This window comes from Providencia sp. UF-183 (assembly GCF_058246155.1).
Map to the genome: position 1 here is coordinate 57,672 of NZ_JBSICD010000011.1, position 56,590 is coordinate 114,261.

Here is a 56,590-nt window from a genome sequence, read left to right on the forward strand (position 1 = left end):
CCACTATGATTATTTTACTTTCCATGGTGAAAGCCACTTTGATACTTTAGTTGAGCTCGCAGAGCAAATAGAACACCTTGATTATGTCGATTATTGTTGCGTTAGCCCAGATACCACCGGATATCTAGCCCCAGAGCTACCTGTAAACCCCGAACAAATTGACGATATTGCAAGCGAAGGTGACGATTTTATCACACCTGATTTTACAGCAATGCAAACTTACCTTAATGCACCAAATGGGATGAACGTCCGTGATGCTTGGGCTAAAAATGTTAATGGCTCATCGGCAGTGGTGCGCCACTTAGACTTTGGTATCTACCGAAACCATGAGGATTTAATCAACTCCAATATCATTGTCGTCAATAGTCGCCCAGAAACTGAAGATTGCGACCACGGTACAGCATCAACAGGTTGTATCGTCGCGACTAACAATGAATTTGGTGTAACGGGTGTTGCCCATCAATGCCAATTTTACTTCTATGACACTGGCGACCTTGATTTGCTCGCTGAACATGCTCAACCCGGAGATATTGTTAGCCTAGATGTACAATTCGATATTGGTGGGAAATTAGTTCCAGTCACCGCAGTGCGTGGCTGGTGGGAGCGTATAAAAATCATGGCGGATAAAGGCGCCACCGTGATCCTAGCAGCAGGAAATGGCGGGTTAGATTTAAGCAAGCCCGGTGTGATGGAAGATTTCGGTGATAGCGGCAGTATTTTAGTGGGTGCTTGTAATTACCAAAATGGAACTCGCGCGTATTTCTCTAACTACAACAGAGAGGTAGCCTTTATTAACTCGTGGGGAGATTGGAGCGTTACCACGACGGGTTATGGTTCTTTACAAAAATTACCCGGTGATAACCGCAATTACTCACGTAATTACGCAGGTACATCAAGCGCAACGCCGTTATGCTCTGGTGCATTAGCGTTAATCCAAGATTACGCAAAAAAACAAGGGGCAATTTTATCCCCGTGGCAAATGCGCACAGTGACGAGTGCATCAAATTATACTGAGGGTGTACCGTATGGTATTGGCTATCGCCCAAATGTCGATTATTTGTTGAATATCGTTGATAACATCATTCGCGAGTCAGACTTACCCAAAAGTGCATAACCTTCACGTTCTCAAGCCGCCTACTACGTGGCGGCATTTCCCCCTTCAAGGGTTAAGACCGATGTGCAAACCTTCTCAAGCAATGCTTTGTTATGGCTAAAGATAATCATTCCTAAGGGGCGCTCTTCTGAAAGCTGAATTAACAACTGCCAAATTTCTTTTTGTAAGTGTGCATCTAGCTGTGCTGTGACTTCATCCGCAATTAAAATTTGCGTTCGCGGGTCTAGAGCACGTAACAATGCAATCCGCGCCAATTCCCCCCCTGATAACTCATTAGGCCGCCGCTCTAACCATTGTGGTTGGATGGAAAAACGTGTAAGCCAGTCCGAGTCAGGTTGCCATGCATCACGTAAACTTGCCCCTACCGTGCGATACGGATTAAAGCTTTTTTCAGGATGCTGAGGAACCAGCTGAATGGGGCAATAACCTTGTTTAGAAAGCGGTTTTCCTGCGAATAAAATCGAACCTTCAGAAGGTGTTTGCCACTGTGCTAAAACGCGACCCAGCGTTGTTTTACCAAAACCACTAGGTGCAGAGATCCCAAGGCGTTCATTGGGGGCAAGGGAAAAACTAAAATTCCGCCAAAGGGTTTTCCCCCCTTGTTCAATACTCAGGTTTTTGACCGCTAAAATGGGTTCGATATCCTTCATTTCATTGCCATAAATTGATGTTCTGGCAGTGCATTCCATAAAGATTGTAGCCATTTTCCCCCACCGCCTTGTTTTAAGGTTTGGCTACTTAACACATCTTCCAGTGCCCCATTGCGTAGCAACGCAATACGGTCAGCAAAACGCACTGCCATGGATAAATCATGGGTCACCCATAAAATGCCTCGCCCATCACGGCAAAGATTTTTCATATTTTCAAGCAATTGCAGCGCATGTTCATCATCCAACCAAGACGAAATTTCATCAGCAAGGATATATTGTGCACAAGATAACGTTGCGCTGCTTGCCAGTACCCGTTTTGCCATACCACCAGACAGTTGACTGGGATAACTATTTACCAAGCTTTCTTGCAAGTTATATTGCTGAAGATGGCGTGCTACATCATGCATTTTAATGTGTTGCCCGCTAAGCACTGCCGCCCGTTCAAGTTGAGGGCCAATTTGAATTAAGGGGTTTAACGCACTAACCCCTTGAGGAATATAGCACAAGGAATTACCACGGTGCTGCGGCTTATTTTTATCTGTCAGTGTATTACCATTGAGGCTGATCTTCCCTTGGCAACGCATATTATCGGGTAGTAAGCCAAGAACACTTTGCAATAACAAGCTTTTTCCTTCGCCACTTCCCCCGACTAAGGCCACCATTTCCCCGGGCTGGATATCAAGGGTAATGTCTTGCAGTAATGGCGACCATTGCTTACGACCTAACCAGCGAAATTTTGCGACATCAATAGTCAGCTTATCTAAGCTCAACATGTTGCCCCCTTCAGCCATAGCTGCGCCGCGGCTTTTGCAAACTGGTCAAATAACAACACGAGTCCCATCAAAGCAACTCCGGGAAACACCACCAGCCACCATGCCCCTGTACTGAGATAACGTAATGCATCGGACAATAAAATCCCCAATGACGGTTCATGGGGCGATAGCCCAAAACCAAGGAAACTCAGTGCCGCACTATGCAGTACCGCGTGTGGAAACATCAACAATGTGCCGACCATCCATTGTGGTAAGATCATCGGTAAATAGTGATAGCGCCAACGATAAACGGCGCTATTGCCAATACGTTGGGATAACATGATGTAATCCGCCTGCTTCACTCGCAGTAACTCGGAGCGTAAAATCAAGGTAAGCTTAGGCCAGTGCGTAAGGGCAACCGCCCAGATCACCCCCATTTTTCCACCGCCCAAAGTAAAGCAAATCAGCACCAGCAGCAAAAGATGCGGCAATGCTAATAATGCATCAATCACACCGCGCACCGCGTAATCCATCACCTTACTCACGGAAGATAGCTCAGCCATCACCAAGGCAATAAACCCACTGGATACCGCTGCAATCAAACCAATTTGTAAGCTGGTCGCGACGCCTTGGAATGTTCTTTCGAAGAGGTCACGGCCTAAATTGTCTGTACCGAATAAGTGTACCCAAGAGGGGGCAAGCCGCCTATCCAACAGGTTCATTTCAATGTCCGTTGATGACAACCACACGGCATAGCTCGCTAAAACAACCAATAAAGTTAGCGAGATAATTAATTTAAAGAGTGCTCGATTTGGGTTGTAGGTCATGCGTCTCTCATCACTCCCTTGTTCACTTTTTTCAATAAAACATCAGCAACCGTATTACTGAAAAAAATCAAAGTGGCACACAACATCACTATCCCCATCAATAAGGGGATATCACCTCGTAAGCCTGCATCGATGGTCGCTTGCCCTAACCCCGGATACGCAAACACTTTCTCTGCAAGAAGCGCCCCACTGAGTAATTCCCCCACAGACGCAAACTGCAAACAAATTGCTGGAGTGATAGCATGTTTAAGCACATGAAAACCTATCATTGACCAGCCTTTATCCCCTTGCGCTTGGGCGTAATGAATAAACTCGCTGTTCATCACGTCCATCACTTTTGCGCGAGTATGCAGAGCAATATTGCCCACCCCCAGCATTCCTAATGCAATGACAGGCAAAACAAGGTGATGGAGTTTTTGGCCAAATGTCGCCGTTTCTTCATCTAAGCCAATGGGCCATGCGCAGCAAATCGGCGCCCATTGCAATGACACAGCAAACAGCGAAAGCAGCAGTAACCCCACCCAAAACACAGGAATAGACGCTAAAAGGTAGCTAAGCGTTGAAATCAATTTATCAGGCCAGCGGTTAAGGTACCGCCCCGCCACTAAGCCTAACGCAAAGCCAACGATACCCGAAAAAAGCCAAGCGCAGATAAGCAGCGCTAACGAGGGAACAAGGCGGTCTGCTATCACTTGCACAACAGGCGTGTTGTACAACATGGAATAGCCCATATCCCCTTGTAACATTTGAGAAAACCAACGCCAAAACTGCACCCATAGCGGCTGGTCAAGCCCCCAACGCGCTGCGATTAAGGCATATTGCTCGGGGGGGACATGCAATAAATCATTACCGATATAGGCTTTTATTGGGTCGATAGGCGAATAGCTTAGCAGGATAAAGATACCCGCCGCCGTCACGGTCAATAAACAGATAAAACGCAATAAAAGCCCAAGAGTCGTTCGCATTACTGGCAGGTCCATGCCCATTCATCAACGTTATTTAACACTGACCAAGAGCCATGAATTTCAGGCGCGCTGGTGCCTAAATCCACACAATTATTCAGTAAGTAAATATGTTGTAAGTTCATCAACCAAGCCCAAGCGGCATCACCTTTAATGCCCACGCCCGTTGTGCCATTCCAATCTACTTTTTGCCATAACGGAATCGCCGCATTTTGGTCAGGCTGGCGCAGCGCTTCTTCAATTAACTCATCAACCGCGGCATTTTTGTAATAACCCGGATTATAGAAACCAACGCCTGCGGCTTTACTGCTGTAGTTATGGACAATTTCCATCGGGTCTAAGCTGCCCCAACCAAACAAAGTTGGGTTGGCGTGCATATGACGCTCAACGGTTTCCCAGCTGCCTGATTTTAAATCCATCTCAATGCCGATAGGTTTTAAACTTGAACGGATAGCTTGGGCTAAATCACGGCGCGTGGTGTCGCCGCTGGCATACCAGAGCGTCAGTTTTGCCACCTTACCCTCTTTCTCACGCAGGCCATCTTTATTCAGCTTCCAGCCCGCCTCTTCTAAAATGGCTTTCGCTTTTTCTGTGTCGCCATCTTTAAAGGCAGAATCAGGGCTATTCCACGGTAACCCTGCCACACCGGTATAAGCGGGAACCGCAAAACTTTCGAGGACAGACGCGGCTAATAATTTACGGTCAAAAGCGTAATTAATCGCCTTACGTACCGCAACATCGGAGGTGATATCATTCCCGACAGGATTACCCTGCGCATCTTTTCCACCCGCAGGCGGAATTGGGAACGAAATACCACGGTTTTCCACACTATAACGCTCTACCAGTTTCATGTTTTTGACGTTATTGGCATTGGCGGCCACCGCAGCAGGAATACGGACAATTTCCAGTTGGTTACTTTGTGCCGCAGCAAATGCCGCATCTTCATCAAGGAAGACGAAAACCATTTTATTGAAATCGTTTTTTGGCCCAGCGTAATACGGGTTTTGCTCAACAATTAATTGCTGTCCTGGCTGGAAAGCCACTAAGCGGTACGGGCCTGCACCAATTGGGTTATGCGCATAGGTTTTTGCATCGTATTTATCGGCGCAGACAATTCCAAGGGAGCCTAATACATTGATAAAAGTACTTTGCGGGGAAGATAAAGTGATTTTGACGGTTAATGGGTCAATTTCCTCCGCTTTGGCAAAGTTACCCATATCGACTTTACCGCCACTTGCAGCGGCATTATTGTAGGTAAATACCACATCTTTGGCAGTTAACGGCGAGCCATCTGAAAATTTTAAGCCTTTTTTTAGCGTTAATGTCCACTCTTTCCCATCGGCATTGTGTTGATAGTTTTCCAGCATATAGCTGTGCCATGAAAGGTCGGCTTTTTGTTTGAGTAATGGGCTGTGTAACAGAAGGTAGCTGCCGTGGCTCCACCCTAGCATCGGGTCAAAACCTTCGGTCGGTTCTGCGCCAATGGCTAAACGTAATGTTTGTGAGTGAGCCGGTTCTGCGGCGTGTGATGGTAGCGTCAGCCCCATTAAACACATAGCCGCAACGATATTTTTAATCATACATCCCTCGATAGTTTGGTTTTATTTTTATCACTAAATAAAAATGAAACATCATCAGGCAGCTAATGATATTGGTGACCATTAACTGCCGCTATTGGTGAGATATTCACTGTGCGTAGAGTAGCAATGTTTAGTTATATTAAATTTTAAACCACGCTTTCTACGTTCTATATCAATAGAACTTCGAATTTAATGAATAATTCGCAAAAACTGCGCCTCTCTTTGATTTACCTTAATAAATCAAAACGTAAATTTTACGCTTCCACGTCTTTATCAAATTCAATAGGCACTGAATTTAACGATAAATCGGTAATAAAAGACGGGTCATTCGACTGCCTTGATTGCAACCGAAATTGCGATGGTGTCATGGCATATTTTTTCTTAAAGACATCACAAAAATAGGCATTGCTACCAAACCCACAGCGATGACTAATTTGAAATACAGAATAATTTGAGAAGGTTAAATAATTTAATGCCATTCCCATTCGCACATCCAATAATAATTGGCGGAATGATACCCCCTCTCGATTAAGGTGCCTGCGCAACGTCGATGGCGTGGTGAATAATGCCTTCGCCACATCCTCTAAATGCCATTTCTTCTGGGGTTCTTGGGTAATTAAATGGGTGATGGCTTGGTTTTTCGGCTCATCATAATTAAAGCGGAAAATATTGAGAATATCGACGCCCGCTTGGTATATCGCCAGTAAAATAAAGTACAGGCTTTGCTTCATTAACAATGCTTCTTGGGATTGGCTCTGTTTTTTTAATGGCAAACATTGTTTGAGCAAACTGAAATTATCACTAACCGTTTCGGGGGTTAATACCTGAAAAGCAGGCACATGGCTCGTCAGTGGCGCACCAGACTTCATTAAAGTCTTTAATAATAAAAAAACAGATTCTAACTCTGAGTCCGTAATCGACAATGTGTGCAACTCAATCGATCGATTAGATCCACACTCAATATTGCAGGAGACTTGGCTGTATTTTGGAATAATAAGCGTCAAATTAGACTGCACATCAATGGATTGGCCATTAATCACCACATTCCCTTTCGCCCCTTGCAGCATGGCTATCATCGCGCTTTCAATATAAAACGCTTTTAACACCATTTGGCTTGATGAAAGAAAATATTTATATTCCATAATCTCAGTAAACTTTGGTCAAAGTTAGAAATCACCTGCTAGAAAAAGCAGGTTGATGAGCAGACAGAAATACAGCCATTCAGATAAATAGCAAATAATTACGCTAGTTAATGGCTTCCGCTACCTTGCTAGAATGCGGCTCAGAATATAGTCCTGTTAGGCTAAAATCGCAATATAGAGATCCGCTCATTTTTTACTGTTATTTTACGTATTGTGAGTTTTTCTAAATAAATTGCTATTTAATTGAAAGGTAATTTTCGACATAAGGTGTAAAATCGCGCGGCAGATGAATGCGAGCCTATAACGCATCATTATAGATAATTATTTTTTCGTGTTCATTCACATCCTACCCTACTTGCATTAGCTTATACTGCCTAGAACCCAACCATTCGGTGAGGGGTATAACTATACATGTTCGCGTATTGTTCATTGCCTGATTTGCAGGAGAAAGTATGTCTGAGTTTTCAGGATCAGGTTGGTTAGCTGAGATTTTTTTACGCTATGAACTCAAACGGGGTGCAACACGCCTGACCGATAAACAACATATCGGCCCTTTAATGGTGCAAAGGCCATTTTACCCCGAGCAAGGGGTTGCCCACACCTATTTACTCCATCCCCCGGGTGGTGTGGTCGGTGGAGATAAACTTCTGATTAACATTGACGTGCAGCCACACGCCCATTCGCTGCTGACCACCCCGGGTGCGACCAAATTTTATCGCAGCGCAGGCGGTGTTGCCCGCCAAGTACAGAATTTAACCGTTGCCGCTGATGGTTTTTTAGAGTGGCTACCGCAGGAAAATATTTTTTTCCCTGATGCGCAGGTTCGGCTTGAAACGCATATCCATGTCGCCGCGTCATCAAAATTTATCGGCTGGGAAATGCAATGTTTAGGTCGCCCTGTTTTAGGGGAATGGTTTGAAAAGGGTGATGTCCGTGGGCGTTTTAATTTTTACATTGATGACACCCTCACGCTGACTGAATCCTTGTATATCGATGGCACACAAAAGCAGTCTGCTGTCATGCGTGAATACCCCATGATGGGGTCGATGTACATTTACCCTGCCAGTGATGAATTAAAAGAAAAAATCCAACAGCATTTACGTGATTTTTTATCCCCAACGGATAGCCCTATTGAGTATGGGCTGACGGATGTGGATGGCATTTTAGTTTTGCGATTATTAGGCACGCAAACTGAGCCAATGATGGCGTGTTTTGCCCATATTTGGCAAACCACACGACAGTATTGGCTAGGTTATTGCCCAGAACCTCCCCGTATTTGGGCAACATAAATTTTTCGTTTTAGGAGCAAAAATGGAACTCACACCAAGAGAAAAAGATAAGTTATTGCTTTTTACCGCGGGCCTTGTCGCTGAAAGACGCTTAGCCCGTGGGTTAAAACTGAACTACCCTGAAGCCGTTGCCCTAATAAGCTGCGCCATTATGGAAGGTGCTCGTGATGGCAAAACAGTTGCTCAACTGATGAGCGAAGGCAGAACAGTGCTCAGTGCAGACCAAGTCATGGAAGGCGTACCTGAAATGATCAAAGACATTCAAGTGGAATGCACATTTCCTGACGGCACAAAACTTGTGTCCATTCACGACCCAATTGTATAGGTGGCAATATGATCCCCGGTGAAATTAAAGTGAACCAGGCTTTAGGCGACATCGAACTGAACGCGGGTCGTGAAACCAAAACCATTCAAGTGGCGAATCATGGTGATAGGCCGATTCAAGTTGGCTCCCATTACCATTTTTATGAAGTGAATGACTTCCTGAAATTTGAACGAGACGGCACGCTCGGTTTTCGTTTAAACATCCCTGCGGGCATGGCGGTGCGTTTTGAACCCGGCCAAAGCCGCACGGTGGAATTGGTGGCATTTAGCGGTAAACGAGAAATTTACGGCTTCCATGGCAAAGTCATGGGTAAATTAGAGAGTGAGAAATAACCATGAAAACCATCTCACGACAAGCGTATGCGGATATGTTTGGCCCAACCCAAGGCGACCGTGTGCGTTTAGCGGATACAGAACTGTTTTTAGAAATTGAAAAAGATTTCACCACCTACGGTGAAGAGGTCAAATTTGGTGGCGGTAAAGTCATCCGTGACGGCATGGGGCAAAGCCAAGTCACTAGCGATAAATGTGTCGATGTGCTGATCACCAACGCCATTATTTTAGACCATTGGGGTATCGTTAAAGCGGATATCGGCATCAAAAATGGCCGTATTGCCGGTATTGGTAAAGCGGGTAACCCTGATGTACAGCCGAATGTAGATATCGTGGTTGGCCCTGGCACAGAAGTGGTCGCAGGTGAAGGCAAAATTGTTACCGCAGGTGGCGTCGATACCCACATTCACTTTATTTGCCCGCAGCAAGCCGAAGAAGGCTTAGTTTCTGGTGTCACCACCTTTATTGGTGGCGGAACAGGCCCCGTCGCAGGCACTAACGCCACGACAGTCACACCGGGGATTTGGAATATGTATCGCATGTTAGAGGCCGTAGATGAACTGCCAATTAACGTGGGGCTATTTGGTAAAGGGTGCGTGAGCCAGCCTGAAGCCATTCGTGAACAAGTTACCGCAGGTGCAATTGGCCTGAAAATTCACGAAGACTGGGGCGCAACTCCGATGGCAATTCACAACTGCTTAAATGTCGCTGATGAAATGGACGTGCAAGTAGCCATCCACTCAGACACGTTAAACGAAGGCGGCTTCTACGAAGAAACAGTAAAAGCTATCGGCGGGCGCGTGATCCACGTATTCCACACGGAAGGCGCAGGGGGTGGCCATGCCCCTGATGTGATCAAATCCGTTGGGGAACCAAATATTTTACCCGCCTCGACTAACCCGACAATGCCATACACCATCAATACGGTGGACGAACATCTGGATATGTTGATGGTATGTCATCACCTTGACCCATCAATTCCTGAAGATGTGGCTTTTGCAGAGTCACGTATTCGCCGTGAAACCATTGCCGCAGAAGATATTTTGCATGATATGGGCGCTATCTCCGTGATGTCCTCAGATTCCCAAGCCATGGGGCGCGTTGGCGAAGTGATTATGCGCACGTGGCAATGTGCCCACAAAATGAAATTACAACGCGGCACGATGGAAGGCGATACCCCTGACAGTGACAATAACCGTATTAAGCGTTACGTGGCGAAATACACTATCAACCCTGCGTTAGCCCATGGTATTGCTCATGAGGTTGGTTCAATAGAGAAAGGTAAATTAGCCGATATCATCCTGTGGGATCCGGCCTTTTTTGGCATCAAACCTGCACTTATTATGAAAGGTGGCCTCGTGGCGTATGCGCCAATGGGGGATATCAATGCCGCCATTCCAACGCCGCAACCTGTGCATTATCGCCCAATGTATGGGGCGCTCGGTAAAGCGAAGTACCAAACCTCGATGATTTTTATGTCAAAAGCGGGGATTGAGGCAGGCGTGCCAGAAAAACTTGGCTTACAAAGCTTAATTGGTCGCGTTGAGGGCTGTCGCAATATCAGCAAGGCCTCCATGGTACACAACAGCTATGTGCCACACATTGAGCTCGACCCTCAAACCTATATTGTGAAAGCCGATGGCGTACCGCTGGTGTGTGAGCCCGCCACTGAGTTGCCAATGGCACAACGTTACTTTTTATTCTGACCCCCATTAAGAGCCAGAAAATGAAAAAATTTATTAAAGTCGTTCCACCAGAACAACAGACAGACACTGAATTGTCCCTGTGCTTAACCATGGACGAGCGCACTAAAAGCCGCTTAAAAGTCACCTTAAGTGATGGGCAAGATGCAGGGTTATTTTTACCCCGTGGCACCATTTTAAAAGAAGGGGATATTTTAGCGGCAGAAGACGGTGAACAGGTCACCATTATTGCGGCAAAAGAGCAAGTTTCCACCGTTTACAGCGATGACCCTCTGCTACTGGCACGGGTTTGCTACCACTTGGGGAACCGCCATGTTCCCCTGCAAATTGAAGCAGGCTGGTGCCGTTATTTTCACGACCATGTTTTAGACGATATGGCGCGTGGATTAGGTGCAACGGTTAGCGTGGGTCTGGAAAAATATCAACCTGAGCCGGGCGCTTACGGCGGTTCATCAGGCGGTCATCACCATCATCATGACCACGATGATCATCATCACCACCACTAATCAGGTTCAAGGAGTGTCTCGATGCTAGCGGATTTGCGTTTATACCAATTAGTCAGCCCGTCCTTACCTGTGGGGTCATTTACCTATTCCCAAGGGTTAGAATGGGCGATTGAAAAGGGCTGGGTGACCACACCTGACACCCTCGCCAGTTGGCTAACGGCACAAATGACGCACGCAATCGCGACATTGGAACTCCCTGTGCTACGGCAAATTCACGCCAATCTTTCACGCTCTGATTGGCAGCAAGTGACTTATTGGTGTGACTTTATTATTGCCAGCCGCGAGACCAAGGAACTTCGCCAAGAAGAACGCCAGCGAGGCATTGCCTTTGCCCGATTGCTCCCACAATTGGCGATTGAACTTGATGCCACGGCATTGGCGTGCGTGAAAAAAACGCAATTAATGGCTTTTGCCCTTGCCGCCACACATTGGGATATTGACGTTGAAAAGCTGTGTACCGCCTACGCGTGGGGCTGGCTGGAAAACACCGTGATGTCTGGCGTGAAATTAATTCCACTGGGTCAAAGTGCGGGGCAACATATTTTGTTTACCCTTGCCGAACGTATCCCTGAGATTGTGGCGCAATCTGCCACATGGTCAGTTGACGATATCGGCAGTTTTACCCCTGCACAAATCATTGCCAGCAGTCGGCATGAAACCCAATACACTCGACTTTTTCGTTCATGAGAAAACACACAATGCAAGAATATAACCAACCCCTGCGAATTGGTGTCGGTGGTCCTGTTGGTTCAGGGAAAACCGCCCTACTAGAAGTTTTATGTAAAGCGATGCGCGATACCTACCAAATTGCCGTCGTGACCAATGATATCTATACCCAAGAAGATGCCAAAATCCTCACCCGCGCTGAAGCATTAGACGCCGACCGCATTATTGGTGTGGAAACAGGTGGCTGCCCGCACACTGCGATTCGTGAAGATGCCTCCATGAACCTTGCGGCGGTTGAAGAGCTGGCAATGCGCCACAAAAATCTGGATATCGTGTTTGTGGAAAGCGGCGGTGATAACCTGAGCGCCACATTCAGCCCAGAGCTGGCGGACTTAACTATTTATGTTATCGACGTCGCAGAAGGCGAGAAAATCCCACGTAAAGGCGGCCCGGGGATCACCCATTCTGATTTACTGGTGATCAATAAAATCGACCTTGCCCCGTATGTCGGCGCTTCTTTAGAAGTGATGGAAGCAGATACTGCCAGAATGCGCCCCGTGAAACCGTATGTTTTCACTAACTTAAAGAAAAAAGTCGGCTTAGAAACCATTATCGAGTTTATTATCGATAAAGGCATGTTAAGGCGTTAATCAGTTAATTTCCCCTATAGGTTTTAATCTATAGGGGATGACATTAACAAATACGTGGTAATGGTTCACTGTGTGGCAAATCCAACAACCTTGAGGTGCCAAAAATCCCGACCAGTTTCACCTGTTTATTGTCTGTCACACAACCAATCGTGGCGGCATTTTGGCCTAATGGGTGGTTGCGTAATGCGGCTAACACTGCACTTTCCGCTTCCGGTTTTACCACAATCACTAGCTTACCTTCATTAGCAAAATTCAGTGGCTCAAGACCGAGCAATTCACATACGCCCCTAACCGCAGAGGCAACGGGTAAGTCAGCCTCGTTAATTGCCATTCCACAGCCGCTTGCCTGCGCAAACTCATGCAAAATCGCCGTCACACCGCCGCGCGTAGCATCCCGTAATGCACGTACGCCCTCAATATTACGCAGTGGTTCAATTAATGGCGTCAATACCGCACAATCGCTGCTAAGCTGTGCCTCTAAACCAAGCTGCTCGCGCAGGTTTAAAATGGTCGCACCGTGGTCACCTAACGTGCCACTGACAATCACCTTGTCACCCGCTTGAATTTGCTGAGCACCCCACTGAATTTCGCTTGGGATCACACCGATACCTGCCGTGTTGATAAACACTTTGTCCGCAGCACCGCGCTGCACTACTTTGGTGTCCCCTGTAACTATCTGCACCCCAGCCGCTGCGGCCGTGGCTGCCATTGATTCGACGATAGTAGCGAGTTCAGCTAACGGAAAGCCTTCTTCTAAAATAAACCCGCAAGACAGATATTTAGGGACTGCTCCACTGACGGCGACGTCATTCACCGTACCGCAAACCGCTAATTTACCGATATTTCCACCGGGGAAAAAAATCGGGTCAATCACATAGCTGTCGGTACTAAATGCAAGGCGATCCCCTAACGTGGTGAGTTCCGCCAGCGAAAGCCGTGCTTGGTCTTCACGCTCATTCAATGCTTGATTGGCAAATGCTTTTAAAAAGAGTTGTTCAATTAACTGTTGCATGGCTTGCCCACCACTACCGTGGGCCATCAATACCACTTTGTTCGCATCATGACTCATCTATGCCTCCCGACGATATTGATAATAAGCCGCACAAGCCCCTTCCGATGACACCATTAAGGCACCAAAAGCGGTTTGTGGCGTACAGCGCGTGCCAAATAATGGGCATTCATTGGGTTTACATCGCCCCGTTAATACATCGCCACACCGTGCTAGCGGGTCATCCGCCACTTGGTGTGGTTGTACCTGAAAACGGCGTTCGGCATCAAAGGATTGGTAAGCGGCACTGAGCTGCACTCCCGAGCCTGCAATTTCCCCTAAACCACGCCATTCGCTGGTTTCTTTTAACTCAAACACTTCATCTAACGCCTTGAGTGCTAAGGTGTTGCCTTCGTCAGCGACAATACGCTTATATTGGTTTTCCACCTCGCAACGCCCCTCTGCTATCTGGCTAACTAGCATGGACAAAGACTGCAAAATATCCAACGGTTCGAACCCTGTCACCACCAGCGGTTTATGGAAATCCTCGGTAATAAACTGGTAAGGGTGCGCCCCAATCACCATGCTGACATGCCCCGGTGCTAAAAAGCCATCAATACGCACATCTGGCTGTTCTAATAGGCTTTTTAAGGTTGGGATGATGGTGATGTGCTGGCAAAATACCGTGAAATTGTTCAGCTGGCGGCGTTTAGCTTGTTGCAAGGTAATCGCCGTGCTTGGCATAGTGGTTTCAAAGCCCAAGCCAAAGAAAACAATTTGTTTATCAGGGTGTTGCTCTGCTATCCCTAGGGCATCCAAAGGGGAGTAGACAATCCGCACATCTGCCCCACAGCGTTTGGCATCAAGCAAAGAGCCATTTTTACCCGGGACACGCATCGCATCCCCATAGGTGCAAAAAATCACATTAGGCTGCTCAGCAATTTCAATGCAGCCGTCAATACGCCCCATCGGTAACACACAAACGGGGCAGCCCGGCCCATGAACAAATTCGATTTCTGGCGGTAAAAGTTGGTCGATACCAAATTTAAAAATCGCATGGGTGTGCCCGCCGCACACCTCCATTAACTGCAATGGGCGCTGCTTAGCCCGTGGAATGTCATTCACACGTTGGCGGATATTCGCCAATAATACTTTTGCTAAGGCAGGGTCGCGAAACTCATCGACGTACTGCATCTGTTGCTCCCGCATTTAAGCCACTGAAGTCGCCGACCTCATGGTCAAGCTGGCTCATCGCCGCTAAGGCATCTAATGTCGACTGTGCTTCTTCTTCGTTGATGATACTCATGGCAAAGCCCACGTGAACCAGCACCCATTGCCCCAATAATTCGTGGGTTTCCCCCTCACAAATCAGGCCAATGTTAACGTCCCGCTTCACGCCGCAGACATCCACTTGTGCCAGTTGGTGGATATCTTCCCCCACTGCCACGATTTTTCCGGGAATGCCTAAGCACATAGCTGAGTCTCCAGCCATGCGAGCCATGCATCCATACCATCCCCTTGTGTCGCAGAGACTTTAATCACTTGGATGTTTGGATTGACTTGTTTGGCATTAGCAATGCAGGCGTCCACATCAAAATGCAGGTACGGCAGTAAGTCGATTTTATTGAGCAACATAATGTCTGCCGCGGCAAACATATGCGGGTATTTTAAGGGTTTATCTTCCCCTTCGGTCACGGACAATACAGCCACTTTATGGCGTTCACCTAAATCAAAGCTTGCAGGGCACACTAAGTTCCCCACATTTTCAATAAATAACAAGCTGTTATCATCCAAGCCTAAGCGGGAAACTGCATCGTGGATCATCTGCGCATCTAAGTGGCAGCCTTTCCCTGTGTTCACTTGGATAGCAGGAACCCCCGTTTCACGAATGCGCTGAGCATCGTTGGTGGTTTGTTGATCGCCCTCTACCACCGCACAATTAATTTTGTCGCGCAGGCGTAGCAAGGTTTCCGTTAGTAAGGTGGTTTTCCCAGAACCGGGACTGGAAACCAGGTTTAACGCTAGAATATTCTTTTCTGCAAATGCTTCGCGGTTATGTTCCGCTAAATGATTGTTTTTATCTAAAACGTCCATCTCAATTTGCAGCATGCGCTTTTGGCTGATCCCCGGCGCGTGTGTGCCAGCTTCACCTTGCCCGTAATCCAAGTCATGGTGTTCACCCGCAGGTTTAAAGCTGTTTTCTGCCATGGCGTAAACGTGTTTATGCTTATGTTTGTGTTTCTGTTTTTTGGCTTTGTCGTCAACAAGCGCAGGCTCGTATTGGTGATAGTGGTTATGCACATCCCCTTGGTGGTAATAATGGTGATGAATAATGACGGTTTGGCCTTGGTTTTCATGGTCATGATGGTCATGATCGTGGTGGTGATCGTGTCCATGATGATGGTCATGGGCATTTTCATGATCGTGATGATGATCATGGCCGTGGTGGTGGTCATGGCCGTGGTGGTGGTCATGGTCGTGATGATGGTCATGGTGATGATGACTGTGCTCATCCCCTTCGATTCTGCGCTCTCCCGATGCGCATCCACATGTACTACACATAAGTTTCACTCCCAACCGCTAAATAGTTAAATTAGATTAATACATAATCAAAATCGCAAGGTTGATGCACCTCAAAGTCACTTTGAAAACTATTCGACCTCTAATTCTTTGATACGCAAGCTATCGCCACTTTCCACTTTTAAATTCAAACTTTGGCATTGTGGACAAACGGATTGGTGGCTATCAATTTCCACCATTTCACTGCAATCCCAGCACCACGCCTGCGCTGGACGGTGCACCATATGCAATTGGCAACCTTGTGCGACAGTGCCGCGACAGGCGATATCAAAACAAAAGCGAAATGCGCTTTCTTCAACGCAGGAAAGCGCACCAATTTCTAACCAAACTGCCGTGACTTTTTTCACGGCATTTTGCTTGGCTTGCTGCTCAATTATTTCGAGTGTGCTTTGGCACAATGAAACTTCATGCATTATGCCTCCTTCAAGTGGCGCGCAAATAACGCGCGGCGCGCTGGGGATTGCGGCACATTTGGGTCACTCACTGGCAGGGACAACAAAATACGGCGGCAATCATCCGCAAGGTGAATACCCTGCTCAGGACTTAAGCTTTTATCCAACGGAGACATCAAGGAACAGGCAAAATATTGCGTCAGCCCGTCAAGTTCCCCAACGGTATAGGTCATTTCCCCATAAGGTAAAATCAAGCCCACTTTATCGCCAACAGTACGGCACTCCCAATACTGCTCAGGCCCCGGTAAAATGAGAGCGCTGAGCATCCACGGAGTGATAACCGCACCAACCCATTGATTTTCAAACAAAGCAAACTCACTAGCATAAACTGGCATCGAGGGGTGGAGGAAAGACAAATCGTGCATCGATTGCTCCGCCACCCGTTGGAATGCAGCCTCTACCAGAGTTCGTGGGTTGCTTTGATAACCTTTAATGTCATCAGGCATGTAAACTCTCTTCTTTTGCCGTAATTTCCAAACCTTCACTGCGCAGCACATCAATCACTTTTTGCAACGCAGGCTCTAATGCAGCCTGCCCTGTTGCGGTTAAACCAATGTGCGGCTCTAAAGACTCAGGCACGACACCGACTAAGGTCAAACGCTGCGGAAATTCATCCGTTAAATGCAACGCGGATAACACATCCGATAACCCTAATTGATGAGGTGAAATTTTACGGGTAAACAACGCAGGCACTTCGTCATCACGTAGCACTAATAACGAACCGGGTTGCTGGCTCGATAGCACTACATCCGCAATAATTAAGTGGTCACGATCGGCCATTGGGCCAATTAACTCCATTCCTGCGGTACCGCCATCCAGTACTTCCACACATTCAGGCAGGTGATAACGTTCCTCCAATGCTTCAACAATGCGTACGCCAATCCCTTCGTCGCTCAGCAAAATATTGCCAACGCCTAAGACTAAAATACGCATTACAGCACCTTAACCTTAGTGACTTCCCCACCTTCAGGATCCACAATGTGCACCGCACAAGACATACATGGGTCAAAGGAGTGGATGGTTCTCACCACCTCAAGCGGCTTGGTTGGGTCAGCAACAGGGGTTCCTACCAACGCTTGCTCATAAGGGCCCGGCTCATCATTGAAATTACGTGGGCCAGAGTTCCATGTGGATGGTACAACCGCTTGGTAGTTTTCAATTTTACCGTCTTTGATAACCACCCAGTGTGAAAGCAGGCCACGTGGTACCTCCCCAAAACCAACGCCTTTAATCGTCGCGTTTTCTGGGAAGTTGGGTTTTACAAATGTGGTAAAGTCGCCTTTACCAATGTTATCCACCAACGCTTGCCATTGAATTGACAGTGTTTCATTCAGCACACAGCAACGTACGCTACGACCAATAATACGGCCTAATGTAGAGTGCAGTTGATCAATACTAATGCTGTTACCTGTCAGTGTTTGATACAGATTCACCACATCATTAAAGTGTTTTTCCGTTGGCTCATGTTTTGCTGCCAGTTTGCACAGTAAGTCCGCTAATGGCCCCACTTCGACAGTTTTATCGTAGAAGGTTGGCGCTTTCACCCATGAATATTTGCCATCATCGTCCCAACCAGTGTAGTCAGGGTTTGTGGTGCCTTCCCACGGTGCTTGTGGCTCATTTTCTTTGTACCACGCGTGTTTGCTACTTTCTTTGATACCGTTGATCAAATACTCGTCCATGTGGCTGGTAATTGGGCGATAGGTACTGAAATCGCTATTTTCGAGGTAGCCACCCGGTAATAAGAAACTGCCATTTTTGCCATCCATCGGCATTTCAGGCATACACATGTAGTATTTCGCTCCTTGACCAACTTCTAACCATTCTGGGTAGCCCGCAGCAATGACAGCAGCGTCGATTTTATAGACTTGCTCGATAAAATCCCCTAAACGGTCGATAAAGGATTTCACATACATTAAACGCTCAAGGTTAAGAACACCGACTCCATCAAGGTTAATCGGGTTCGCGACACCGCCCACGGCGAGGTTTTGGATGTGCGGAGTTTTACCCCCAAGCAGTGCCACAATGCGGTTTGCATCCCGTTGACATTCAAGGGCTTGTAAATAGTGCGCGACCGCAATCAAGTTCACTTCAGGCGACAATTTCATCGCTGGGTGCCCCCAGTACCCGTTCGCAAAAATCCCTAACTGACCACTCGCAACCAGCTTTTTGATTTTGTCTTGTACGCGGGTAAATTCTTCTGCGCTATTGAGTGGCCATGTAGAAACCCCTTTGAGGATTTCGGCGGCTTTATTTGGGTCTGCATTTAACGCGGAGGTGATATCCACCCAATCAAGCGCCGATAATTGATAAAAATGAACAATATGGTCTTGAATGGTATGCGCCGCTAAAATCATATTACGGATGTACTGTGCGTTAACGGGCACATCAATATTCAACGCGCTTTCAATGGTACGCACAGACACAATGCCGTGAACAGTGGTACAAACCCCACAAATACGCTGCATGATCATCCATGCATCACGCGGGTCTTTCCCTTTGACGATTTCTTCCATACCGCGCCACATGGTGCCTGAAGCCCAAGCCTTGGTGACTTTTCCATCTTCAATTTCACAATCAATGCGTAAGTGACCTTCGATACGAGTGACTGGATCTATTGTTATACGTTGGCTCATGCTTTACCTCGGGCCTCTGAATGGCTCATCTTTGTTTTTTTCAATGCTGGAATAACGGGTAGTAGGCGGATCAGCAAGATGTACGCACAGACCTCAATTGCCACAAAACCCATTGAAATTAAAAGTTCTTCTGATGTTGGGAAGTAGTCATAACCGCCCCCCGGATTGAACGCGACAAGGGAGTAGCTCATCCGCCACATTGCCGCCCCGATTAACATGCTTAACCCGCTGATGTATAACCAACGCGAATCATTTCTCAGCGATGGGATGCGGAAAATAATTAATGGGATCACCATTAACACGGTTTCTATCCAGAACATCATGGCGTAGAAGTCACCATTGAAGATGTGATGCAGTTTTTCGCGATAAATCAACTCGCCAAATCGGCACACGAGGAACAACACCAAAAGCACTTGCAGGATTTGCGTGAGCCGCACAAACAGTGGCCGCTCATCTGCCCCTTGCCCCTTTAAGGCAGCTTGCAGTAATGAGCCTTCAAAAATGACTATCGAGAACCCCATAATAAACGCGGTCAACAGTGAGAGCAGCGGCAGCATTTCATAACTTTGCCAAATTGGATGTACCTTGTATCCCGCTGAAATCATTAATGATCCCATTGAAGATTGGTGCATCATTGGCAGCAATGCACCTAAAGCGATGATAAAAAACATCACTTTATTCAAGCGTTTTAGCGATACTTTCCAGCCAAAGCGTTCACACAAGGCTGGAGCGAATTCTAATGCCATCACACCGATGTAAATTGTCATACATACGGCGGTTTCGAACAGCACAGAGTTGGTGTTGAAGAAACCTGGAATATAGAAATACGGCAAGTTCCAGTAACGCCCCACGTCGATAGTGATGGATAAACCACCGAGGGAGTAACCGAATAAGCTGGCCAGCAATGCGGGGCGAACCAGCGGGTGATATTCCCCGCGGTTAAACACATACACCGCCCAAGCCAGCGCCCAGCCACCACAGGCAAAACCGGTACCTATCAGCAAGTCAAAGGCAATCCAAATTCCCCACGGGTAACCCCCATTAAGGTCAGAAACCGACCCTAGGCCGAAAACCAGACGTTTAATAATCAGAATGACGCAAAGCAGCACCAATGGCCCAAAGACCATAATTGGCCAACTGACTAAACGCCCGCCTAACGGCTTTTCTTTATGATGCGTCGTCATTTGAGTCATCTCCTTCGTGTTTGTCATTCTTAGTATTGCGGTACACCAAGAAGCTCAACCCAGCTAGTGCCGCTAACGGCAACACCATGCCTTTGTACAGAGTGTGCTGCACATGCTCAGAGCGCGCACCGGTCGACAGCTGATCTAATTCAGGCAAACCAAGGTGTTGATACGGCACGCCTGAAAGTACAATGACCTGCGTTCCGCCGCCTTCAAGCTCCCCATATACGTGTTGTTCATACTTCGGCACTTTGATGACATTCGGGTCATTGCTATGCAGGGTTTGGCGTGGGAAACCATATTCATCCCCCGCTTTGAGTGTTAAGCGTTTTTTTGCTTCGGCGAGCAACTCTTCTCTTGTACCGAAAATCACGGCACCAGTTGGGCACACTTCCACGCACCCCGGTAAGCCGCCTTTGTCTAAACGCTCTACGCCTTTTTGATTACATAGTTCGCACTTATGAATCGCACCAAACTTATCATCATAAGCATATTTTGGAATGTTGAACGGGCACGCCACCATGCAGTAACGGCAACCCGTACACACGCTCGCATCGTAATGAACGATGCCCGTTTTCGGGTCTTTTTTCAGTGCTTGAACAGGGCAAACAGACACACAGTTCGGGTCAACGCAGTGCATACACTGCTTTTTGATGTAAGCGTAACCGTCTTTTTCCTGATCTTTATTCACCCCAGTGCCGCTGCTCCAGACCTGAATAATGTTATTGGTGTATGGGGTAAGCTTGTCGTTGTTCGACCATGTTTGCTCCCCCACAGGGTTACGCTCTGGGTGGTTGATATCTTGGCATTTTGTCACGCAGGCTTGGCACCCAACACACAACGTTGAGTCATACAGCATGCCAAGGGAGTTCGGAATTGGCGGTCGGTTTTCCGCTCCCGCCAAGCTCGGTGAGCTGCTCGCAAGGAGCGCTCCCCCAGCGGAGAGTTTAAGGAAATTTCGTCTATTCACGGTTATTCTCCCCGTGAGTCAGTGTCTTGCTGGCGTTTTTGGCGACCTAATTCACGTACCGCCATCACACTCACCCCAGCCACTAACCCCACAACACCACCGATTAACCCAACGGCGGTTGATGAAATTTGGCCGCCTTCACGGTTATTTAAATCAGGTTTGTCTGCGCGTGGTGTTGGGTTTTCCACGCTGGCAAGTTGGTGAATCGCTTTGTGGAAGCCGACATTTTCTTCATTACAGCCATAACATGGGTGACCTATCGCCACAGGCCATACACCACCAACATCGCAGAACTGCAATGTTGAACAGTTACCGTAAGTTTCAGGGCCTTTACAGCCTAGGTGATATAAACACCAACCTTCACGGTGACCATCATCGCCAAACTCTTTAGCAAAACGCCCTGCATCAAAGTGTGGGCGGCGCTCACAGTGCTCGTGAATTAATCGGCCATAGGCAAACATTGGACGGTTTTTGCTGTCCAGTGCGGGTGGGCGATTAAAGGTAATTAAGTGGGCAACGGTCGCAAGGAAGTTATGTGGGTTTGGTGGGCAACCCGGGATGTTGATCACCGGTTTATCTTTGATGACTTGGTTTAAGCCAACCGCGCCCGTTGGGTTATCACCCGCCGCCGCAACACCGCCCCAAGAGGCACAGGAACCAATTGCAATCACGGCAGCAGCGTGTTCAGCCACTTCGCGGATATGCTCAACAATCGGCTTCCCTGCAACCATGCAGTAAATACCGTTATCTTTCAGTGGGATAGAACCATCGACGACAAGAACATATTTTCCTTTATATTTCTCCATCGCATTGTGCTTATTCTGTTCAACTTGCTCACCAAAAGCGGCAGATAACACCTCATGGTATTCCAGTGAAATTGTATCCAGAATTAAGTTTTCGAGAGTTGGGTGAGTTGAACACAGCAAGGACTCAGTACAACCCGTACACTCTTGGGCGCCAATCCAGATGACAGGCGGACGAGCTGGGTCGCTAATAGATTCAGCAATTTGGGCCGCTGCTTTCCCGCTTAGCCCCATCGTTGCTGCCAACGCTGTACATAACTTCATAAAATCACGGCGGTTAATACCGTGAGGAGAATTAATAGAGTTATCTCCTATCATTCTTTTTTCCTATTATTATGGGTGGCTTAGAACCTATTCATTAAACAAATTTTGTTGAGTATCCTTGCGTTAGAGATGCCACAAAACCCGACGTATTGAATACACTTACGCCTTACGCTTGTATCATTCGATGCAATTCAAATTGATAACAAAACTGAGCTTAATGAAATAAATTCTTATTTAAGTAACCTGGTGCATATATATAAAATAAGATCCTATTCCTCCCGATTTTTCATCACTTGATCTTCATCAAGAGGAAATAAGAAAGTTTATCTTTTTTATATATTTGTTAGAAAAATCGATTCAGTCGATAAAGAAGAAAAGTGTTCAATTAAATAAAACAAATCAATTTATTATTCAATAATGCGCTATATATCACATTAATTTAAATACAAATTTCATTATTTATCATGATGATATGAAAAAACATTATTTGTTTATAATTTAATTAAGCGAAATTAGAGTATTATTAATGACCAATTAGTTAATATAGAATTAAATTATCTAAATAAGAATCAATATCAAAAAAAGAATATTTAATAAAACATTCAATATACAAAATTCCACGTAAGATACATTCAAAATCATATTCAAAATGAGTAAGTCGCTAACCCTTTAATTTTGCTGAGGCTATCGCGACCTGCCCTAATGCCAATCCGCCATCCCCCATTGGGAACTGCCTTGCCGTTAATACCTCAAATTCATTTAAATTATTAATTAATAAATTTCGTAATAATTTATTGTGCATAACACCTCCTGATAACACGATTTGCTTAACCGCGTATCGCTGAGCAGATGTTCTAGCGAGCTGCGCAAACCCATTTGCTAATGCGACATGAAACGCATGGGCACGTTGCGCTTTAGGCGCTTGATAAGCACACCATTCACGCCAAAATGTCGCTAAGTCAAGGTGTTGACCAACTAATGGCATCGTCACAGGGTGTGTCAGAACTTCAGAGCGCATCGCCAACGCTTCAAGTTGGCACGCCGCTTCCCCTTCCCAACTGGTTTGCGCCGTACAAATACCAAGGGCGGCGGCGATAGCATCAAATAACCGCCCTGTGGAAGACGCTGCTGGGCAGTTGAGCCCCCTTTCGATAGCCTTTTCGAGCCCCTGCCAAGGAAATTCGAGGAGTTGAGCTGCATCTGACTGCTGTTGCCACTTAGGAACAAACTGCGACCAATGAGCCAATAAGTTACGCCAAGGCTGCCTTGCCGCCATTTCACCGCCGGGCAAAGCAACTGCGGGCAATCCACCTAAATATTGGCTAGATGCATAATCTACCAATAAGCATTCTCCGCCCCAGAGACGTCGGTCATCACCATAACCTAACCCATCAAGGGCTAATCCAATGACTTTGCCTGTATTTTTCGGCAAGCCATGCTCTACCATAACGGCCGCGATATGGGCATGATGGTGCTGAACTTGCACAAATGGAATGTCCAACTGCGCAGATAACTGCTGAGCAAAGCGATGACTAACATAGCTAGGGTGCATATCCCCAACCACTGCGGTTGGGGTAAAACGGTAAATAGACTCAAACAAATCAATCGCACTTTGGTATTGTTCAAAAATATCTAAGTCGTCCAAGTCCCCAAGGTGCTGGCTTAATACCGCGCTTTTATCACGTAATAAGCAAAACGTATTTTTCAAGTCAGCCCCTAACCCTAATATCGCGGGTGAATTTTCAAAACCTTCAGGTAAATCCACAGAATCAGGTACATACCCGCGGGCACGGCGTAACATTTCCGCCTCACCTTGGTGATAACGAACTAAAGAATCATCAGCGCGTTGTACGATATCGCGGTTATGAGTCAGGTAAAAATCGGCGATATTGGCTAAATCATTGAACGCACTTTGCTCCGTGAGCACAGGGGGCTTCCCTGATGCATTTCCTGAGGTCATGATTAACGGCCTTTTTACTTCCGCCATTAATAAATGCTGTAACGGGTTTGAAGGCAGCATCACCCCTAACTCCGTTAAATGGGGAGCAACAAAATGGCTTAACCCACTGTTTTTCCATTGCTTAATTAAAACGATTGGCGCAGCAGGGCTTTTTAACAACGAGGCTAGCCCATCACTCACACTTACCCCTTGGTTTTTTAACCAATCTAAAGACGGGATCATCACCGCGAATGGTTTTGTTGGGCGATGTTTACGCATGCGCAGTGCTTGTACTGCATGGTCATCCGTTGCATCACAAGCAAGGTGAAAGCCACCTAACCCTTTGATAGCAATAATTTTACCTGCGAGTAAATATTGCGATGCCGATATTAGCGCCTGTTCCTTTTCCGCCACCGTCTGCCCGAAAGCATCACTCAGCTTAATTTCAGGCCCACACACCGCACATGCATTGGGCTGCGCATGAAAACGCCTATCCGCGGGGGATTGATATTCCGCCAAACATTCAGGGCATAACGGGAAATCGGCCATCGCCGTATTTGGGCGATCATAGGGCATGTGGCGAATAATCGTAAAGCGCGGCCCGCAATGAGTACAATTGGCAAATGGATAATGAAAGCGGCGATTTGCAGGGTCAAAAATCTCTTGCTGACAAGCCTCACAAGTTGCTGCATCAGGGATCACTTGCGTATCCATCTTCCCTTCGCCACTGCGGCGAATGGTAAATTCATCGGGTAAAACATCCCATTGAAAGGGTTGTGATTGAATACTCTCAATATGCGCTAAAGGAGGGCAATGCTGTTGTAATAATTGGCTAAATTCAGTGATATCGGCATCTGCAAGAAGGCGGATCAACACCCCTTCACCATCATTGCAGACATCCCCGTGCAGTTGCTGTTGATGCGCCAACTGCCAAACATAGGGACGAAAGCCAACCCCTTGTACTTTGCCTTTAACCCGAAGCTGTATTCCGTTGCTCACTTGCACACCCTCTTATTTCAATGGAAGGTATTTTCCCGCTAACAACCTTAAAAAACTTCACCTGAGATCAAAAAAAGGTGGGATATACATAAGAAAATATGCGGAATTAAATCACCAAATTCGCTTATTAATTATATTTTCAATAAAGACAATTAATAAAACTTAATAAAACCACACTGCTTAGTTTTTAAATCTAATTTAAATTGCATTATTAAATAAATTCTCTTCCTTAATTAAACAATAAAGACAGTTTATATAAACGCAGAGTTCAAAAATAACTTAACCCACTGTTATTAATAAATTAAATTAAAAATATCCATGCTTAATCCTAAAGGACGATAGTCACGATACGCAAACAAAAGTAAGCTCATTCATATGTTAACAATCTAGCAACATATCGATTTTGATAACAATTATTCAATACCAATATAAATTTATTAATAATAAAAAGAGGTGCTATTTTGAAAATCAAACCACTGTTAATCTCCCTATCCCTTACAGCCGCATTATTTGGTTCAAGTTCTTTCGCAAATGCGGATGAAATCATTACCCTTGGCACAAAAGGTGGGCCATCCATATTAAATGAAGCGCGCTTGCCGCAATCCACGGCTTTTATTAAAGGGGATAAAACCTATCTTTTTGACGCAGGGTACGGCGCAACTTTACGGTTAGTGCAATCCAAAGCTCCACTTAAAAATATTGACTCCATCTTTATTACTCACCTGCACAGTGACCATGTTGCCGATTACCCAGCGTTATTACTAAATGCATGGAACAGCGGGCTCAACCACAATGTGACGGTCTATGGCCCTGTGGGCACACAAAGCATGACCAAAGGCGTTTGGGACACCTTTAAGCGCGATATTGATTTACGTATTAAAGATGAAGGCAAGCCTGATTTACGTAATATGGTCACCGCCAAAGATATTTCTGAGGGGGTCGTGATGGATAAAGACGGCGTCAAAATCAGCGCGTTGTTTGTGCCACATCCCCCTTTTAACTCCGATGAAGCTCTTGCCTATAAAATTCAATCAAAGGGTAAAACCGTCGTTATCACGGGTGATATGATTGATAATAAACAAATTATTGAATTCGCTAAAGATGCTGACCTTTTAGTTAGTGAAGTCGTGCTGGTTTCTGGTGTTGAGAAATTAGCCAACCGAATTGGCAATGGTTCAACTCTCGCAAAAGCGATTATCTCCCACCACACCACCGCAGAAGATGTCGGTAAAATTGCCAAAGAAGCCAATGTAAAACACTTGGTGCTCACCCACCTCGTTCCCGCTGATGATCCATCGATTACTGATGAAGTTTGGATAGAGGAAGTCAGAAAACAATACGCAGGCCCAGTTACCGTAAGTAAAGACTTACAACGGTTTGAATTAAAATAATCTAAACAACAAAATAGCCACAAACTATTTTGTGGCTATGATTGGCTCAAAGTAATTTACGCCAGATCCACTGTTCACTTCTTAACCTCAGTTTCTTATATGAAACTAAACTACGCCATAAGCTCGACACACCCCACACTTTGAAACGAATATTTTACATATAGTCAACATTCGATTGACTATTAATCACCCCTACATTTAATCTGGTTTTAAATAATAAACAATGTTTCTTATATGAAACAAAATGTTACTGCGTATTAAGAGGAGAAAATAATGAGCTGGATTGCGGTGTGCGATGTTTCACAAGTTCAAGAAGAATTTCCCTTTTCCGCCAAAGTGAATGACAACGAAATCGGCATTTTTTTAGTTGAAGACCAATATTACGCTTTGGAAGATGTTTGTCCTCATGCTTATGCCCTACTCAGTCAAGGGTTTGTGGAAGATGGCAAGGTTGAGTGCCCTCTACACGAAGCCATTTTTGATATCAAAACAGGCAAATGCTTACGGGAACCTGGTGGTCGAGATTTAAAAACCTACCAAACTCGCATTCATGAAAACCAAATCGAAATTAGTTTAATTGAGGAGTAGCCATGGAACCGATTCAAAATATTAACCCTTACCTACCCGCAAATAATCAGATTATCCCTGCTCGAGAAGGCGGAAAAGGGAGCATCCAAGCGCCGGGGAGCGCCCCTAATATTGTCTGGCAAACACGTTCACGCCTTCCCGACGAATATGAAACAGCGCTGATTGGTGCATTAGAAAATTTATTTGCCGCAGGTACGGACACCCTCGAAGCCCTTGTTGAAGCCCTAAATCAACAACTCTTATTTGACCGCCAAGGTCACACATGGACACCAAGCAGTTTTCGCGAATTTTTGCTCGTTAATGGGTATTAATGCTTTGTAATTTATAAAAAAAAAATAAAAATAACCTTTGATAATCGGAAGCAAATTATGACAACGAATACACAACCTCAAAACTATCAAGCGTATTTAGATGTGGGGCTACGAGGACAATGGTACCCCGTATTATCAAGCTGGGAAGTGAGCAGCAACCCCATCGGTATCACTCGCCTTGAAGAGCAAATTGTCTTATGGCGCGATGATAAAGGCCAAATTCATGCCTTAGAAGACAGATGCCCTCACCGCGGCGCACGTTTATCCATGGGCTGGAACCTTGGTGAACGTATTGCTTGTTGGTACCACGGCGTTGAAGTGGGCGGAGATGGTATTGTCAAGGACGTTCCAGCGGTTAGCCAATGCCCTCTTGAAGGCCAAAAATGCTTAAAAACCTACCCAGTTCAAGAAGTTCACGGTGCTATTTTTCTCTATTTTGCTGTGATTGAAGGGGAAACACCACCAGCACTTGAATTCCCTGAAGAATTAGCCGATGGCGAAAACCATAGCCACTTCCTCTGCACTGCATCGTGGAAATGCAACTATCAGTATGCCCTTGAAAACGTGATGGATCCAATGCATGGCACCTATTTGCACTCTTCTTCACACTCCATGGCTGAAGGGGATAAACAGTCTGAGATGATCCTTGAAGCGACTCAAACGGGGTTTATTTTCCGTAAGAATGATCAAATTGGTGTCAACTTCGACTGGGTAGAATTTGCCAGTACAGGCGCAAACTGGTTGCGTTTATCCATCCCATATCAAAAACGTTTTGGACCGGGCGGCCACTTTTGGATCATCGGCATGGTCGTTCCAGAAGATAAAGATCACTGCCGCGTATTCTTCTGGCGAATTCGTAAAGTGAAAGACTGGCAACGCGATCTCTGGCGCTTTATGTACCGTAACCGCTTAGAAGGGCTGCATTGGGATGTGTTAGAGCAAGACCGTATTATTTTAGAAAACCTCGCACCAAATGCACGCAACCACGAGTTTCTCTATCAACACGATGTCGGTTTGTCACGCCTACGTCGCATTATGCAGCGTGAAGCCAAAAAACAGTTTGAACTGATTTACGGTAAGGAAACTGAAAATGCATAACCTATTGGCGGGAAAACGTATTGTGGTCACTGGCGCAGCAAGAGGGCTCGGTTTTAGCTTTGCCCAAGCCGTCGCAGAACAAGGCGCTAAAGTCATTCTGTGTGACATTCTTGAAGAACGTTTGCAAGAAAGCACCGAAATATTACGCCGCCAAGGGTTTGATGCACAAAGTTACTGTATCGATCTTGCTGATCCCGCTTCTATTCACCAAGCCTTTGAGCATATCGCTAAGCAAGGTGCCATTGATGGGTTGATCAACAATGCGGCTCTCGCAACGGGTGTGGGTGGCAAAACATTGGATGAATACGATCTTGAGCTTTGGGATCGCGTTATGACCGTGAATGTCAAAGGAACTTGGTTGGTCACAAAAGCGGCATTGCCACTATTAAAGCAAAGCCAACAGGGAAAAATCGTCAATATTGCGTCTGATACCGCCCTTTGGGGGGCGCCAAGGTTAATGGCTTATGTTGCCAGTAAAGGGGCGATTATCAGTATGACTCGCTCGATGGCGCGAGAGTTAGGCCAGCACCGCATTTGCGTTAATGCAATTGCACCGGGGCTAACCAAGGTTGAAGCCACTGAATATGTCCCTGAAGAACGCCACCAGCTTTATGAAAATGGGCGAGCCTTACAAGGGGAGCAACTACCTGAAGATGTCACTGGCACCGCACTGTATTTACTTTCTGATATGGCAAATTTTGTGACAGGGCAGCTCATCCCCGTCAATGGCGGCTTTGTTTTTAACTAATTGATGACCGCGTTGGCGGCGAGGTTAACGCATTGAATTCAACATGTAAGTACTTGATACCCGGTCTGGAAAAAGGATTGCAGCTTCTTCTCCTGCTCGCTCAGCAGCACCGCGAGCTCACGTTTGCCGAAATCCTACGCCTAGTCGATATGCCTAAAGCCACCGCTTATCGTGCGATCCAGACCTTGGTACATTTGGATTTCCTTGTGCAACACCCGCGAACTGGGGCATTTTCACTCGGTCGCAAAGTGCTTAGCCTTGGCCTCGGTTATATCGCCTCTCTCGATTTAACCCAGTTAGGCCAGCCGATTATTGAACATTTGCGCGATCGCAGTCAGTGCAATAGCCATCTGGTGATCCGTGATGGCCGAGACATTATCTATATCGCTCGCGTCAGTGGTGCGGAATCCAAAATTAACCATGTCAGCGTCGGCACACGCTTATCGGCTCATCGAACCTCTTTAGGGCGAATGCTATTAAGTGGGCTGTCTTCTACAGAATTTGACGCCCTTTACCCTGATGAAGAGCTACCGGATAACGCGGGCAGCAAACACGAATTCTGGAACATGATCCAAGCCGACAAACTGCGTGGTTATGTTATTGGCGAGTCATTTTATCGCCGCGGTATCTCCTCCATTGTTTATCCCGTTTACAACCAAGACAACGGGGTTGAGGCAGCGATCAGCATCATGGTTCCCATGGACAGTATCCCTGTGCAGGAGCGCCAACATTTACAGAATGAAGTACGTAGTGCGGCACAAAAGCTGACTGAATTTATTGGCGGTATCAGCCCAGCCAAAGTGATTTAGCGTTAACGAAAAACTTACCCATTTTCGGTTTATTGCCATAAGCCTCGGCTCTCCTTTGCCCAAAAAACGCGCTAGGCAATAACACCACCCTATAGAGGATTAAGCTATGTCAGTGATTGGAATAGAAAAATTAGAATTTGGCGTCGAAGACCTCACGGCCTGCCAAAAATTTTTACATGACTTCGGCTTACACGTTTCGGACAACAATCCCAGTGTGTTTACCACGCTATCAGGGGCTGAACTGGCATTATTTCCCCTTGACGATGCCGCCCTTCCCGCACCTTTTGAAACGGGCTCAACCCTAAGGCGCATTACATGGGGCGTTAAAAACCTCGCCAATTTAAATCAAATTATCGACAACATTCAAGGGTGTGATGGGTTTGAACGAACAGCCACTGGCGCACAATGCCGTGACCCGAATGGCATGACCGTCGCATTTTGCCTTTCACAGCAAAAAGACGTTCAGCTCGACATCACAGGTATCAATCAATGGGGAGATATTCGCCGTATTGATAAACCAAGCCCAATTTATGAAAAAGCCAATCCAATCAACGTGGGTCATGTTGTTTTCTTTGTTGATGACCTCCCTGCGACAGAAGCATTTTATTGCCAAAAACTGGGTTTCCAAGTGTCTGATCGCTACATCGACCGCGCCGTTTTCCTGCGCGCCCAAATTAACGGCTGCCACCATAATTTATTTTTACTGAAATTACCGCATCGCGGCAGTGGCTTGAACCACGTCGCCTTTACGGTTCGAGATATTCATGAGGTGATTGGTGGGGGCTTAGCCATGAACCGCCATAATTGGAGCACCTTTATTGGCCCCGGTCGCCATCCAATTTCTTCCGCCTACTTTTGGTACGTCAATAGCCCAACAGGCGGTGCATTCGAATACTACACCAACGATGACTACCTCACCGAAAAATGGCAACCAAGGGAACTGGAACACTCACTGGTTTCATTTACTGAATGGGCGGTTGAAGGTGGTTTAGATTACGAAACACGCCGCCAAGTCAAGCCGACCAAGGAGTCATAAAATGCGTACCTTAATTCAAGGCGGTATTGTCATTATTGGTGGAGGTCAGGCGGGTGGCTGGGCCGCAAAAACCCTCAGAGACGAAGGTTACCAAGGCACAATTTCAGTGATCAGCGATGAAAACCACGATTTTTACGAACGTCCACCGCTGTCAAAAGCGGTTCTCACACAAGAAGACGCGGTTTTATCACGTTTGTTTAGTGAAGACGACACGCGTGCATTGAATTTGCAATGGTTTCGCCCCGTACGCGCCGAGCGAATTGATACACAGGCTAAATGTGTTTACCTCAATGATGGGCGGTTAGTTAGCTTTGATAAATTGCTTATCGCAACAGGCGGCCGCCCGCGTTACCTCTCAACAGCATGGCAACAGCACCCGCACGTATTTGCCTTACGCTCATGGGATGATGCCCAAGCGCTACGTTCCAGACTCTTATCCGCCCAAAAAATCGCCATCATTGGCGGGGGGTGGATTGGCTTAGAAGTCGCAGCATCCGCACGGAAAATGGGCCTTGATGTGACGATTTTTGAACGTCAAAACCGCCTGTGCGAGCGCAGTGTTCCGCAAAGTGTTTCTGATGCATTAGCGCTACGCCATCACCAAGCTGGCGTTCAGGTCATTACAGATTGTGGCGATATTCAATTAATTGATGACAACGACGCTTTACAAATCGGCTGCCAAAAATGCCCAACTCAATCCTTTGACCTTGCCGTTATGGGGATTGGTGTTGAGCTCAACCTTGAGCTCGCCAAAGATGCAGGGTTATCCGTCACCCATGGCATCGTAATCAACGACCAAGGGCAAACCTCCCACCCTGATATCTACGCCGCAGGGGATGTTGCCTGCCACCCGACGCTTTCTTTGTGTTTACAATCATGGGCTTATGCACAAAACCAAGCCATCACCACAGCAAAAGCGATGCTTGACCCGCAATCCGTAGGGTTTAATGAGCCCGCTTGGCTTTGGTCTGATCAATACCAAGACAACATACAAATCTTGGGTGTTCCGAGTACGCAAAACCTGCAACACGTCCAGCGCCACAGCGAAAATTCCGAGGTTCATTTTGCCTTAAATGAAGCCAACGAATTGGTTCAAATGGTGGCCTTTAATGATGCTCGCGCTATCAAACTGGGTAAACGTTGGCTGCAAAACCAGCGCAAATTAGTTCCCTCAGAACTTGCCGACCCCACATTTTCACTAATGTCACTTAAATAGTGCCTGCGAGGAAAAAACATGGCAAATCAAAGTATCACGATATCCGCCAATGAAAATGCACAAAGTACGCAGGATGCACCAGAAAAAGTGAACTGGCTGATCCCAATCGGCCTATTTTCCTGCGTTTTACTGGCATTTTTTGACAAAATTAGCATCGCTGCTCTGTTTTCCGACGAAAAATTCCAACAAGCGCTAGGCATTGATTTTGATCCGACCCGCTTAGGCTTATTAATGAGCGCCTTTTTATTCGCCTATGGCGTTTCATCCATGTTACTCAGTGGGATTGGTGACCGTTTTCACCCCACAAAAATGCTGCTCTTTATGATCAGTAGCTGGTGCTTCTTAATGATTTTTATGGGGTTCACCCACCATTACGGCACCATGGTTTTTCTACGTGTATTACTCGGTATAGCTGAAGGGCCATTATTAGCCATCGCCTATGCCATTATCCGCCGCACTTTTCCACCAAAAATGCAGGCTCGCGCCACCATGCTCTGGTTACTGGGCACTCCCCTCGGTGCAGCGCTAGGGTTCCCTATCGCTTTGTATCTTTTAAACAATTTTGGCTGGCAAAGTACCTTTTTCGTCATGGCAGCCTTTACCGTGCCGGTGTGGTGGTTGGTGGTCTTCGGTATTCGCCACCCAAATTTAGTCAACCGCAGTGCTCAACTAAAAACATCATCAGGGGAAAAACTGCCTGAAGAACAGATTGCAGAAATGAAAGCCCACAAAAAGCGCCTATTTCAAAATAGCCATTTTTGGATTATCTGCATGTTTAACATCGCATTTTTAGTCTACCTCTGGGGGATGAATGGCTGGTTACCAAGCTACTTAATTAAAGGAAAATCCATTCACTTGGAACACGCTGGGATCCTCTCTTCCCTCCCATTTATTGCCATGTTGTTTGGTGAAGCGATTGGTGCGTGGCTTTCTGATCGCTACGACCGTAGAGCCCTTGTATGTTTCATCTCATTATTGGGTGCTGTGCTCGGTTTGGCGGGCGTACTGTTCCTCACCGAGACCTACAGCATCATTTTAATGATGGCATTCAGCATGTTTATGTGGGGAGCCGGTGCCCCTAACATCTTCGCATTACTGGCTAAAGCGACACAAAAGCAAGTCAGTGCCCTTGCGGGTGGCATATTCAATGGTCTAGGAAACCTTGCTGGCGCTGCTGCACCGCTGTTAATGGGTGTGTTGATTACCGTTACCCACACTATGGATAGTGGGCTGTTATTTATCGTCATTATTGGTTTAGTGGGCAGCTTGTTATTGCTCCCCTTACTGAAAAAATACTAAACACTGCCTCTTTAGGAGATAACGCTATGTCACAACCTCAAATCAAACCCCAAGGGATCCCAATGGCACAATGGATTGAGTCCCGAGTTGCCCGCCTTGAAGGGCGCAAATACGACTGGAACGCACTGAAATTCCAAGCCGATTACGACCCGAAATACCGCCGTGCCCAAATGCGCTATATCGGTACAGGGGCTACAGGTGTCGCCAGTGACGTCAATACCGTTCCTGCGGAAAACTTCACCTTTTCGACCATGGTGTTACCGTCTAAGTGTGAAGGGCCACTGCACTTACACCCTGATGTTGAAGAAGTTTTCTTCATGCTCAAAGGCACCATTACGTTGTTTATCAAAGACGGCGACGAAGAGTATGAAACGGTCTTAAAGGAGCGTGATTTGATTTCCGTTCCTGCGGGGATTTACCGCGGCTTATTCAATCACGGGGAAGAAGAAGCCTTAATGTGCGTGATGATTGGGACGCAAAAACCCGCTATCCCAACTTACCCAGAAGACCACCCATTATCAAAAGTTAAACGCGGATAACAGGAGTAATCAGTGATGAGTCTGCCAATTGAAAATTTACCCGAGCTTCAGCTCGCAAACTTTGGTCAATACCGCCTTAATTGGCGGGAAGCGGGCCAAGGGGAGCCCGTGATCCTCCTCCATGGCATTAGCTCAGGCTCGGCCTCATGGATTTCTCAACTGACGGCATCATCACTGACTCATCACTATCATCTCTATTGTTGGGATGCGCCTGGTTATATGAATAGCCTTGAATTGGCAACAAAAACGCCGGTGGCACTGGATTACGCCGATGCGTTAGAAGCCTTTCTTGATGGGCTGGGATTACAGCAAGTGACCCTCGTCGGCCACTCGTTGGGGGCTTTAATGGCCTGCGCTTTTGCCTCTTTGCATCCTTCGCGCGTCAATGGCTTATTGCTCGCTAACCCCGCACAAGGTTACGGAACAAAAAGTCTTGAAGAACGCAACCGCGTGTATGACCAAAGGCACGATATTGTGTTTAACTCAGGTATCGAAGCCTATGCACAAAACCGTGCGGCAGCCTTACTGTCACCCACGGCTTCACAAGAAAAAATCGAGTGGGTACAGCAAAATATGAGAAAGCTCAACCCAACAGGTTTTTTATCCGCCGCTTGGATGCTGGCGCATGACGATATCAGCCTGTATTTAAAAGCTTATACTGGCGCGATCGAAATGCTGGTTGGAGAAGAAGACACCATCACGCCGCCTTCGCAAGTCAGCCAATTAGCGCAACAAAAACAGTGCCCACTGTTTTATCTTCCACAAGCGGGCCATGCGAGCTACCTTGACCAACCCGCTGAATTTAACCAGCACCTCACTCACTTTTTATCGACGGCTGCTTTGCAAAGGAAACACGCATGAATTTACAGTTAAATAACCGAGTCGCTGTCGTGACTGGCGGAAGCTCTGGCATTGGTTTTGCGACCGTCAAATTGTTACTCGATGAAGGGTGCAAAGTGGCCTTTTGTGGTCGAAATAAAGATAAATTACAAGCCGCAACAACCCTATTAACAGCGTTATACCCGCAGGGAAATTTTATCGCTGTGACCTGCGACGTATTAGATAAAACCCAAATCGAAGCCTTTGCCGAGCAAGTTCGCCAGCAATACGGGCAAACAGATTTACTGATCAACAACGCAGGCCAAGGTTACGTCTCCAACTTTTCAGACACGCCAGAAGACGCTTGGCTGCACGAAGCCCAATTGAAATTATTTGGGGTGATAAACCCTGTGAATACGTTCTTACCACTCTTAGAGCAATCAAATATCGCCTCAATTACCTGCGTGAATTCATTGCTGGCGTTGCAACCTGAACCCCATATGGTCGCCACATCTGCGGCAAGAGCCGCACTATTAAACATGACACTGAATTTATCTAAGACATTGTTACCCAAAGGAATACGCGTCAATTCTATCTTACTGGGCATGGTAGAGTCTGACCAATGGCGCCGCCGCTTCGAAAGCCGCAGCGACACCGATCTGACTTGGGAACAATGGATAGGCAATATCGCCAAAAACCGCGGCATTCCCATGCAGCGCTTGGGCAAACCTGAAGAACCTGCTCGCGCACTGGTTTTCTTAGCATCCCCGATGGCGTCATTTACCTCGGGTGCAGCTTTGGATGTCTCAGGTGGCTTTGCCCATCAAATTTAAAGGATTGAAATATGAAAACGTTAATGCTAATTGGCTATGGCGCGATGGCAGAGGAAGTGATGACTCGCTTACCTCGTGGGATAACGCTGCGCTGGATTGTTGCTCGTGCACATCACCACGATGCCATTCTTAAGCGCTTTCATGGGGAAGTCACCCCAATTGAGGATATCAACCAAATCAATGAGACCCCCTCTCTTGTGTTGGAATGTGCCAGCCATCAAGCCGTTAAACAATATGCGCCCCTTGTTTTGCAAAAGGGCTGGCGGCTCGCGATTATTTCAACGGGGGCACTCGCGGACACAACAACGGCACAGCACTTAACCGCGTTAGCCAAACAACATCATGGGCAGTTAATCCCGCTAACGGGTGCCGTTGCAGGGCTTGATGGATTACGTGCGGCGAGAGAAGCCAATATTACGCAAGTGACTTACCAATCACGCAAAAGCCCAGCGAGTTGGCGTAATGGTCCTGCCGAGCAATTTATCGACTTATCTCAAGTCACTGAGGCAACTGTATTTTTTACGGGTAGTGCACGGGAAGCTGCACTTAATTTCCCAGCGAATGCCAATGTTGCCGCAACCGTTGCCCTTTACGGAATTGGTATGGATGACACCCAAGTGCAGCTGATTGTTGACCCCAATACGAGTAAAAACACCCATCGCATTGAAGTACAAGGTGACTTTGGGCAGTTTTGCATCGAACTCAATGGCAATCCACTTCCCTCTAACCCGAAAACATCCATGTTATCAGCCCTAAGTGCGGTGGAAATTTGCCGTCGTGTTGCTGAACAGGATGCCATTTGACGGAGAACATCATGAATAAAATGGATATTTTTGTCGGCGGAAAATGGCAATTGGGCCGCGGAAAAGAGATGCAATCGCGTTTTCCTGGTGATAACCATATCGTTGCGACCCTAAATAGCGCTAGCCTTGAAGACGTCGAAGACGCCGTGATTGCCGCAGAAGCCACATGGCGAGAGCCCTCATGGCGAAATATGCCTGCCCACCAGCGTGCCGCTATTTTGTATAAAGTCAGCACGTTAATTGACGAACAGCGCGAAGAATTAACGCGCTTACAAACCTTGGATAACGGCAAGCCGTGGGCTGAAGCCCGTGGCCTAGTGATGAGTGCCGCGGCTACCGCTCGTTATTTTGCTGCGGTCTGTGAAGTGTCGGGTGGTGAACTTCCCCCTCGCCGCCAAACGGATATCATGACAATAAGTACTTACCAACCTATTGGCGTTATTGCGGCTATCACCCCGTGGAATTCGCCGATTGCTAGTGATATGCAAAAAATTGCCGCCGCCATTGCCGCAGGGAACGCCGTCATATTGAAACCCGCAGAAGCAACGCCGCTTATCTCGTTAAAACTCGCTGAAATCTTTGAACAAGCGGGCTTACCTAGCGGCTTGTTAAGCGTACTGCCAGGTAAAGGCTCAATTATCGGCGATGCCCTCGTTCGCCACCCTTTAGTGCGAAAAATATCCTTCACAGGGGGCACCAATACAGGGCGACAACTGGCCCATATTGCGGCTGATAAACTGATCACCACCTCGTTAGAGTTAGGCGGGAAATCCCCAACGATCGTATTATCCGATGCCGACCTTGACCTTGCGGCTCACGGTGTTTGCTACGGTATTTTTAGTTCGATGGGGCAAGCGTGCATCGCGGGTTCCCGTTTATTTGTCGCCCGCGAGATATACGACAAATTTATGGAAAAACTCACCGCATTAACCCAAAACTTAATTATCGGTGACCCTCGCCAAGAACGCGTACACATTGGCCCATTAATTTCCCCAGCTCACCGCGATAGCGTGCAGGCCTACGTTGATCTGGCCATTCAAGAAGGCGGAAAAATTCGCCTTGGTGGGAAAATTCCTGCCGACCCAGCCCTCCAATCGGGGAACTATTATTGCCCCACCATTATTGAAGGCTTAAATAACCAAGCACGTGTTTGCCAAGAAGAAATCTTTGGTCCCGTCTTAGTGGTCATCCCCTTTGATAACGAAGATGAACTCATTCAACAAGCCAATGATTCCGTGTACGGACTCGCAGCGGGAATTTGGACGCGTGATTATACCCGCGCCTTTAAACTGGCGGATGCCCTTGAAACAGGCACCGTGTGGGTCAACACCTACAAAGTTTTTTCTATTTCCACCCCATTTGGCGGCTTTAAAGAAAGCGGCCTGGGTCGTGAAAAAGGCCTTGAAAGCCTCAAAGCCTACATGCAACAAAAAAGTCTGTTTCTGGCACTTAACCCACAACCAAACCGTTGGTGTGAATAACCAATCCGTCAAAGGATTATTCAAGCATTAAGGAGAATATAATGTCTGACATGATTACGGTTGGCGAAGCCGTCGCCAGAACATTAGAGCAATACCAAGTCACCACGGTTTACGGTGTCATTTCAATTCATAATTTACCCATTGCTGATGCCATTGGCCGTCGCGGGATCATCGACTTTACTCCAAGCCGCGGCGAAGCGGGCGCGGTGACCATGGCCGATGCCCATAGCCGTTTTCGTGGGCTCGGTGTGGCATTAACCAGTACAGGTGCAGGCGCGGGGAATGCCATTGGCTCAATGATTGAAGCCATGAATGCTTGTTCACCCATGATCCACATTACGGGTCAGGTGGAAAAAGCCTATTTAGATATGGACGCAGGGTTTATCCATGAAACCCCTGATCAGCTCGGATTTTTGCGGGCAAGTTCCAAGCAAGCTTTTCGTGTACACAGTGCAGAGCAAGCGGTCGCCGTCTTGCACAAAGCCATCCAAGTCGCCCAAACCGTGCCTTGCGGCCCCGTATCCATTGAAATTCCAATCGATATTCAAGGTGCGCTAGTGCCTATTTCCGTATTAAGCGCCCCCATTGTTCCCTCTGCATTGCCTGCATGCAGCGCTTCTCACGTCGACACTATTTGGGATAAACTTCAGCAAGCAAAACAGCCATTATTATGGATTGGTGCAGGGGCATTACAGGCAGCATCTGCCATAAAACGCCTTGCTGATCAGGGTATTGCTGTGATTAGTAGTACCCACGGACGCGGAATTCTATCCGATGATCATCCTTTTAGCTTACGCGCCTTTCATAACGCAGATTCCATTGATGCCTTAATGCGTAGCTGCGATTTATCCTTGGTGGTTGGCTCCCGCTTGCGCAGCAATGAAACCAAAACATGGTCATTACCTTTACCGCGCCCGCTGATCCAACTTGATATTGACCCGCAAGCTGCCAATCGAAATTACATTGCTGATATTAATATAACTGGTGATGCGAAGGCCTTACTGGAAGCACTGGCAGATAAAATGGAGCTCGCCAACCGCCCTGTATCTGACGCGTGGAAAAAACAGGTGCAAAATGCGGTTCAGCAGGCAGAGCAACAACTGCGCGAGCAATGCGGTGCTTATAGCGACCTCAGTGATGCCGTTGAACAAACGCTACCAAAAGAAGGTATTTTTGTGCGGGACATTACGGTTTCAGGAAGCTTATGGGGCAGTCGGTTATTAAAAGCCACCAAGCCGATGCACAATATTCACTCCCTTGCCGGCGCAATTGGTTTGGGTCTCGCGATGTCTATCGGCAGCGCAAAAGCCAATCCAAACACCTCGGTCATAGGCCTTGTTGGTGATGGCGGTTTGATGCTAGGGATTGGGGAACTCGCTACCATGGCACAAGAGCAACTCCCTATCGTTTTGATTATTATGAATGATAATGGCTATGGCGTGATGCGAGGCATTCAGGAAAAATATTTCGCAGGCCGACAGTATTATAATGAATTACTAACGCCTTCATTTAACCAATTAGCTCAATCAATGGGCATTACCGCATTTACCATCGACAAAGCCACGGATTTTAAATCAACACTCCAGCAAGCCATTGATTTAAAAAAACCTGTCGTGGTCGAAGTGCTGATGAATAAAATCGGCAAAATGAATTTCTCAGGCCCACCGCAGAAGAAGTTGTTTTAATTGATGTTTAGATAAAAAAGACCCGACCAGAGCAGCTAAAGGCTGCTCTTTTTGTTTATAGACCAACCCACCAGACACAAAAAAGCCACTTCGTTAAAAGTGGCCTAATGCGCTGATTTAACAACTAAAATTTGGTGGCCCCTACTGGACTTGAACCAGTGACCAATCGATTATGAGTACGTTCCCTACCCTTTATAAATCAATAAATTACATATTTATCAAGAAGATAGAAAACGGTGACTGATGGTTATTTAGGAGGATTCTGGTTCTCTGCCGCCAGTTTGTCGCCATTATTCATAGTTTGATAAATAATACAAATCAGGTAAAAGCCTTTCAATTGATTTGTCAGGAGCAAGTATGGTTACGATTTCTTCTATCATTAAACTTAAAGTAACAAATTCAGGTAATATATCCATGATTATATATTGATGTTCGTTTAGTAATGTTACATAAATTTTTTCTTCATCAAATAAATCTACACTTTTATGGTTATTATATGTAGTATATGCTTTTTTTAGTTTGTCTCCTTCACTACTGAAAATCCAGTCATCATCAACTACTACACCAAAATCAGAAATCAGTTTTTTTATCGACCCCATATATTTAATAAATCTATTAATATAATTAGAATTAATTTCCACTTCTAATCCATCTTCAATATTAGAGTAACTTGTTGAAAAATAATGATAATCAACATGCAGTGATTTTATTTTATCATTTAAATATCTAAAGTGAGATAGGTTAAGTTTACTATTATAATGCCCATGTTGAATAAAAAACTTTTTATATATTAAATGGCCATTGCAATTATTTTTTGAGTATTTATTATTTAAATTACTTAATTGTTCAATAATATTTTTCTTTATGGTGAAGTATATATCAACTGTATTTTTCTTTTCTGACTCAATAATTTGCCTTTCAGTTTGTTTAGTTCTATGTGTATTAGCCACAAATGCGGCCATAATAGGTGCTGATGCCAAAATATATAATGGTAATGCACTAACTTTCAAAAACTCGCTATACCCATCCTTTGATATATCAATTGAATACCCCCACCAAATAGGAATTCCAAAATATAAAAAAGATAATATTGGAATAATCAAGGCAGCCCAAAATAATTTTTGTTTATCTAAGCTTTTTTCAGTTAATCGAAAGTATCCTCTATAACAATACATACAGAAAAAAATAAAAAATAAGATAGAAAAGTAAGCTACTATATACATTCTATATATCCAACTTCACCAAAGGATTATAAACCAGTGCATCATTAAGATGATCTGGGGCGAAATGGGCATACCTCATTGTCATTTTGATATCAGTATGGCCAAGGATTCTTTGTAATACTAAAATATTTCCACCGGACATCATAAAGTGAGATGCAAAGGTGTGCCGCAAAACATGTGATGATTGTCGTTCTGGTAACTCAATACCTGTGCGTTTTAAGGCGGAGCGAAAGGCAGAATAACAGGATTTAAATAACCGCTTAGAGCCTTTCACTTTCGGTAATTCTACAATTAATTCTTCGCTGATAGGAATAGAACGGTTGCGCTTTCCTTTTGTCTTGGTAAAGGTCACCGTATTATTGCGAATCTGTATGGCGGTTAAATTCTCAGCCTCCGACCACCTAGCACCTGTTGCCAAGCAAATTTTAACCACATGAATTAAATCAGCCGATGAGCTATTTTCACACTCAGTTAATAGCAGCTTAATTTCATCATCAGTTAAAAATGCCATTTCTTGTTCGTCGGTTTTATAAGAACGAACTTTGGCTAACGGATGCTCTAAGCCCCACTCATCAAGGCGAATTAATTCATTAAACATGGCTCTAAAATAAGCCAGCTCTAAATTGACGGTACGGGGTGTGACAGTTTTTAAACGATCAGTACGAGTTATTTCACCGCTTAAGCGCTTTTCACGGTATACCGAAAACATCTTGGCATTAAATTCAGTCGCTAATGGATCGCCCATTGCATCACAAGCAAAGATCATAAGTGATTGGCGTTTCTCTCCATCCCCTAACGTCACACCATGCGCACGATACCAGGTGTCCACTAATTCAGTCAGCTTGCGCCTATCCTGCTTTTCACCTAGCCACGGTTTATCTTCCGTCTGCTCAACGATATGGCGCTCATAGGCTATGGCTTCACCTTTTGTGGTGAATAACTTTCTTATTCGCCTACCTGTTCGGCCGTTTGGATAAAGTTCTACTTGCCAACGACCGTCGGGCTGTTTTTTAATTGTCAAAATAGCTATCTTCTATAAATTATTTCTTCTCTATTTTATATTTTTTAGTTATTTCAAAACAAGGCGGTAATAAGACAGAAAGAATCCCTCCAGATATAATAGAAATAAAATCAAATCCATACTCAAACATAAAGAATGGAGTGGTAAGAATAATCACTGCCACAAGAACGTATGCAAAAATGCCAGAGTATTCTTTTTTCAACAAACATTTAATTACTTTGTTTTCACTGAAATTAAATCCAAATGCTACAGCTAATAAAATGTAATAGTAAACATAAAGACCATTAAGATTATCATCATTATTTAAACTGCAAAAAAAATAAAGAGCCAATATACCAAAAATCAACATTAAAATAGATAGGCATCTCTTAAATTTTACAGAGTCATATACATTGCTTAGCGCAACAAAAATAAGCATTGAAATAAGCATAATCTTAGAATATAAGTTTTTATACTCATTACCATTTAAATAATTATATTCAATACAAATATATGAAATTAAAAAGGCCAAGACCGGAAGTACGATAATTAAAAAAAACAACCCTTTACTTTCTTTAGTTAATTCGCTACTCATGAAATTTCTCCTTATATTATTATTAAATTTTAGGTTTATTTAATTATAAATCTAGAATTTCTTTCACCACACGTCCAATGATTTCTAAATCTTTCAACTCACAATCAAACGCCATACCTACGCCAGCAACACGTACACGTTGAACTGGAATTCGGGTAAGTTCTCTAATACTTATTTTCCCTTCAATATTCACTAGCCATTTACCATCGAATACATCAGAAAATGTTTTATCAACAATGTAATAGTCACCATCAACTTGAACACTTATAGGGTCATTAGGTAATGGCTTTTTAGGCGATAACATCACTTTATCAAACATCACACTACTTGCATGTTGGAGCATGCCATCAATTAGTTTGAAGTTAGTCAATCGAAGTAAATCCACCCTTTCATTATCGAAAGGATTACCCGTTCCCCAAACTAACCATTCAAGATTAGCCCCCGTTTCATGCATACACCGAACAACCATATCCGCAGGAAATATATTTCTCTTATATCTTCCCGAAATTGCGCTAGCCCCCATATTAAAATGTTCAGCCAGCATCATTTTTGATGAAAAACCATAGGCTTCCATGATCCTATCTAGAACAGCACCACTGTTTTCACATGAAACAAAATCAAAAGAGTCGCTCATTTTCATTCCCGCAAACTTTACGAAATGCAAAATATAGCTTAATTGACGTTGACACTTCACTTTAGGTGAAGTAAAGTTTCCATCAAGTAAACTTACAAATACTACTGAATACCACTGAATAACTCACTAGCAGGAGATTTTGCCTTATGAGACCTACAATTTCAATTAACATTCCATCCCCCTACCTCACAATTGAGGCATTTAGCCAGCACTCAGGGCTTTCAAAATCAACCATCCGCGACATGATTGCTGATGGCCGTTTGCCTGTCCGTGGCAAATCTGCCGATATGAAACGAGGAAAAGTACTGATTAACCTACTTGCGCTTTATACGGATGCATCGAAAGGCTGTGATGTTTCGCTTAATGCGTAACTGATTATTCGCTTTTTGAGAATTTAAACCATGTTTGATTATCAGGTTTCCAAACAAGCGCACTTTGATAATGCCTGTCGGGCATTTGCCACATCCCACAAAGGTGAGCTTGTTCAGATTGCGAATGATATCGGCATGAACCCACAAATGTTACGCAACAAGCTAAACCCCGAACAACCGCACTTAGTTACCTGTGCAGACTTGTTTAAGCTAACCTATGCCACCAAAGACCCATCATTGTTAGATGGTGTATTGGAGCAACTGAATTGCCAGCCATCCGTCCCTATGACGGATATTGGTGATAACAATGTGCAAGGTTATCTATTAGGAGCTACCGCAGAGGTCGGTAAATTAGCCAATCATATGGTTGAAGGTGGCCATATCAACAGCACAAGGTCAGCAGAAATTAAGCAAAGCGTGAATAACGCGATCCGTTGTTTAGCCTTAGTTAGCGTCACTATCTCAGCACGTTTTCATTCAAACCCTGCATTAGTATCCGCGATTGATACGGTAGTAGGTTTTGGCCAATCAATAGTGTGAGGACAATATGACTCAAGCACACAAGCAACAATATAAATACAAAGTTACGGGCGATTCATTTAAAGCAAAATCTAACAATGATTTAAAAGTGATCATCCCTGTAATTGTTTTTGCCGCTATTTATTTAATTGCAAGAATATAGGTGGAAATTATGTATCAGAACCCAATAGAGCTAGAGCAACGCGCTCAATATATGCAATTAGACCAGCGCATTAATGGGCTTAATAAAACATCAGAAATTAAATCAAAACACTTTGGTTTAAAAAATGATGAGCTGAAATATTTTATAAAAGAAATGCGCGACCGTTTTAATGAGCATCACGAAGAAAATAAAAAGTTTTTAGGTGTTATTTTCTATATGGCGAATATTGATAAGAGCCGCCACGACTGCCAATTTGAAGATCTCACCACGAAAGAGGTTTTTAATATCGTTAAAGCCATTAATCACATAAAAGCGATTAGTGCATTTTTACCAAAAAACTTAGCCTTACCTCTTAATTAAATAACCGACAAAAATTTAATGACATTGATTTGTCAGGGATTTTTACACGCTAAAATTAGGAAAACAGATAAATGAATATACCAGAACCGATGTTTACACCTGTATTTGATAACAGTTCAAACGACGCTGTTTTGATGGATAGCTGCATCAACTGGAACCGCCAAGACGAGCGCAAGGTCTGTAATGACCGTTATGCGTCACGACTGCGCAAACTGCAAATGTATGTACTGACTGAAAAGCCTGATTACGCAGCTATCAGTCAGTTAATCGAAAGTGAGATTGGGCATATAGAGAGTCATGCATAGCAATATAGCGGCATACACCTAGATATGCCGCTAACTCTTTTTATTCCCAGTTTTCTTTTTCATGAGGTTTAAATGGCTTTCGAAACAAACAATTCAGTTATGCAAGCCTTGTATTACAAGCCAGCACAGCCTATTGAAAGGCCGTTCCCGACTTATCCTGAACTTCATGAAAAAGAAAAAAGAGCCAAAGCATTAGCCAATGCAGAAACGCTGCTTTCAGAGCAACCTAAAATTGTTCAAATTACCGTTAATAAACGGTATGACGTGCTATTCAAAGATCAAGGCCTTGAACGTGCTAACGCCTACCTTGCTAAGAATTTTTGTGAACGCATTTACCCAAGGGTTGAGCAAGTCACAAAACGCTATTGTTTAACGAATAAAAATTCTGAAACCTACCGATTTTTTAATTGGTTTAATGCGATGCCTGATATGTCGCGTAAATCTCTTGAATCATTAGCCCTTGAATTATCCGCTTTTGTATTCACCACACTTTCAGACCTCAGCAAAAAACGCACTGATGAAGGCGATTTAAAGATTGCGCATATGCTGTATACGGAAGCAGCTGCGATCACCCAAGCCTATCACCAAGAACCTCCACGCTTAGCGAAACTAACCAAACGCTACTTTAACGAAAAGGACGCTTTTATTGCTATCGCACAAATGACGTCTGAAAAGTGGTGGCTAAACCGTTTACGTAGGCATGCATCAGAATGGCGCGAGCACTTACATATTGCGTTAACTAATGTCAGCAAGCGCAGTAGCCTTTATGCAAGCTCTATGGCCATGAGTGAATGGAAAGAGCAAAAGCGACGCACCCGTGAGTTTCTGAAATCAATGGAATTAGAAGATGAGAACGGTAACCGTTTTAGTTTGATTGATAAATATTATGGCAGTGTGGCAAACCCTGCCATTCGTCGAACTGAGATGATGGTTAGGATTCGCGGCTTTGAAAATATTTGCAATGAACTTGGCTATATTGCGGAATTCTACACGTTAACAGCCCCATCTAAATATCATGCCACTACCATACACGGCCACCGTAACCGTAAATGGAATGGCAGTAGCCCCGCCGACACGCAACGTTATTTAAGTAAAGTGTGGAGCAAGATGCGCGCGAAATTACACCGCAATGATTTGCGAATTTTTGGTATTCGTGTGGCAGAGCCGCACCATGATGCAACCCCACATTGGCATATGTTGTTTTTTATGTTGCCTGAGCAAGCGGATAGTATCCGCGAAATTCTTAGGGAATATGCCTTTGAAGAAGATGAAAACGAACTCATTACCGCCAAAGCCCGAAAAGCCCGTTTCCATGCCGAAGCCATCGACCCTGAAAAAGGTTCAGCAACGGGCTATGTGGCCAAGTACATTTCTAAAAATGTGGATGGTTATGCGCTCGATGATGAATTAGATGATGAAAGCGGTAAACCGATGAAAGAAGCCGCAATGGCTGCCGCTGCATGGGCTGGCCGTTGGCGTATACGTCAGTTTCAATTTATCGGTGGCGCACCTGTTACCGTTTACCGTGAATTACGCAAGATGGCCGATCACGATACTGCGGTAGGTCTGGATGTGGAGTTTGCTGTTGTGCATGATGCCGCTGACTCAGGGGATTGGGCTGGCTATATCAATGCTCAAGGTGGCCCATTTGTGCGTCGTGACGATCTTATTGCGCGTCTGTGGTACCAAGAAAGCGAAGAAACCAATGCCTATGGTGAGGAAATTATACGGGTTAAAGGTGTATTCTCGCCTTTAGTGGGTTCTGATAGTCCGATTATTACCAGACTCAAGAGCTGGAAGATTGTGAAGAAGTTAGACGAAGCGATAGCGGAGTCTGTTTTTAGTGATGCGAACGCATCACCTAGGAGTTCTGTCAATAACTGTACGGAGGTTCTCAGTACGGTTAAAGATAGGAACGTGGCCATCAACAATATTGTGGATGCGGCCAAGTCGATTGGGATAATTTTTGACCCAGATAAGGATAAACCGATGTTGCTTTCGTTATGGAAAGGAGCGGTTTATACAGAGAATGGCCAAAGCGTGAGGTTTCACGGAAATGGCCATATACAGAAGATTGTGACTAGGGAGCAGAAAAGGAAATCGCACCTAGAAAAAAGTAGAAATCTTTTAGAGCGAATTTAATACCCTTGACGTTCTTGGGCGAGCTGCATTTCGTATCTATGCTCACGATAGTCATAAGAAATCTCCTGACATTTAAAATTCCAGTCATTTTTTAAATCAGAGAGCTCATAAATTGCGATTCTTCTGAATTTATTAGATTCACGTTGGTTAATAAAATCTAAAACATCAGCTATTTTATCAATAAATTCAATAGTCACATGAAAATAGTCTAGTAAGTATACAAGTAAATTATTTACCTTTACACAATTATAAAAATAACTAACGTCAGTAATGAAACTATATATACTAGAACCGTCTTTTTCATTTTCTTTTTCATCATCTTCAAATTTCCTGCAGATCTCACCCCATTTCTTTATTAAATATCCAGCTCTATTACTAATATATAAAAACGACATTAATTCATCATAATAATCAGAAATATTTTTTAAATGAAAAGTAACAAGATAAATTTTAAGTTCCCCATCCGCTTCTTTTTTTTCATTTAAATAGGTAGTTAATTTCTTTATGTTTTCCGATAAAGAAATAAGCTTATTATCAAAGTTTTCTATAAATTCTTTATCAGCTTCATATAACGCACCATCAATAACGCTGGAATTTATATAAACATTTTTATATAACGAATTAGGGAATTTAACGTGTAATTCCAATTCAAAATCCTCTTTACCACCTGAAATAAATTTTAATTCCTCAATAATATATTTATTATGTGCATAGAAACCATCTGAAATATTTTTTACTTCGGTTACTTGAATTTGCTTTTCAGTTTGTATCGTTCTATGAATATTCGAGACTATAACCCCAAAGATCGGAGATAGTGCCAGTACACCTAAAGGTAGCTTACTTTCATCAAAAAAAGTGCCAAATCCAGTAGAGTTGAAACCTATCTCATTAGATAAAAAAACAAAATATTCTAGATAAAAGAAAATGCCAATAGGTACTATAATCCCTAACCAGAATAAGTATTGCTTATCTAGACTATCTGATTTTATTTCAAAAGAAACCTCTCTAGTTCTTTTTAGGGATGCATCAGTTACTAGGTAGGATATGGCAAAAAGTACTGCAATAGTAACTAGCAACATAATTACTGGCATTTGTTCAATTGGTGATGATCCCTTCATTTTAAATCCTTATCATATTTTACTGATGCTTGCCCTAACTGTTTTCTGACCATATATGTACCATAAAAATTCTGAGTAAACTCATTTTCTATTGAGAAATCATACCCAATAGAATAAAGTAATTTCTCTATAAATTTATCAATTTCTTGTAGTGCTTCCCATATATTATGCATGATATTTAATTGATGATAATTTTTACCTTTATCATAATCATAAGTGAAATCTAAGTATTTGTAATTTTCTTGTGCTAGCCCAAAGTGTTCAAAGAGGTAAAATATGCTATCATGTATGTCATTAATGATTTTGTTTATTTTTGTTTCATTTCCTACATACCTTATTATTGTTTCATTTGAGTTAATATGAAAATTCATCAGGTAACTCGTGGAATGTTTGTATAAATCACCATATAGCTTATCTAGTTCAGTAATGAAATTATTAGATATGGCATTATTAGCACCTGCTAGAACAGATGACTCTTTGAAAATATCTCTATATAATTTCATTCTGCTTTTTATTGTATATTCACATGATAAAAACCCAACTTTAAATTCTTTTAATTCATCACATATTATTTTCATGTGGGAGTTAAAAGAATCAAAGTTGTTTTTTAATTTTGTTATTTTTATTTGATCTTCCGTTCTTTCAATTTGTTCTTTTGTTTGTATAGTTCTATGAATATTTGATACGAATACCCCAAATATTGGAGAGAATGCTAGAATACCCAAAGGTAATTTACTTATTTCAAGAAATTTATTATATCCTTGCCAAGAGCTATCTAATTCAGTTCCATACCAAGCAACAATCCCAAATAAAATAAAAGAGAATATTGGTAATAATATAGCTATCCAAAATAAATTTTGTTTATCTAAACTATCAGGTGTTAATTTGACCATCTCCCTAGCTCTTTTACAAAAAAGAATGAGAAGAATAGTTGGTGGAAAAATACACACGATGAGTATGAACCACCAATTTAACTGCGTTTGTTTTTTATTTTTTTTATTTTGTTCAATATCCATACCACCCCCTATCAAAATTTGCACAGAATTCTAATCGATCAAAAAATTTTAAACTACCTCTTTCATACTAGGTAAATTTACTGTATAAATAACCAGTAAAGTGATTTTATGTAAGAGGATCATGTAGATGCTAGAGGCGTCAGTGGCGTTGGAACGGATAGAAATCATCGCCAGGTTTGGGAGTTTGGATTTATGTAATGATAAAGAGCGCCAAGTTGTATTAGCGCTGATTATGGAAATCGCAGAGGACACACGCAGAATTGAGAAACATAAAATAAAAAAGTCACTCGAAAGTGACAAACGAAAAATAGCTTTAAACGGGGCTGGACTTTAACAAGTCTAGCGCCATTTGGCGCTGTTCAGGGTTTAAATTCTGTATCATCGAACCAATCATTTTATTACTTTTTGCGCTTGGGCTGATGGTATGGTCAAACGTCAGGCTTAATACATAAGTGTGGCCGCATTCGACGTCACTGCATGCACAATAGAGATCTGAAACTTCACGATGCTTTCTATTTGATTTACGAATAATCGCTTTTTCCCCACACTCAGGGCAGAATATTTTTAATACTCGCATGTTCCAAATCTCCGCTTGATAATGACTCCGTAATTTTACCTTATTTTTGTGCATTTTTCATTTCCCTATGACCGTTAAATTCCGTAAATATCATTAATTTTGCGTTATTCTTAATTCAATTGGTGGCTATCTTCTTGAAAAGTGATCTTTAAATGATCGGGCACTTCACCATCATTATTTATCGCGTTGGCAAACATGCGCTGAACAGGAATAATTTCATCTTGTCGGTACGCTTCACGGGCATTGCGTGGGTCACCTAAGCCGCCAACATTGCCAGGAATAATCCCCGCCAACCCCGCAGGGAAACGGTGCGCGGTTAAAATATCTTGCGCACTGATGTTTTTCACATTGCTAAATTCATCATTGGCCGAAATATCCCCCACAGGAATAAACTTGATGCCGTCCGCATCCCCATTGGGAATATGCACGAACATGGTTTCAAAGTTACCAATCCCTTTGCTTTGTTCTAACTTTTTGGTGATCATCACTTCCACTTCATCGGTCAGCATCGGGTCATTACAAAAAATCATTCCCCCAGTATGTGCCCCGTTGTGGTAGTAACGACGACGAAAAATAGTGGCCTCACTGTTTAACATGGCCGCATGAATGCCCCCGATATAATCAGGGATGCCGTAAACTTGCTGTTGGGGGTCATACTGCTTGATGTAAATCACATCGTCAGGGGTATACACCATCGGCTTACCCTCTTGCAAAATCACAAAATCATCATTTTTGCGACGACGCATAAACAGCGCAGGCAGTACATACAGCCCAACCACTTCCCCGTAGTAATTGCGTAGCTTTAAGATGGGCGTATCGCCAAACACAATATAGTCCAACACGCTGGCACGCAGCTCCTGATGCGTGAGGCCACCGCCTTGGTAATCCGATAGCACCATATTGGCACGCGCATGAATAACGCCCCCATGTTGGCCATTTAAATTCACCAATTGCGCCAAGGCGGTGCGGTCTATAGGTAAGCTGTAATGGTCATAATCATTGTCATACCAAATGTTTTGGTATTCCGTATGAGTGGTTAAAATCGGTTCTGGCTTGCCTAATGTGATGATATTCATCGATTTTTTGCTAGCCGTTTGCTTTTGTGCAGTTTTCCGTAACTTTTTCTTACTCATCATGCAGCCTTTTGAAATTTATATTTAGATTTACGCTGTCTTTCATTATTTAGCGGTTCGTTGGCCACGGCGTGTGACGTGGCAAAAAACACGTCTGCGTGACCCGTTTCCTTACTGCGATCCGCGATAAAGGTCATTGAGCCCCCTTTACCCGTGGTGGTGTGCCGAATGGCTAAGAAGCTGGCCATAATTTCTTTTTGCTCAACGTCCCAGGCAATGCGCTGCTCATCCACCAAATCAATCATTTTGAGGACTAATTGAGTTTTGGTATTCTGGCTGTAGTGAATGGCCGTGGTGACGCGCGGGGCAAAGTCGGCCACCATCTCATACACCCCGTGACCAATTCCTGTGGTATCGATGCCGATGTGGGTAAAACGGTATTGGCTGTACAGGTCTTGAATTTGTTTGGCTTGGTGTTTCCAGCTCATGCCTTGCCAATAAAAGGTGGCGAGAATGCGAAAATATTCACCTGCCACCAAAGGCGGTGCGACTATCACAAAGGTGGACGTATCCCCCGAACGTGCGGGGTCGTAACCGCCCCAAACCTCTCTATCCCCAAATGGCCGCACTGCATTGATATCATGGTCATCCCAAATCCCAATATCGATGGCACATTTTTCAAGGTCGTTATATTTGAAAACGGATGCGCCACTGTCCACAAACACGCACATATACAGCATGTTAAAGGTGTCTTTGTTATAGCGGTTGCGCAGTTTTTCAATGGATGCCAGGTTAAATCCATTGCGGACAGCGTCTTCAATGGTAATGACATAGCGCCACTGGCCATCGGGGCAATCACGGCCACCGTCTTGCATCTGTGCGAATGAGGGAAATTCCACATTCTTACGCTTAGCATCACTACCGCACCACTCGTCACCAGTCCAAAATGGGTAAGCGGGATGGGTTTTCGCGCTGGGTGTGGAAAAATAGGTGGTGCGCCATTTGTCGTGGGTTGCCATCGCAGAGGCGACTTCGTTCAGGCGTTTAAAATCAGGCACCCAAAAATATTCATCGCAATACAAATGGCCACTGTATGACTGTGCGGTGTTCTTATTGGTGGATAAGAAGCGAAGCTCTGCACCATTACTTAAACGGATAGGGTTCCCCGTAAGCGTGACCCCGAAGAATTTATCCGCGATATTGACGATATAGGAACGGAATACCTCCGCTTGCGGTCGTGAAGCCGATAAAAAGATTTGTGGGTCGCCTGTGAGTACCGCATCTTCAAACGCTTCAAAGGCAAAGTACCAGGTCGCCCCGATTTGGCGTGATTTGAGGATATTGCGAATGGCTTTTTTAATATTGATACGCAGGTGTTTTTGGTAACCAAACAGCATTTCATCCGCGAATTTCTGAAAGTCATCTGGGGTCAGTTCAGAGATATCATTTTTCTTATAGCGGCGCTTTTTCTTGGTTTCGCCATCGTCATTTGTACTGTATTCCCCGCCAGACTCGCCTTGCGCTTTGATTTCAGCCAGCTTTTCCTTGTGCTTATTGGCCTGCGCCATCAATTTGACGTGATGTGCAATGAGCCTGTCGAGCTCCTCCAGTTCAAGTTCCGTTTTTTTATTGCGCTCCGATAACAGCGCAATGCGTCGGTTAATTGCCTCCAATACGCTTTCATGGTTGAGCATATCCGCCCAACACCATTTTTGCGCCCAATAGTAGACAATCCGCCTGTTAGGCAGATTAAGTTCCTCCGCGATTTCAGCGGGGGTATAGCGTCGCAAATAAAGTGATTTGGCGACCTGTATTTTTGCATCTGAGTGTTTAGCCATAGTGGTGCCATTGTGCAATGTTCAGAAATTGCAGGCATCTACCTGTTTTCGGTAATGGCGGGATAACCGAACTCAACCATTCGCACCATGAATAAGAATTGGCAATACTGATGGCTCAAAAGGAACGGAATGCAGCTAAGGATTTTGAATGTCGCAATTACGCACAACATGGCTCTGCATTGCCACGGAAGGTGAAACCGTTGATGGTCGGGAAATTCTGCCCGAGGAAATTATCGAAATGGCAGAAACCTATGATCCCGATTTGTACACCGCCATGATTTGGCCTAGACACAATAAACGGGGAGAAAATCGGGGTGATCCGCTGGGTGAGGTTTTGGAATTACGTGCGGATACCGATGAAAGCGATACGTTACGTTTATATGCCGTACTTCGCCCTTTTGTTCGTTTGTTGGAAATGAACAGCCAAAACCGTGGGGTGTTTACCTCAGTCGAGATGGATACCGATTTTCGCAATTCAGGCGTGACATATTTAGAAGGCTTGGCGGTAACGGACACCCCAGCCAGTGTAGGTACGACAAGGCTCGACTTTAGTCGTCAAAAACAAAGGAAACGAAAAATGGCAAAACCCGCAAAGAAAACATGGCGTCAGCACTTTGGCATTGAAGAAGTCAAAGAAGAAAAGCCAACCGAAACCACCGTTGATGATGAGGTGTTATCGGGCATGGCGGCAGATTTGGCGGCAGCACTGACTAAAATCGCTGAATTAGAAACCATGTTGGAACAAGCGCAAAGTGATGTGGAAGTGGTGAAAGACGTGGTGGACACCGAAGGTTTCGCCAAACTGCGCGACAACTTACCGGAAATCACCAAATCATTCAGCAAAGTGGCGACCCAGCTCCCAGGGAAAAACCCCGCAGGCCGTAAAGAGTTTGTACACCTCTAATCCATTGTGATCAGAGCCCATTACTGAATTTTGGAGAGGGATTTCCATGTTTTTAAACAATACGGCCAGAACGTATTTAAAAGGCCATAAGTCAGGCCTTGAACGCTCATACAACATTGATGATGCGTCGAAATATTTTGCCATCACCGAACCCAAAGAAATTGCGTTGCGTAAAGCGATTATGGAATCGGTTGAGTTTCTCAACCTGATTTACTGCGCGGACGTTGACCAATTGGCTGGCCAAGTGATTTCAGTGGGTAACCCAGGGTTATTCACGGGGCGTAAAAAAGGTGGCCGTTTCATGCGTGAAACGGGGATTGATGGCAATGAGTATAAATTAGCTGAAACCGACTCAGGGGCGTTTTTACCGTGGGATGTGCTGTCAGTTTGGGCAAACTCAGGCGGTGAAAATGAGTTTTACCAACGGATGCAAAATTTCGTTAATGAAAGCTTTGCCCTCGACATGCTGCGTATTGGTTTTAACGGTACCCATGTGGCCGATAGCACCGATGCGAAAAAGTACCCAAATGGGGAAGATGTCAACAAAGGTTGGCACCAAATCGCCAAAGAATGGGACGGTGGAAAACAAGTGATCTCCGAATCCATCACCTTGGATGAAAAAGGTGATTTCCGTTCGCTCGATGCAATGGCGCAAGAAGTGGTAAACACCTGTATTCCTGTGCAATACCGCACCGACCCACGCCTTGTGGTGTTAGTGGGGGCTGACTTGGTTGCCGCTGAGCAGCATCGCTTATATCAAGCCGCTGACCGCCCAACAGAGAAAATTGCCGCGCAATTATTGGGTACCACTATCGCAGGCCGTGCCGCGTATATCCCGCCATTTATGCCAGGGAAACGCTTAGTGGTTACGACGTTATCCAATTTGCACCTGTACACGCAGCGCAATACGCGCCAACGCAAAGCGGAATTTGTGGATGACCGTAAACAGTATGAAAACAATTATCTGCGTAACGAGGGCTATGCTTTGGAATACCCTGAGCTGTACGGGGCAATTGATGAGTCAGCGGTCACTATCGGTGAATTGATTGAGCCGAAAGACACCGTCGAGACAGACTAATGTTATCACCAGGCCAACGTCACCGCCTAAAAGTGGAAATGCGCCAAAAGCTGGAGCAGCAACAAGCGATTGCCATTGCCGATGGCGAAAGTATGCACTTACAAGCGCGTGCCGTTGACAAGGATGCAGCACGGCTCAAAGGGATGACCAACGCAGAACGCACCGAGATAAAACGGCAGGAATTTTTGCCCAATTATCTGCCGACTGCCCAGCGTTATCTGGACGACGGGAAAATCTATAAAAACCCGATTTTTGCCTACTGTGTCGTGTGGCTGTTTGATGTGGGGGAATTCCAGCAAGGATTGGATTGGGCGGACATCGCCATTGAGCAAGGACAGCTTACCCCAACAGGCTTTAAAAGTGGCTTTCCTGCCTTTGTGGCTGACACCATCTTGCAATGGGCGCAGCTTGAAACGGAAGCAGGCCATGCCATCGAGCCCTATTTTTCACGCACGTTTCACAACGTCACCGAAAAATGGCGAGTTCACGAAAAGATTAAGTCCAAATGGTACAAATTCGCCGCCTTGGAAATCCTCAAAGGGGATAACAGTGAAGCGAAAGCCAGTGCCATTGATAACGTGGATGATTTAGAAAAAGCCGATGCCTACCTTGCGAGGGCGCATCAGCTAAACCCGAAAAGTGGCGTAAGAACCCATCGCACGCGTATTGCTATGCGACTGCGGGCACTTACTGCCGAATGACTACCGCAAGCCAAGTGGGCGCAGCTGAGGCAATGCAATTGATTGCAATTGGCCAAGGAAGCTGGCCTTGCCCACTTTTTATATTAAGGACAACCCATGTTTGATGGTAATAGCGGTAATTATCGCCAAGAAATCATTACTAATGACGGTTTTTGGCCAGATGTGGATTTACTGGAGTTTCAGAAAAGCCGTTCGCTACCGACCAGTATCGATACGGATTTTTTGGCCGACGCACTACTGAATACCATCACGGAAATTAATGGTGAGCTCACTAGTGTGAAAAATCAGCATCACGCCAAAGGCTACCAGCAAGCGGCAGAAGTGCCCGGAGTGCAACGTAATGGCCGTAATGCGTTATGTGCGCAGTATTTAAAAGCGGTGTTTGCGCGAGCTAAAGCGGATTTATTGGGGGAATACAGTTCCATTGTGAATCGCGCCCCGAACTCGCAGCAAGAAAGCCCTGAACTGCGTAACCGCCTGTTAGCGGAATCCTCATTAGTGATCCGCAATATGAAAGGCCTAAAACGCGCCACGGTAACCATGATATGAGCAAATTGCAGCAATTAACCGCCTTTTTAAAGGCTAACTTGCCCGATGGCGTGTGCAATGTGGAGTTTTCCAGTGTGATGGATAGCATTCAGTTTATCCCTGCGCAGCGCGATTTGGGCAATGACCAATACCGAATGCACATCAAACAATATGACGCGACGATTGCGTGGGGACGTTTCCCCTATCGCCAAGTGAACCCTGATTATATCGGTATCTTGATTGATGCGTGGCTCAATGAAAATGACGATATCGATGATATTCAGCTGGATTTAGAGCGCCCATCAATGGACGTGGATTTAAATGAAAGCCACCAAGCGGTGGTAATTGTCACGCTGCAATTGGCGGAGAACGTCAACATGCGAGAGGACGAAAATGGTATTGTGCCGATGGATGGTAAGCGCTGGACACTGTGTGACCCTGATGTGTGGATTGCCCAAGAAGCGGATATTGCAGGC

General features: G+C 45.0%; 62 protein-coding genes (2 of these 62 only partly in view). 35 read left to right on the forward strand and 27 right to left on the reverse strand.

Features of this window, described 5'->3' with window-relative positions; genetic code table 11:
* Positions 1-1,114 carry the 3' portion of a S8 family serine peptidase gene (locus AC4IFT_RS11945; protein ID WP_490751418.1) on the forward strand. It extends 446 nt beyond the left edge of the window, so the window shows 1,114 of its 1,560 coding nt (coding positions 447-1,560); its start codon lies off the left edge, out of view; the stop codon is at positions 1,112-1,114.
* Between the two features lie 23 nt (positions 1,115-1,137).
* Here AC4IFT_RS11945 and AC4IFT_RS11950 read toward each other — a convergent pair whose 3' ends face one another.
* The 6 genes from AC4IFT_RS11950 to AC4IFT_RS11975 all read right to left on the reverse strand — a co-directional run bounded on the left by AC4IFT_RS11950 (position 1,138) and on the right by AC4IFT_RS11975 (position 7,027).
* Entirely contained in the window at positions 1,138-1,746 is a 609-nt protein-coding gene (locus AC4IFT_RS11950; protein ID WP_490733514.1) for an ABC transporter ATP-binding protein, read from the reverse strand.
* Between the two features lie 14 nt (positions 1,747-1,760).
* Positions 1,761-2,537, reverse strand: a complete 777-nt coding sequence (locus AC4IFT_RS11955) for an ATP-binding cassette domain-containing protein (protein WP_490751419.1) — start codon at positions 2,535-2,537, stop codon at positions 1,761-1,763.
* Positions 2,531-3,343 carry an ABC transporter permease gene (locus AC4IFT_RS11960; RefSeq protein ID WP_490751420.1) on the reverse strand — a complete coding sequence of 271 codons (813 nt, stop codon included), beginning with the start codon at positions 3,341-3,343 and terminating at the stop codon, positions 2,531-2,533. Before AC4IFT_RS11960 ends, AC4IFT_RS11955 begins: the two co-directional genes overlap by 7 nt.
* On the reverse strand, positions 3,340-4,323 hold the full coding sequence (locus AC4IFT_RS11965; RefSeq protein ID WP_490751421.1) for an ABC transporter permease: 984 nt from the start codon (positions 4,321-4,323) through the stop codon (positions 3,340-3,342). Before AC4IFT_RS11965 ends, AC4IFT_RS11960 begins: the two co-directional genes overlap by 4 nt.
* Positions 4,308-5,885, reverse strand: coding sequence for an ABC transporter substrate-binding protein (locus tag AC4IFT_RS11970; RefSeq protein ID WP_490751422.1), 1,578 nt, complete (start codon positions 5,883-5,885; stop codon positions 4,308-4,310). Before AC4IFT_RS11970 ends, AC4IFT_RS11965 begins: the two co-directional genes overlap by 16 nt.
* A 254-nt stretch (positions 5,886-6,139) precedes the next feature.
* Positions 6,140-7,027, reverse strand: a complete 888-nt coding sequence (locus AC4IFT_RS11975) for an AraC family transcriptional regulator (protein ID WP_490751423.1) — start codon at positions 7,025-7,027, stop codon at positions 6,140-6,142.
* A gap of 452 nt (positions 7,028-7,479) precedes the next feature.
* Here AC4IFT_RS11975 and AC4IFT_RS11980 point away from each other — a divergent pair, with 452 nt between their 5' ends.
* From AC4IFT_RS11980 to ureG, 7 genes are read left to right on the forward strand one after another with little or no spacing between them, the layout of a single operon-like run.
* Positions 7,480-8,316, forward strand: coding sequence for an urease accessory protein UreD (locus AC4IFT_RS11980; RefSeq protein ID WP_490733332.1), 837 nt, complete (start codon positions 7,480-7,482; stop codon positions 8,314-8,316).
* Positions 8,317-8,338: 22 nt separating this feature from the next.
* Positions 8,339-8,641, forward strand: a complete 303-nt coding sequence (locus AC4IFT_RS11985) for an urease subunit gamma (RefSeq protein WP_219244483.1) — start codon at positions 8,339-8,341, stop codon at positions 8,639-8,641.
* Between the two features lie 8 nt (positions 8,642-8,649).
* The gene (locus AC4IFT_RS11990) at positions 8,650-8,973 is read left to right on the forward strand and encodes an urease subunit beta (RefSeq protein WP_219244484.1); all 324 of its coding nucleotides are present in this window, start codon (positions 8,650-8,652) and stop codon (positions 8,971-8,973) included.
* Positions 8,974-8,975: 2 nt separating this feature from the next.
* On the forward strand, positions 8,976-10,679 hold the full coding sequence (ureC, locus tag AC4IFT_RS11995) for an urease subunit alpha (RefSeq protein ID WP_219244485.1): 1,704 nt from the start codon (positions 8,976-8,978) through the stop codon (positions 10,677-10,679).
* A gap of 20 nt (positions 10,680-10,699) precedes the next feature.
* The gene (gene ureE / locus AC4IFT_RS12000; RefSeq protein ID WP_490733335.1) at positions 10,700-11,182 is read left to right on the forward strand and encodes an urease accessory protein UreE; all 483 of its coding nucleotides are present in this window, start codon (positions 10,700-10,702) and stop codon (positions 11,180-11,182) included.
* A 21-nt stretch (positions 11,183-11,203) separates the two neighbouring features.
* A complete protein-coding gene (locus AC4IFT_RS12005; RefSeq protein WP_353243762.1) occupies positions 11,204-11,869 on the forward strand; it encodes an urease accessory protein UreF in 666 nt (221 codons plus the stop codon).
* 11 nt (positions 11,870-11,880) lie between these two features.
* Positions 11,881-12,498 carry an urease accessory protein UreG gene (ureG, locus tag AC4IFT_RS12010; protein ID WP_004908472.1) on the forward strand — a complete coding sequence of 206 codons (618 nt, stop codon included), beginning with the start codon at positions 11,881-11,883 and terminating at the stop codon, positions 12,496-12,498.
* Between the two features lie 43 nt (positions 12,499-12,541).
* Here ureG and hypE read toward each other — a convergent pair whose 3' ends face one another.
* The 12 genes from hypE to hypF form a co-directional block, all read right to left on the reverse strand.
* Entirely contained in the window at positions 12,542-13,567 is a 1,026-nt protein-coding gene (gene hypE, locus AC4IFT_RS12015; protein ID WP_490751424.1) for a hydrogenase expression/formation protein HypE, read from the reverse strand.
* Positions 13,568-14,680 (reverse strand): hydrogenase formation protein HypD, encoded by a 1,113-nt coding sequence (hypD, locus tag AC4IFT_RS12020; RefSeq protein WP_490751425.1) that lies wholly within the window; start codon positions 14,678-14,680, stop codon positions 13,568-13,570.
* Entirely contained in the window at positions 14,664-14,960 is a 297-nt protein-coding gene (gene hybG / locus AC4IFT_RS12025; RefSeq protein ID WP_219249507.1) for a hydrogenase maturation factor HybG, read from the reverse strand. The genes hypD and hybG overlap by 17 nt, the downstream gene beginning before the upstream one ends.
* A complete protein-coding gene (gene hypB / locus AC4IFT_RS12030) occupies positions 14,951-16,048 on the reverse strand; it encodes a hydrogenase nickel incorporation protein HypB (protein ID WP_490751426.1) in 1,098 nt (365 codons plus the stop codon). Before hypB ends, hybG begins: the two co-directional genes overlap by 10 nt.
* A gap of 89 nt (positions 16,049-16,137) precedes the next feature.
* On the reverse strand, positions 16,138-16,479 hold the full coding sequence (gene hypA / locus AC4IFT_RS12035; RefSeq protein WP_273802973.1) for a hydrogenase maturation nickel metallochaperone HypA: 342 nt from the start codon (positions 16,477-16,479) through the stop codon (positions 16,138-16,140).
* Positions 16,479-16,964 carry a hydrogenase-2 assembly chaperone gene (gene hybE / locus AC4IFT_RS12040; protein ID WP_490751427.1) on the reverse strand — a complete coding sequence of 162 codons (486 nt, stop codon included), beginning with the start codon at positions 16,962-16,964 and terminating at the stop codon, positions 16,479-16,481. Before hybE ends, hypA begins: the two co-directional genes overlap by 1 nt.
* Positions 16,957-17,451: a HyaD/HybD family hydrogenase maturation endopeptidase gene (locus tag AC4IFT_RS12045; RefSeq protein WP_219244494.1), complete on the reverse strand. Its 495-nt coding sequence runs from the start codon at positions 17,449-17,451 to the stop codon at positions 16,957-16,959. Before AC4IFT_RS12045 ends, hybE begins: the two co-directional genes overlap by 8 nt.
* A complete protein-coding gene (hybC, locus tag AC4IFT_RS12050) occupies positions 17,451-19,154 on the reverse strand; it encodes a hydrogenase 2 large subunit (RefSeq protein WP_490751428.1) in 1,704 nt (567 codons plus the stop codon). Before hybC ends, AC4IFT_RS12045 begins: the two co-directional genes overlap by 1 nt.
* On the reverse strand, positions 19,151-20,338 hold the full coding sequence (hybB, locus tag AC4IFT_RS12055; protein ID WP_219244496.1) for a Ni/Fe-hydrogenase cytochrome b subunit: 1,188 nt from the start codon (positions 20,336-20,338) through the stop codon (positions 19,151-19,153). Before hybB ends, hybC begins: the two co-directional genes overlap by 4 nt.
* Positions 20,322-21,308, reverse strand: a complete 987-nt coding sequence (hybA, locus tag AC4IFT_RS12060) for a hydrogenase 2 operon protein HybA (protein WP_490751429.1) — start codon at positions 21,306-21,308, stop codon at positions 20,322-20,324. Before hybA ends, hybB begins: the two co-directional genes overlap by 17 nt.
* A 2-nt stretch (positions 21,309-21,310) precedes the next feature.
* The gene (gene hybO / locus AC4IFT_RS12065; protein WP_219244498.1) at positions 21,311-22,429 is read right to left on the reverse strand and encodes a hydrogenase 2 small subunit; all 1,119 of its coding nucleotides are present in this window, start codon (positions 22,427-22,429) and stop codon (positions 21,311-21,313) included.
* 607 nt (positions 22,430-23,036) lie between these two features.
* The gene (gene hypF / locus AC4IFT_RS12070) at positions 23,037-25,313 is read right to left on the reverse strand and encodes a carbamoyltransferase HypF (protein WP_490751430.1); all 2,277 of its coding nucleotides are present in this window, start codon (positions 25,311-25,313) and stop codon (positions 23,037-23,039) included.
* 461 nt (positions 25,314-25,774) lie between these two features.
* Here hypF and AC4IFT_RS12075 point away from each other — a divergent pair, with 461 nt between their 5' ends.
* From AC4IFT_RS12075 to AC4IFT_RS12145, 15 genes are all read left to right on the forward strand, one after another.
* Complete coding sequence (locus tag AC4IFT_RS12075) at positions 25,775-26,704, forward strand: MBL fold metallo-hydrolase (protein WP_490751431.1); 930 nt, start codon at positions 25,775-25,777, stop codon at positions 26,702-26,704.
* A gap of 273 nt (positions 26,705-26,977) precedes the next feature.
* Positions 26,978-27,292 carry a Rieske (2Fe-2S) protein gene (locus AC4IFT_RS12080; protein WP_225818478.1) on the forward strand — a complete coding sequence of 105 codons (315 nt, stop codon included), beginning with the start codon at positions 26,978-26,980 and terminating at the stop codon, positions 27,290-27,292.
* 2 nt (positions 27,293-27,294) lie between these two features.
* Positions 27,295-27,603: a recombinase-like helix-turn-helix domain-containing protein gene (locus tag AC4IFT_RS12085; protein ID WP_219244508.1), complete on the forward strand. Its 309-nt coding sequence runs from the start codon at positions 27,295-27,297 to the stop codon at positions 27,601-27,603.
* 57 nt (positions 27,604-27,660) lie between these two features.
* The gene (locus AC4IFT_RS12090) at positions 27,661-28,701 is read left to right on the forward strand and encodes an aromatic ring-hydroxylating oxygenase subunit alpha (RefSeq protein ID WP_353243750.1); all 1,041 of its coding nucleotides are present in this window, start codon (positions 27,661-27,663) and stop codon (positions 28,699-28,701) included.
* A complete protein-coding gene (locus AC4IFT_RS12095) occupies positions 28,694-29,449 on the forward strand; it encodes an SDR family oxidoreductase (RefSeq protein WP_490751432.1) in 756 nt (251 codons plus the stop codon). The genes AC4IFT_RS12090 and AC4IFT_RS12095 overlap by 8 nt, the downstream gene beginning before the upstream one ends.
* Positions 29,450-29,481: 32 nt before the next feature.
* Positions 29,482-30,258: an IclR family transcriptional regulator gene (locus tag AC4IFT_RS12100; protein ID WP_490733356.1), complete on the forward strand. Its 777-nt coding sequence runs from the start codon at positions 29,482-29,484 to the stop codon at positions 30,256-30,258.
* Between the two features lie 106 nt (positions 30,259-30,364).
* The gene (locus AC4IFT_RS12105; protein WP_490751433.1) at positions 30,365-31,294 is read left to right on the forward strand and encodes a VOC family protein; all 930 of its coding nucleotides are present in this window, start codon (positions 30,365-30,367) and stop codon (positions 31,292-31,294) included.
* A gap of 1 nt (position 31,295) precedes the next feature.
* A complete protein-coding gene (locus tag AC4IFT_RS12110; RefSeq protein WP_490751434.1) occupies positions 31,296-32,510 on the forward strand; it encodes an NAD(P)/FAD-dependent oxidoreductase in 1,215 nt (404 codons plus the stop codon).
* 18 nt (positions 32,511-32,528) lie between these two features.
* Entirely contained in the window at positions 32,529-33,809 is a 1,281-nt protein-coding gene (locus AC4IFT_RS12115; protein ID WP_490733362.1) for an MFS transporter, read from the forward strand.
* A 26-nt stretch (positions 33,810-33,835) separates the two neighbouring features.
* Complete coding sequence (locus AC4IFT_RS12120; RefSeq protein ID WP_490733364.1) at positions 33,836-34,348, forward strand: cupin domain-containing protein; 513 nt, start codon at positions 33,836-33,838, stop codon at positions 34,346-34,348.
* Positions 34,349-34,363: 15 nt separating this feature from the next.
* The gene (locus AC4IFT_RS12125; RefSeq protein WP_490751435.1) at positions 34,364-35,209 is read left to right on the forward strand and encodes an alpha/beta fold hydrolase; all 846 of its coding nucleotides are present in this window, start codon (positions 34,364-34,366) and stop codon (positions 35,207-35,209) included.
* Positions 35,206-36,000, forward strand: a complete 795-nt coding sequence (locus tag AC4IFT_RS12130) for an SDR family oxidoreductase (RefSeq protein ID WP_490751436.1) — start codon at positions 35,206-35,208, stop codon at positions 35,998-36,000. The genes AC4IFT_RS12125 and AC4IFT_RS12130 overlap by 4 nt, the downstream gene beginning before the upstream one ends.
* Positions 36,001-36,011: 11 nt before the next feature.
* Positions 36,012-36,803: an aspartate dehydrogenase gene (locus AC4IFT_RS12135; RefSeq protein ID WP_490751437.1), complete on the forward strand. Its 792-nt coding sequence runs from the start codon at positions 36,012-36,014 to the stop codon at positions 36,801-36,803.
* Positions 36,804-36,814: 11 nt separating this feature from the next.
* A complete protein-coding gene (locus AC4IFT_RS12140) occupies positions 36,815-38,284 on the forward strand; it encodes an aldehyde dehydrogenase (RefSeq protein ID WP_490751438.1) in 1,470 nt (489 codons plus the stop codon).
* Between the two features lie 41 nt (positions 38,285-38,325).
* The gene (locus AC4IFT_RS12145; RefSeq protein ID WP_490751439.1) at positions 38,326-39,969 is read left to right on the forward strand and encodes a thiamine pyrophosphate-binding protein; all 1,644 of its coding nucleotides are present in this window, start codon (positions 38,326-38,328) and stop codon (positions 39,967-39,969) included.
* Positions 39,970-40,259: 290 nt separating this feature from the next.
* On the opposite strand, the gene AC4IFT_RS12150 is transcribed toward AC4IFT_RS12145, so the two are convergent.
* Genes AC4IFT_RS12150 through AC4IFT_RS12165 form a run of 4 tightly spaced genes read right to left on the reverse strand, consistent with a single transcriptional unit; the run spans position 40,260 to position 43,421 of the window.
* A complete protein-coding gene (locus AC4IFT_RS12150; protein WP_490751440.1) occupies positions 40,260-41,192 on the reverse strand; it encodes a hypothetical protein in 933 nt (310 codons plus the stop codon).
* 1 nt (position 41,193) lies between these two features.
* Complete coding sequence (locus AC4IFT_RS12155) at positions 41,194-42,213, reverse strand: phage integrase (RefSeq protein WP_490751441.1); 1,020 nt, start codon at positions 42,211-42,213, stop codon at positions 41,194-41,196.
* A 19-nt stretch (positions 42,214-42,232) separates the two neighbouring features.
* Positions 42,233-42,787, reverse strand: coding sequence for a hypothetical protein (locus AC4IFT_RS12160; RefSeq protein WP_490751442.1), 555 nt, complete (start codon positions 42,785-42,787; stop codon positions 42,233-42,235).
* A gap of 43 nt (positions 42,788-42,830) precedes the next feature.
* On the reverse strand, positions 42,831-43,421 hold the full coding sequence (locus AC4IFT_RS12165) for a phage repressor protein CI (RefSeq protein ID WP_490751443.1): 591 nt from the start codon (positions 43,419-43,421) through the stop codon (positions 42,831-42,833).
* A 146-nt stretch (positions 43,422-43,567) separates the two neighbouring features.
* Between AC4IFT_RS12165 and AC4IFT_RS12170 the strand changes: the two genes are divergently transcribed.
* The 6 genes from AC4IFT_RS12170 (at position 43,568) to AC4IFT_RS12195 (ending at position 47,281) form a co-directional block, all read left to right on the forward strand.
* A complete protein-coding gene (locus AC4IFT_RS12170; protein ID WP_072502806.1) occupies positions 43,568-43,792 on the forward strand; it encodes a regulator in 225 nt (74 codons plus the stop codon).
* 30 nt (positions 43,793-43,822) lie between these two features.
* On the forward strand, positions 43,823-44,332 hold the full coding sequence (locus AC4IFT_RS12175) for a phage regulatory CII family protein (RefSeq protein WP_490751444.1): 510 nt from the start codon (positions 43,823-43,825) through the stop codon (positions 44,330-44,332).
* 7 nt (positions 44,333-44,339) lie between these two features.
* The gene (locus AC4IFT_RS12180) at positions 44,340-44,474 is read left to right on the forward strand and encodes a hypothetical protein (RefSeq protein ID WP_490751445.1); all 135 of its coding nucleotides are present in this window, start codon (positions 44,340-44,342) and stop codon (positions 44,472-44,474) included.
* 9 nt (positions 44,475-44,483) lie between these two features.
* Positions 44,484-44,834 (forward strand): DUF5347 family protein, encoded by a 351-nt coding sequence (locus tag AC4IFT_RS12185; protein ID WP_211888405.1) that lies wholly within the window; start codon positions 44,484-44,486, stop codon positions 44,832-44,834.
* 71 nt (positions 44,835-44,905) lie between these two features.
* Positions 44,906-45,139 (forward strand): DUF2732 family protein, encoded by a 234-nt coding sequence (locus tag AC4IFT_RS12190; RefSeq protein WP_490751446.1) that lies wholly within the window; start codon positions 44,906-44,908, stop codon positions 45,137-45,139.
* Positions 45,140-45,211: 72 nt separating this feature from the next.
* Positions 45,212-47,281, forward strand: coding sequence for a replication endonuclease (locus AC4IFT_RS12195; RefSeq protein WP_490751447.1), 2,070 nt, complete (start codon positions 45,212-45,214; stop codon positions 47,279-47,281).
* Here AC4IFT_RS12195 and AC4IFT_RS12200 read toward each other — a convergent pair.
* Both AC4IFT_RS12200 and AC4IFT_RS12205 read right to left on the reverse strand, forming a co-directional pair.
* Complete coding sequence (locus AC4IFT_RS12200; protein ID WP_490751448.1) at positions 47,278-48,399, reverse strand: hypothetical protein; 1,122 nt, start codon at positions 48,397-48,399, stop codon at positions 47,278-47,280. The two genes, AC4IFT_RS12195 and AC4IFT_RS12200, sit on opposite strands and share 4 nt — an antisense overlap.
* A complete protein-coding gene (locus tag AC4IFT_RS12205) occupies positions 48,396-49,415 on the reverse strand; it encodes a hypothetical protein (RefSeq protein WP_490751449.1) in 1,020 nt (339 codons plus the stop codon). Before AC4IFT_RS12205 ends, AC4IFT_RS12200 begins: the two co-directional genes overlap by 4 nt.
* A 127-nt stretch (positions 49,416-49,542) precedes the next feature.
* On the opposite strand from AC4IFT_RS12205, the gene AC4IFT_RS12210 reads away from it, so the two are divergent.
* Positions 49,543-49,749: a hypothetical protein gene (locus tag AC4IFT_RS12210; RefSeq protein ID WP_490751450.1), complete on the forward strand. Its 207-nt coding sequence runs from the start codon at positions 49,543-49,545 to the stop codon at positions 49,747-49,749.
* Here AC4IFT_RS12210 and AC4IFT_RS12215 read toward each other — a convergent pair.
* Genes AC4IFT_RS12215 through AC4IFT_RS12225 form a run of 3 tightly spaced genes read right to left on the reverse strand, consistent with a single transcriptional unit; the run spans position 49,729 to position 52,903 of the window.
* Positions 49,729-50,046 carry an Ogr/Delta-like zinc finger protein gene (locus AC4IFT_RS12215; RefSeq protein ID WP_490751451.1) on the reverse strand — a complete coding sequence of 106 codons (318 nt, stop codon included), beginning with the start codon at positions 50,044-50,046 and terminating at the stop codon, positions 49,729-49,731. The two genes, AC4IFT_RS12210 and AC4IFT_RS12215, sit on opposite strands and share 21 nt — an antisense overlap.
* 56 nt (positions 50,047-50,102) lie before the next feature.
* On the reverse strand, positions 50,103-51,125 hold the full coding sequence (locus AC4IFT_RS12220) for a phage portal protein (protein WP_490751452.1): 1,023 nt from the start codon (positions 51,123-51,125) through the stop codon (positions 50,103-50,105).
* Entirely contained in the window at positions 51,125-52,903 is a 1,779-nt protein-coding gene (locus AC4IFT_RS12225) for a terminase large subunit domain-containing protein (protein WP_490751453.1), read from the reverse strand. The genes AC4IFT_RS12220 and AC4IFT_RS12225 overlap by 1 nt, the downstream gene beginning before the upstream one ends.
* 148 nt (positions 52,904-53,051) lie before the next feature.
* Between AC4IFT_RS12225 and AC4IFT_RS12230 the strand changes: the two genes are divergently transcribed.
* The 5 genes from AC4IFT_RS12230 to AC4IFT_RS12250 form a co-directional block, all read left to right on the forward strand.
* Complete coding sequence (locus AC4IFT_RS12230; protein WP_490751454.1) at positions 53,052-53,807, forward strand: GPO family capsid scaffolding protein; 756 nt, start codon at positions 53,052-53,054, stop codon at positions 53,805-53,807.
* A gap of 46 nt (positions 53,808-53,853) precedes the next feature.
* Positions 53,854-54,885 carry a phage major capsid protein, P2 family gene (locus tag AC4IFT_RS12235; RefSeq protein WP_109911420.1) on the forward strand — a complete coding sequence of 344 codons (1,032 nt, stop codon included), beginning with the start codon at positions 53,854-53,856 and terminating at the stop codon, positions 54,883-54,885.
* 38 nt (positions 54,886-54,923) lie between these two features.
* Positions 54,924-55,586, forward strand: coding sequence for a phage terminase small subunit (gpM, locus tag AC4IFT_RS12240; protein ID WP_490751455.1), 663 nt, complete (start codon positions 54,924-54,926; stop codon positions 55,584-55,586).
* A gap of 96 nt (positions 55,587-55,682) precedes the next feature.
* A complete protein-coding gene (locus AC4IFT_RS12245; RefSeq protein ID WP_490751456.1) occupies positions 55,683-56,135 on the forward strand; it encodes a head completion/stabilization protein in 453 nt (150 codons plus the stop codon).
* A protein-coding gene (locus AC4IFT_RS12250) for a phage tail protein (protein ID WP_490751457.1) crosses the window boundary here: on the forward strand, positions 56,132-56,590 show its 5' portion. Its footprint extends 12 nt past the window's final position; only the first 459 of its 471 coding nucleotides appear in the window; it begins with the start codon at positions 56,132-56,134; the stop codon falls past the right edge of the window. Before AC4IFT_RS12245 ends, AC4IFT_RS12250 begins: the two co-directional genes overlap by 4 nt.

Excerpts from the sequence above, each read along its gene's own strand:
- AC4IFT_RS11955 (WP_490751419.1), bottom strand. The coding sequence starts at position 2,537 with ATGTTGAGCTTAGATAAGCTGACTATTGATGTCGCAAAATTTCGCTGG.
- AC4IFT_RS11960 (WP_490751420.1), bottom strand. The coding sequence starts at position 3,343 with ATGACCTACAACCCAAATCGAGCACTCTTTAAATTAATTATCTCGCTA.
- AC4IFT_RS11965 (WP_490751421.1), bottom strand. The coding sequence starts at position 4,323 with ATGGACCTGCCAGTAATGCGAACGACTCTTGGGCTTTTATTGCGTTTT.
- AC4IFT_RS11970 (WP_490751422.1), bottom strand. The coding sequence starts at position 5,885 with ATGATTAAAAATATCGTTGCGGCTATGTGTTTAATGGGGCTGACGCTA.
- AC4IFT_RS11975 (WP_490751423.1), bottom strand. The coding sequence starts at position 7,027 with ATGGAATATAAATATTTTCTTTCATCAAGCCAAATGGTGTTAAAAGCG.
- AC4IFT_RS11980 (WP_490733332.1), top strand. The coding sequence starts at position 7,480 with ATGTCTGAGTTTTCAGGATCAGGTTGGTTAGCTGAGATTTTTTTACGC.
- AC4IFT_RS11985 (WP_219244483.1), top strand. The coding sequence starts at position 8,339 with ATGGAACTCACACCAAGAGAAAAAGATAAGTTATTGCTTTTTACCGCG.
- AC4IFT_RS11990 (WP_219244484.1), top strand. The coding sequence starts at position 8,650 with ATGATCCCCGGTGAAATTAAAGTGAACCAGGCTTTAGGCGACATCGAA.
- ureC (WP_219244485.1), top strand. The coding sequence starts at position 8,976 with ATGAAAACCATCTCACGACAAGCGTATGCGGATATGTTTGGCCCAACC.
- ureE (WP_490733335.1), top strand. The coding sequence starts at position 10,700 with ATGAAAAAATTTATTAAAGTCGTTCCACCAGAACAACAGACAGACACT.
- AC4IFT_RS12005 (WP_353243762.1), top strand. The coding sequence starts at position 11,204 with ATGCTAGCGGATTTGCGTTTATACCAATTAGTCAGCCCGTCCTTACCT.
- ureG (WP_004908472.1), top strand. The coding sequence starts at position 11,881 with ATGCAAGAATATAACCAACCCCTGCGAATTGGTGTCGGTGGTCCTGTT.
- hypE (WP_490751424.1), bottom strand. The coding sequence starts at position 13,567 with ATGAGTCATGATGCGAACAAAGTGGTATTGATGGCCCACGGTAGTGGT.
- hypD (WP_490751425.1), bottom strand. The coding sequence starts at position 14,680 with ATGCAGTACGTCGATGAGTTTCGCGACCCTGCCTTAGCAAAAGTATTA.
- hybG (WP_219249507.1), bottom strand. The coding sequence starts at position 14,960 with ATGTGCTTAGGCATTCCCGGAAAAATCGTGGCAGTGGGGGAAGATATC.
- hypB (WP_490751426.1), bottom strand. The coding sequence starts at position 16,048 with ATGTGTAGTACATGTGGATGCGCATCGGGAGAGCGCAGAATCGAAGGG.
- hypA (WP_273802973.1), bottom strand. The coding sequence starts at position 16,479 with ATGCATGAAGTTTCATTGTGCCAAAGCACACTCGAAATAATTGAGCAG.
- hybE (WP_490751427.1), bottom strand. The coding sequence starts at position 16,964 with ATGCCTGATGACATTAAAGGTTATCAAAGCAACCCACGAACTCTGGTA.
- AC4IFT_RS12045 (WP_219244494.1), bottom strand. The coding sequence starts at position 17,451 with ATGCGTATTTTAGTCTTAGGCGTTGGCAATATTTTGCTGAGCGACGAA.
- hybC (WP_490751428.1), bottom strand. The coding sequence starts at position 19,154 with ATGAGCCAACGTATAACAATAGATCCAGTCACTCGTATCGAAGGTCAC.
- hybB (WP_219244496.1), bottom strand. The coding sequence starts at position 20,338 with ATGACGACGCATCATAAAGAAAAGCCGTTAGGCGGGCGTTTAGTCAGT.
- hybO (WP_219244498.1), bottom strand. The coding sequence starts at position 22,429 with ATGATAGGAGATAACTCTATTAATTCTCCTCACGGTATTAACCGCCGT.
- AC4IFT_RS12080 (WP_225818478.1), top strand. The coding sequence starts at position 26,978 with ATGAGCTGGATTGCGGTGTGCGATGTTTCACAAGTTCAAGAAGAATTT.
- AC4IFT_RS12085 (WP_219244508.1), top strand. The coding sequence starts at position 27,295 with ATGGAACCGATTCAAAATATTAACCCTTACCTACCCGCAAATAATCAG.
- AC4IFT_RS12090 (WP_353243750.1), top strand. The coding sequence starts at position 27,661 with ATGACAACGAATACACAACCTCAAAACTATCAAGCGTATTTAGATGTG.
- AC4IFT_RS12095 (WP_490751432.1), top strand. The coding sequence starts at position 28,694 with ATGCATAACCTATTGGCGGGAAAACGTATTGTGGTCACTGGCGCAGCA.
- AC4IFT_RS12105 (WP_490751433.1), top strand. The coding sequence starts at position 30,365 with ATGTCAGTGATTGGAATAGAAAAATTAGAATTTGGCGTCGAAGACCTC.
- AC4IFT_RS12110 (WP_490751434.1), top strand. The coding sequence starts at position 31,296 with ATGCGTACCTTAATTCAAGGCGGTATTGTCATTATTGGTGGAGGTCAG.
- AC4IFT_RS12115 (WP_490733362.1), top strand. The coding sequence starts at position 32,529 with ATGGCAAATCAAAGTATCACGATATCCGCCAATGAAAATGCACAAAGT.
- AC4IFT_RS12120 (WP_490733364.1), top strand. The coding sequence starts at position 33,836 with ATGTCACAACCTCAAATCAAACCCCAAGGGATCCCAATGGCACAATGG.
- AC4IFT_RS12125 (WP_490751435.1), top strand. The coding sequence starts at position 34,364 with ATGAGTCTGCCAATTGAAAATTTACCCGAGCTTCAGCTCGCAAACTTT.
- AC4IFT_RS12130 (WP_490751436.1), top strand. The coding sequence starts at position 35,206 with ATGAATTTACAGTTAAATAACCGAGTCGCTGTCGTGACTGGCGGAAGC.
- AC4IFT_RS12135 (WP_490751437.1), top strand. The coding sequence starts at position 36,012 with ATGAAAACGTTAATGCTAATTGGCTATGGCGCGATGGCAGAGGAAGTG.
- AC4IFT_RS12140 (WP_490751438.1), top strand. The coding sequence starts at position 36,815 with ATGAATAAAATGGATATTTTTGTCGGCGGAAAATGGCAATTGGGCCGC.
- AC4IFT_RS12145 (WP_490751439.1), top strand. The coding sequence starts at position 38,326 with ATGTCTGACATGATTACGGTTGGCGAAGCCGTCGCCAGAACATTAGAG.
- AC4IFT_RS12150 (WP_490751440.1), bottom strand. The coding sequence starts at position 41,192 with ATGTATATAGTAGCTTACTTTTCTATCTTATTTTTTATTTTTTTCTGT.
- AC4IFT_RS12160 (WP_490751442.1), bottom strand. The coding sequence starts at position 42,787 with ATGAGTAGCGAATTAACTAAAGAAAGTAAAGGGTTGTTTTTTTTAATT.
- AC4IFT_RS12165 (WP_490751443.1), bottom strand. The coding sequence starts at position 43,421 with ATGAGCGACTCTTTTGATTTTGTTTCATGTGAAAACAGTGGTGCTGTT.
- AC4IFT_RS12170 (WP_072502806.1), top strand. The coding sequence starts at position 43,568 with ATGAGACCTACAATTTCAATTAACATTCCATCCCCCTACCTCACAATT.
- AC4IFT_RS12175 (WP_490751444.1), top strand. The coding sequence starts at position 43,823 with ATGTTTGATTATCAGGTTTCCAAACAAGCGCACTTTGATAATGCCTGT.
- AC4IFT_RS12180 (WP_490751445.1), top strand. The coding sequence starts at position 44,340 with ATGACTCAAGCACACAAGCAACAATATAAATACAAAGTTACGGGCGAT.
- AC4IFT_RS12185 (WP_211888405.1), top strand. The coding sequence starts at position 44,484 with ATGTATCAGAACCCAATAGAGCTAGAGCAACGCGCTCAATATATGCAA.
- AC4IFT_RS12190 (WP_490751446.1), top strand. The coding sequence starts at position 44,906 with ATGAATATACCAGAACCGATGTTTACACCTGTATTTGATAACAGTTCA.
- AC4IFT_RS12195 (WP_490751447.1), top strand. The coding sequence starts at position 45,212 with ATGGCTTTCGAAACAAACAATTCAGTTATGCAAGCCTTGTATTACAAG.
- AC4IFT_RS12200 (WP_490751448.1), bottom strand. The coding sequence starts at position 48,399 with ATGAAGGGATCATCACCAATTGAACAAATGCCAGTAATTATGTTGCTA.
- AC4IFT_RS12205 (WP_490751449.1), bottom strand. The coding sequence starts at position 49,415 with ATGGATATTGAACAAAATAAAAAAAATAAAAAACAAACGCAGTTAAAT.
- AC4IFT_RS12210 (WP_490751450.1), top strand. The coding sequence starts at position 49,543 with ATGCTAGAGGCGTCAGTGGCGTTGGAACGGATAGAAATCATCGCCAGG.
- AC4IFT_RS12215 (WP_490751451.1), bottom strand. The coding sequence starts at position 50,046 with ATGCACAAAAATAAGGTAAAATTACGGAGTCATTATCAAGCGGAGATT.
- AC4IFT_RS12220 (WP_490751452.1), bottom strand. The coding sequence starts at position 51,125 with ATGAGTAAGAAAAAGTTACGGAAAACTGCACAAAAGCAAACGGCTAGC.
- AC4IFT_RS12225 (WP_490751453.1), bottom strand. The coding sequence starts at position 52,903 with ATGGCTAAACACTCAGATGCAAAAATACAGGTCGCCAAATCACTTTAT.
- AC4IFT_RS12230 (WP_490751454.1), top strand. The coding sequence starts at position 53,052 with ATGTCGCAATTACGCACAACATGGCTCTGCATTGCCACGGAAGGTGAA.
- AC4IFT_RS12235 (WP_109911420.1), top strand. The coding sequence starts at position 53,854 with ATGTTTTTAAACAATACGGCCAGAACGTATTTAAAAGGCCATAAGTCA.
- gpM (WP_490751455.1), top strand. The coding sequence starts at position 54,924 with ATGCGCCAAAAGCTGGAGCAGCAACAAGCGATTGCCATTGCCGATGGC.
- AC4IFT_RS12245 (WP_490751456.1), top strand. The coding sequence starts at position 55,683 with ATGTTTGATGGTAATAGCGGTAATTATCGCCAAGAAATCATTACTAAT.